The sequence below is a fragment of the Flavobacterium denitrificans DSM 15936 genome (assembly GCF_000425445.1).
GTDB lineage: Bacteria > Bacteroidota > Bacteroidia > Flavobacteriales > Flavobacteriaceae > Flavobacterium > Flavobacterium denitrificans.
Map to the genome: position 1 here is coordinate 278,496 of NZ_KE384378.1, position 57,671 is coordinate 336,166.

General features: G+C 34.2%; 36 protein-coding genes and 1 pseudogene (2 of these 37 cut by a window edge). 18 read left to right on the forward strand and 19 right to left on the reverse strand.

Going from position 1 to position 57,671, the window contains the following annotated elements:
- Positions 1–1,285, reverse strand: partial view of a sensor histidine kinase gene (locus H600_RS0117740; RefSeq protein ID WP_026730050.1) — the 5' portion only. Its footprint begins 1,163 nt before the window's first position; 1,285 of the gene's 2,448 nt are visible here — the first part of the coding sequence; its start codon is at positions 1,283–1,285; its stop codon lies beyond the left edge, outside the window.
- Positions 1,286–1,689: 404 nt separating this feature from the next.
- On the reverse strand, positions 1,690–2,661 hold the full coding sequence (locus tag H600_RS22265) for an aldo/keto reductase (protein WP_245176597.1): 972 nt from the start codon (positions 2,659–2,661) through the stop codon (positions 1,690–1,692).
- Between the two features lie 195 nt (positions 2,662–2,856).
- Between H600_RS22265 and H600_RS0117750 the strand changes: the two genes are divergently transcribed.
- Genes H600_RS0117750 through H600_RS0117760 form a run of 3 tightly spaced genes read left to right on the forward strand, consistent with a single transcriptional unit; the run spans position 2,857 to position 4,746 of the window.
- Positions 2,857–3,693 (forward strand): alpha/beta fold hydrolase, encoded by an 837-nt coding sequence (locus H600_RS0117750; protein ID WP_026730052.1) that lies wholly within the window; start codon positions 2,857–2,859, stop codon positions 3,691–3,693.
- A 2-nt stretch (positions 3,694–3,695) separates the two neighbouring features.
- Positions 3,696–4,190 carry an RNA polymerase sigma factor gene (locus tag H600_RS0117755; protein ID WP_084157399.1) on the forward strand — a complete coding sequence of 165 codons (495 nt, stop codon included), beginning with the start codon at positions 3,696–3,698 and terminating at the stop codon, positions 4,188–4,190.
- Positions 4,177–4,746, forward strand: a complete 570-nt coding sequence (locus tag H600_RS0117760) for a hypothetical protein (protein WP_026730054.1) — start codon at positions 4,177–4,179, stop codon at positions 4,744–4,746. Before H600_RS0117755 ends, H600_RS0117760 begins: the two co-directional genes overlap by 14 nt.
- Before the next feature lie 59 nt (positions 4,747–4,805).
- Here H600_RS0117760 and H600_RS0117765 read toward each other — a convergent pair whose 3' ends face one another.
- From H600_RS0117765 to H600_RS0117790, 6 genes are all read right to left on the reverse strand, one after another.
- Positions 4,806–7,244: a DUF4982 domain-containing protein gene (locus tag H600_RS0117765; RefSeq protein ID WP_026730055.1), complete on the reverse strand. Its 2,439-nt coding sequence runs from the start codon at positions 7,242–7,244 to the stop codon at positions 4,806–4,808.
- A gap of 153 nt (positions 7,245–7,397) precedes the next feature.
- Entirely contained in the window at positions 7,398–8,426 is a 1,029-nt protein-coding gene (locus H600_RS0117770; protein ID WP_245176598.1) for a glycoside hydrolase family 53 protein, read from the reverse strand.
- A 4-nt stretch (positions 8,427–8,430) separates the two neighbouring features.
- Complete coding sequence (locus H600_RS0117775; protein WP_026730057.1) at positions 8,431–9,528, reverse strand: glycoside hydrolase family 53 protein; 1,098 nt, start codon at positions 9,526–9,528, stop codon at positions 8,431–8,433.
- Positions 9,529–9,630: 102 nt separating this feature from the next.
- A complete protein-coding gene (locus H600_RS22590; protein ID WP_051234462.1) occupies positions 9,631–10,698 on the reverse strand; it encodes a SusE domain-containing protein in 1,068 nt (355 codons plus the stop codon).
- A gap of 27 nt (positions 10,699–10,725) precedes the next feature.
- Positions 10,726–12,333 (reverse strand): RagB/SusD family nutrient uptake outer membrane protein, encoded by a 1,608-nt coding sequence (locus tag H600_RS0117785; RefSeq protein ID WP_026730058.1) that lies wholly within the window; start codon positions 12,331–12,333, stop codon positions 10,726–10,728.
- A gap of 10 nt (positions 12,334–12,343) precedes the next feature.
- Positions 12,344–15,286, reverse strand: a complete 2,943-nt coding sequence (locus H600_RS0117790) for a SusC/RagA family TonB-linked outer membrane protein (protein WP_026730059.1) — start codon at positions 15,284–15,286, stop codon at positions 12,344–12,346.
- Between the two features lie 766 nt (positions 15,287–16,052).
- Here H600_RS0117790 and H600_RS0117800 point away from each other — a divergent pair.
- Positions 16,053–20,123, forward strand: coding sequence for a hybrid sensor histidine kinase/response regulator transcription factor (locus H600_RS0117800; RefSeq protein WP_035108744.1), 4,071 nt, complete (start codon positions 16,053–16,055; stop codon positions 20,121–20,123).
- A 194-nt stretch (positions 20,124–20,317) separates the two neighbouring features.
- Here the strand turns inward: H600_RS0117800 and H600_RS0117805 are convergent, their stop codons facing one another.
- Together H600_RS0117805 and H600_RS0117810 are read right to left on the reverse strand one after the other, a co-directional pair.
- Complete coding sequence (locus H600_RS0117805; protein ID WP_026730062.1) at positions 20,318–22,321, reverse strand: RagB/SusD family nutrient uptake outer membrane protein; 2,004 nt, start codon at positions 22,319–22,321, stop codon at positions 20,318–20,320.
- A 12-nt stretch (positions 22,322–22,333) separates the two neighbouring features.
- A complete protein-coding gene (locus H600_RS0117810; protein WP_026730063.1) occupies positions 22,334–25,702 on the reverse strand; it encodes a SusC/RagA family TonB-linked outer membrane protein in 3,369 nt (1,122 codons plus the stop codon).
- 397 nt (positions 25,703–26,099) lie between these two features.
- Here H600_RS0117810 and H600_RS22595 point away from each other — a divergent pair, with 397 nt between their 5' ends.
- Entirely contained in the window at positions 26,100–26,585 is a 486-nt protein-coding gene (locus H600_RS22595; RefSeq protein WP_026730064.1) for a hypothetical protein, read from the forward strand.
- A gap of 156 nt (positions 26,586–26,741) precedes the next feature.
- On the opposite strand, the gene H600_RS0117820 is transcribed toward H600_RS22595, so the two are convergent.
- From H600_RS0117820 to H600_RS0117830, 3 genes are all read right to left on the reverse strand, one after another.
- Positions 26,742–27,947: a porin gene (locus tag H600_RS0117820; RefSeq protein WP_026730065.1), complete on the reverse strand. Its 1,206-nt coding sequence runs from the start codon at positions 27,945–27,947 to the stop codon at positions 26,742–26,744.
- Positions 27,948–28,666: 719 nt separating this feature from the next.
- A complete protein-coding gene (locus tag H600_RS0117825) occupies positions 28,667–29,359 on the reverse strand; it encodes an SIMPL domain-containing protein (RefSeq protein ID WP_026730066.1) in 693 nt (230 codons plus the stop codon).
- 52 nt (positions 29,360–29,411) lie between these two features.
- On the reverse strand, positions 29,412–30,050 hold the full coding sequence (locus H600_RS0117830) for a rhomboid family intramembrane serine protease (RefSeq protein ID WP_026730067.1): 639 nt from the start codon (positions 30,048–30,050) through the stop codon (positions 29,412–29,414).
- Positions 30,051–30,161: 111 nt separating this feature from the next.
- On the opposite strand from H600_RS0117830, the gene H600_RS0117835 reads away from it, so the two are divergent.
- On the forward strand, positions 30,162–31,037 hold the full coding sequence (locus H600_RS0117835; protein ID WP_026730068.1) for a lysophospholipid acyltransferase family protein: 876 nt from the start codon (positions 30,162–30,164) through the stop codon (positions 31,035–31,037).
- 226 nt (positions 31,038–31,263) lie between these two features.
- Positions 31,264–32,748 carry a glycosyl hydrolase gene (locus H600_RS22600; RefSeq protein WP_051234463.1) on the forward strand — a complete coding sequence of 495 codons (1,485 nt, stop codon included), beginning with the start codon at positions 31,264–31,266 and terminating at the stop codon, positions 32,746–32,748.
- A 76-nt stretch (positions 32,749–32,824) separates the two neighbouring features.
- On the opposite strand, the gene glmM is transcribed toward H600_RS22600, so the two are convergent.
- Positions 32,825–34,213, reverse strand: a complete 1,389-nt coding sequence (glmM, locus tag H600_RS0117850; protein ID WP_026730069.1) for a phosphoglucosamine mutase — start codon at positions 34,211–34,213, stop codon at positions 32,825–32,827.
- Positions 34,214–34,421: 208 nt separating this feature from the next.
- On the opposite strand from glmM, the gene H600_RS0117855 reads away from it, so the two are divergent.
- The 8 genes from H600_RS0117855 (at position 34,422) to H600_RS0117890 (ending at position 49,322) form a co-directional block, all read left to right on the forward strand.
- Complete coding sequence (locus H600_RS0117855; protein ID WP_026730070.1) at positions 34,422–35,006, forward strand: acyl carrier protein phosphodiesterase; 585 nt, start codon at positions 34,422–34,424, stop codon at positions 35,004–35,006.
- Positions 35,007–35,035: 29 nt separating this feature from the next.
- On the forward strand, positions 35,036–36,718 hold the full coding sequence (gene ggt / locus H600_RS0117860; RefSeq protein ID WP_026730071.1) for a gamma-glutamyltransferase: 1,683 nt from the start codon (positions 35,036–35,038) through the stop codon (positions 36,716–36,718).
- Between the two features lie 85 nt (positions 36,719–36,803).
- Complete coding sequence (locus H600_RS0117865; protein ID WP_026730072.1) at positions 36,804–38,588, forward strand: chloride channel protein; 1,785 nt, start codon at positions 36,804–36,806, stop codon at positions 38,586–38,588.
- 64 nt (positions 38,589–38,652) lie between these two features.
- The gene (locus H600_RS0117870) at positions 38,653–39,606 is read left to right on the forward strand and encodes a Fic family protein (RefSeq protein WP_035108745.1); all 954 of its coding nucleotides are present in this window, start codon (positions 38,653–38,655) and stop codon (positions 39,604–39,606) included.
- Positions 39,607–39,708: 102 nt separating this feature from the next.
- Positions 39,709–42,540, forward strand: a complete 2,832-nt coding sequence (gene uvrA / locus H600_RS0117875; protein ID WP_026730074.1) for an excinuclease ABC subunit UvrA — start codon at positions 39,709–39,711, stop codon at positions 42,538–42,540.
- A 436-nt stretch (positions 42,541–42,976) separates the two neighbouring features.
- On the forward strand, positions 42,977–43,705 hold the full coding sequence (locus H600_RS0117880) for an LOG family protein (protein ID WP_026730075.1): 729 nt from the start codon (positions 42,977–42,979) through the stop codon (positions 43,703–43,705).
- A 269-nt stretch (positions 43,706–43,974) separates the two neighbouring features.
- On the forward strand, positions 43,975–46,722 hold the full coding sequence (locus H600_RS0117885) for a gluzincin family metallopeptidase (protein ID WP_026730076.1): 2,748 nt from the start codon (positions 43,975–43,977) through the stop codon (positions 46,720–46,722).
- 188 nt (positions 46,723–46,910) lie between these two features.
- The gene (locus H600_RS0117890) at positions 46,911–49,322 is read left to right on the forward strand and encodes an alpha-ketoacid dehydrogenase subunit alpha/beta (RefSeq protein ID WP_026730077.1); all 2,412 of its coding nucleotides are present in this window, start codon (positions 46,911–46,913) and stop codon (positions 49,320–49,322) included.
- Between the two features lie 204 nt (positions 49,323–49,526).
- Here the strand turns inward: H600_RS0117890 and kdsB are convergent, their stop codons facing one another.
- Both kdsB and H600_RS22285 read right to left on the reverse strand, forming a co-directional pair.
- The gene (kdsB, locus tag H600_RS0117895) at positions 49,527–50,261 is read right to left on the reverse strand and encodes a 3-deoxy-manno-octulosonate cytidylyltransferase (RefSeq protein WP_026730078.1); all 735 of its coding nucleotides are present in this window, start codon (positions 50,259–50,261) and stop codon (positions 49,527–49,529) included.
- 156 nt (positions 50,262–50,417) lie between these two features.
- Positions 50,418–51,230 (reverse strand): annotated as a pseudogene (locus H600_RS22285) (class I SAM-dependent methyltransferase).
- A 423-nt stretch (positions 51,231–51,653) separates the two neighbouring features.
- Here H600_RS22285 and H600_RS0117905 point away from each other — a divergent pair.
- Complete coding sequence (locus H600_RS0117905; protein WP_026730079.1) at positions 51,654–52,982, forward strand: outer membrane protein assembly factor BamB family protein; 1,329 nt, start codon at positions 51,654–51,656, stop codon at positions 52,980–52,982.
- A 3-nt stretch (positions 52,983–52,985) separates the two neighbouring features.
- Here H600_RS0117905 and ygiD read toward each other — a convergent pair whose 3' ends face one another.
- Together ygiD and H600_RS0117920 are read right to left on the reverse strand one after the other, a co-directional pair.
- Positions 52,986–53,816: a 4,5-DOPA-extradiol-dioxygenase gene (ygiD, locus tag H600_RS0117910; protein ID WP_026730080.1), complete on the reverse strand. Its 831-nt coding sequence runs from the start codon at positions 53,814–53,816 to the stop codon at positions 52,986–52,988.
- Positions 53,817–54,062: 246 nt separating this feature from the next.
- On the reverse strand, positions 54,063–55,472 hold the full coding sequence (locus H600_RS0117920; RefSeq protein WP_026730081.1) for an ATP-dependent DNA helicase: 1,410 nt from the start codon (positions 55,470–55,472) through the stop codon (positions 54,063–54,065).
- A gap of 273 nt (positions 55,473–55,745) precedes the next feature.
- Between H600_RS0117920 and H600_RS0117925 the strand changes: the two genes are divergently transcribed.
- Entirely contained in the window at positions 55,746–56,564 is an 819-nt protein-coding gene (locus tag H600_RS0117925; RefSeq protein WP_026730082.1) for a DUF3822 family protein, read from the forward strand.
- Entirely contained in the window at positions 56,561–57,166 is a 606-nt protein-coding gene (locus tag H600_RS0117930) for an RsmD family RNA methyltransferase (RefSeq protein ID WP_026730083.1), read from the forward strand. Before H600_RS0117925 ends, H600_RS0117930 begins: the two co-directional genes overlap by 4 nt.
- A gap of 75 nt (positions 57,167–57,241) precedes the next feature.
- Here H600_RS0117930 and H600_RS0117935 read toward each other — a convergent pair whose 3' ends face one another.
- A protein-coding gene (locus H600_RS0117935; protein WP_035108746.1) for an outer membrane beta-barrel family protein crosses the window boundary here: on the reverse strand, positions 57,242–57,671 show its end. It continues 1,673 nt past the right edge of the window; 430 of the gene's 2,103 nt are visible here — the last part of the coding sequence; the start codon falls outside the window, past its right edge; it ends in the stop codon at positions 57,242–57,244.

Genomic DNA, 57,671 nt, shown 5'->3' on the forward strand with positions numbered 1-57,671 from the left:
CATTAAAGGTATAGGAATCTTTAAGCTGTGTAGCATAGTAATCCATTTCTTTAAAATATTTTTCAGTTTGCATAAAATTTTTCATCCGCTTATAACAGACAGCTGTTCGATAGGCAAGCATCATTTTGTCAAATGCGCCAGTTGGTGGATATTTAGTTTTTATCGAACTAATAAAATCAAGAGCTTCCCTGTTCTTTCCCTTATCTGACATGGCATCAATTGCACTAAAAATACTTTGATACCAAAATCCATTATTTAGGACATTCTGACTTACTTCAATACTTTTTTTGAACATTTCCAAGGCCTCCTCATTGTAACCCATTGTATTGTAGACATCACCAAGCCTCAAATACGTAATATCCCCTAAAGTAAAATCTTTCTCATCTTCCATCCTTTTTACACTTTTTAAAGCATAATACAAGGCACTTTTATTGTTGTGTTGGTACAATTCTATAAATGCAATAGTATTTTCTGTAAATTGCTGATGGGTGAAACCAATTTTTCTCAAGTCAATCAGATCTTTATAAAATCTTTTCTTTGCAATATTCATTCGTCCTGTCCAAAAATAAATAGTGCTAAGTCTTTGCTCGCTATCAATCCTTTTTTCCTCTAGCCCTAATGATTCGTATAAAAAAGAAACTTCTTTAAAAATTTTTTCTTTTTTAGGATCGAAATTGGTTAAAAGATTCCCATAACACTCTAAAGCATAAGCAAGAGTAATCTTATCATTCACCTTTCGGGATTCATCAATAACTTTTTCAAAATATTTTTTCCCTGCAGCTTCATTATTCGCTTGAAAATAATATCTACCGAGCAAAATTTCGCTTTGATGCTGCCATTTTTTTATTTTAAGCTTATTGCTTTGATCAACAGCATCTTTTATATAAAAAAAAGCATTCTGCAGATCCTTAGGTTTGGTTCCCGGCTTAAAGAGATAAAAACTCCCAAGCTGCAGCAATAATTTAATTTTTTCATCATCTTTAGAACTGGCAAGGAGTCTTTTGGCCTGACTAATATTTCCTTTGTCAATTAAGTCTTGACCAATCAAATATGAACCATCGTTATAACCTTCATCATAAGCTAAAGAAGCGGGCAACTTATAGGCTTTGCTTGCTAATACTACGGAGCTGTCAACATCTATGGCGCCTTGATTGGTTCCATAAAGGAAATTGGCACACGATTTAATCAAATATCTCTTTTTAGGCAAATCATACTTGCTTACCGTCGGTGATAATTGAGCTGAAGAAGTTATTGAAAAGAAAAATAATAAACAAAGTTGCCTCATATAGTTGCGGAATTAATTTCTTTAAATTATGGCGGTTAAATTAATTAAAAAGGTTATTTATACTGGCTATAAATATCAGAAAATTTTTCATAAAACCATTTTATTTGTTATAAAATCATCAAATTGTTTCGTATACGACAAAACTACTAAGCTACTATATACCAATATATTAAATACAAACATAATTATCATCGGCTTCATTTTTACTCAATAAAACGATTTAATTTCCATAGCAACATCAAGGTGATACAACTTAAAAAAAAATAAAGTATACAAAATGGTTATGGACTTAAAGCACAACTCTCCTATCTCCAAAACAAAAGACCTGCAAATCTAAGATTTGCAGGTCTTTTGTTTTGCAACATCCTTTCTGATGTAAAAAGCATTATTTTCTATCGAGTTAATTAACTCCATTCCGGAAACTGAGTACGATTTAAATCAAGCTTTTCAATCGCTTTCATATCACCATTATCAAGCTTGAAATTAAATATATCCAGATTTTCTATAATGTGTGCTTTTTGCGAAGATCTCGGAATGGCGACAATACCGCGTTGGTAATGCCATCTCAGACTTACTTGCGCTGTAGTTTTTCCATGCTTTTTAGCAATTTGGGTTAATACTTCATTCGTAAAAAGACCATTGCGTCCTTCAGCAAAAGGCGCCCAAGCTTGCATTTGAATATTATGCTGTTTTAAAACATTATAATCATTGGCCTGTTGAAAATAAGCATGCGTCTCAATTTGATTTATTACAGGTTTTATCTGAGCGTAAGACAACAAATCTACAACTTGAGCCGGATCGAAATTACTTATACCAATAGCTTTAATTTTTCCTGCTTTGTAAAGTTCTTCCATTGCTTTCCAAGACCCTTTTACATCGCCTCTTGGACGGTGTATCAAATACAAATCAAGATATTCAAGTCCTAGTTTTCTGAGTGTCTCTTCAAATCCTTTTTTAGCATTTTCATAACCCGCATCGTCAACCCATAGTTTTGAGGTAATAAAAAGTTTCTTTCTGTCAATTCCGCTTTGTTTTATTCCTTTGCCAACCGCTTCTTCATTTCCATATATTTTTGCAGTATCAAGCAAACGATAACCCGAAGCTATTGCAGCTGCAACTGATTGCTGGCATAGTTCGCCACTAAGCCCATATGTACCAAATCCTAGCATTGGCATTTTCACACCATTATTCAGCTTCACATCGGGAATGCTTGGGTCATTTTTGTCGATAACATCATTTGCTAATAATTCAGGCATACCAAACGCACCTAAGTAAATTCCGGCTGCCGCAAATTTTACCGTGGTTTGTAAAAATCTGCGTCGGTTTATTTCATTTTTTTGGTTTTGAGAATTCATATTTGCTTGTGTGTGAGTCATTTTAAAATCAGTAATAAAAGTATGTATTATATTTTAAATAAAATGATTAATCAAAGACAGCATTTAAAAACTATTTAACACAACACAAAACGCTAATTATCAACCATTTAAAATTATTTTAAAAAAAATATCATTTTTTAGGTAACAATTAATATCACGCTGCATCAAAAGGTAAACTTTAAAAAATTAAACATCATGAAAACAAAATTTATCTTAATTATCGTATCTATGTTATTTATTTCAAAACCTGTTTTTTCTCAAACTGCCTTTAAGGTTGAAGTTAAAGGAAAGGGAGCACCAATTTTATTATTTCCTGGTTTTGGATGCACAGGAGAAGTTTGGAATGAAACGGTAGCTGAACTTTCTAAGAATTATGAGTGCCACGTTTTTACTTTTGCAGGATTTGGCAATGTTCCTCCAATTGAAGGGCCTTGGCTTTCTACAATAAAGAATGAGGTTGTTACCTATGTTAAAGCAAAAAAATTAAAAAACAGTATCCTAATTGGTCATAGTTTAGGAGGAACTTTAAGTTTGTGGTTGGCATCTGAAGAAACGAATCTATTTAAAAAATTAATTCTTGTTGATGCTTTGCCTGCAAGTGCAGCTTTGATGATTCCTAATTATAAAGGAGAAGCAATTCCGTATGACAATCCGCAGAGCAAAATGATGTTGGCCATGGATCAAAAAGCATTTAATGGAATGAATGCACAAGCAACTTCATATATGTGTTTAAACAAAGATAAACAGAAAACAATAAGCCAATGGATGGATGTTGCCGATAGAAAAACCTATGTTTATGGATACATTGATATGCTTAACTTAGACCTAAGAAAAGAAATTGCCAAAATAAAAATTCCAGTAGTAATTTTAGCGGCTACAAATCCAGATTTGAATACAGTACAAAATACCTATAAAGCTCAATATGAAAACCTGCCGACAGTTAAAATATATTATGCCGCAAACGCCGCACACTTTGTAATGTATGACCAGCCGGAGTGGTTTATGGAAAAAGTAAAAACTGAATTATTATAATAGTGAAAAAAAAGGAGCAGTTTAACGAGATCTACAACAAGCATTATCAAAAAGTGTTTCGTTTGTGCAAAGGTTACTTTTGTGGAGATATTGAATTAGCTTCAGATGCTACTCAGGAAATATTCATTAAAGTTTGGGAGAAACTAGATACTTTTCGCAATGAATCAAGTATCAGCACTTGGATATACAGAATTGCTGTAAACACCTGTCTCCTCTACCTTCGAAAATCATCTTCTAAAAAAGAAATTAGAACAGAAAGTCTTCCGCAGATTGTTTCTGAAGCCTATTCGGATGAAAAAGACGAGCAATTGAAACAAATGTATAAATGCATACAAAAGCTCGAAGAAGCAAACAAAATTATTATTCTGATGATCTTAGATGGCGTAGAATACGAGCAGATCGCTGAAGTAATCGGAATAAGTGAGGAAACACTCCGTGTTCGCGTCCATAGAATCAAAAAAAGTTTAACTCAATGTGTACAAAATGAAAACATTTGAAGAATTACAAGATACTTGGAATCAACAAACAGAATCCAACCTAAAACCAGAAGCCACTGATCTTATACAAAAAGCCGAAGCACATACAAAAATGATAAAACGAAATCATTTTTGGACCAGACTAATTTTAAGCCTTTCCTCAATCCTTCTCATTGCTTATTATATTTGGGTTGCTGCTTACAAACATACCATATTCAACATTGGATTATGCATCATGATCACCATGCTGTTATTGCGCATAATTTTAGAATGGGTTAGTGAAAAAAAATTAGAAAATTTAAAAAGTGATGCTACCTTAATTGAATATAGCAAACAGGCACATCAATTTTATAGCTGGAGAAAAAAGATTCATTACATTTTTACACCTGTAATTTATCTCGTATATATTGCTGGCTTCATTTTCCTTTTACCCGTTTTTAAAGCTAATTTCTCACACGGGTTTTATCTTTACATCCTTATAAGTGGATTTGGGTTTTTTCTTATTTTCGGATTGTTTATGATCCGAAAAATTAAAAAAGAATTAGCACTTCTTCAATTCTTAAAAAATATTTCTTAAAAGCAGAAAGGTTACCTATACAATGTAGTAGATAACCTTTCTTTTATTTTTTGTAATTATTAACGCTCCGATTTCAAACTAATTTTTCCAGTCTGAAGCCCTTTACCAGTTACTTCCAACTGGATTGAGCCCGGAGTTTCGATTGCTTTTACCAAGACCACCAATTTACCGCTGAAAAGCTTCATATGGTCTTGATGGAAGATTTCTAATGAAGTAGCATCTCCATTACATGCCGCTCTGTATGTTGCTGCACCTGTTACTTTAAAATTCAGTTCATCGACCGCCGTAGGACATGGAATTCCGTTTTTATCGACTACCGAAACCGTTACATAAGAGATATCTTCACCATCGGCTTTGATTATTTTGCGATCTGCTTCAAGAACAATTTTATAAGCTTCTCCAGCAGTTTTAATCTCGCTTGTTGCTGCCGGTTTCCCGTTTGAATCAAAAGCAACAACTTTTACAGTTCCTGGTTCGTATTTCACATCATTCCACATTAATCGGTAACGATTCTGTGGTGTTGCGTTATTCTTTTTCTGAACTCCCATACTTTTTCCATTTACAAAAAGCTCTGCGCTGTCATAATTAGTGTACACAAAAACCGGAGTAATTTCGCCTTCTCTGCCTTTCCAATTCCAATGTGGCAAAATATGAAGTGTTTTATCTTTCGTATTCCATCTGCTTCTGTAAAGGTAATAACGATCTTTAGGAAGTCCCGCTAAATCTGAAATTCCAAAATAAGAACTTCTTGAAGGCCACTTTTCGTCGTAAGGCGTAGGCTCTCCTAAATAGTCGAAACCAGTCCAAACAAATTCTCCGATAACCCAAGGTTTGTCATCCTGAAGCACGAAATCTTCATCAGGAACATTTGACCAACTACAGGCTTCTAAATCATAAGAAGAACTTTGAAAATCATCGTACTGTTTATTTTTTTCCTGAACAACTGGAAACTTATAAATTCCTCTTGAACTTACTGTCGACGCCGTTTCTGAACCTAAAATAAATCCTTGTGGAAATGTTTTATAGGCTTCTTCGTAAAGATGAACTCTGTAATTTAATCCAGGAATATCCAGTAAAGCTCCAAAACCAGATTCCATAGTTGCTTTTACTTGATCCATACCAACAGTCACAGGTCTTGTAGGGTCTTCACGATGAAAAATATCCTGCAGCCATCTAGCACGTTTTACCCCTTCGGCTCCCCATTGATCTGGAACTTCATTTCCTGAACTCCACATTACAATACAAGGATGATTGCGTGTAGCACGTACTAAATTCATAATGTCTTCTTCTGCATATTCAGTAAAAAAACGATTGTACCCATTTTCTACTTTTGGCTTTGCCCATTCATCAAAACTTTCAGCCAAGAACATGAACCCCATTTCGTCAGCCAATTCAAGTTGTTCAAAAGAAGGCATATTATGAGAACTACGAATTGCATTACATCCCATATCTTTTAAAATTGTCAACTGTCTTTTAAGTGCGGCTTTGTTTACAGCAGCGCCCAGAGGACCTAAATCATGATGAAGACAAACACCTTTAAATTTAGTCACTTTACCATTTAAACTAAATCCTTTATTGGGTTCGTATTTGATGTATCTAATACCAAATTTAATGCTTTGTTCATCTTTTAAAGTTCCGTTGGCAGCGTATAATTTTGTTACTGCAGTGTATAAATAAGGTGTTTCAGGACTCCATAAACGAGGTTTTGCCACTTCAATTGTTTGGTGGAATCTTCCATCTTTACCTTCCGTACTTTTTTGCGTAGCGATTACTTTATTCGAAGCATCCTTAATTTGCGTCACCATTGAGACATTGCTTCCATTAAACTCTGCTTTGATATCTACAATCGCATTATCACCTTTCGTTTCTGGAGTGGTAATAAAAGTTCCCCATTGCGCAAAACTTTCCTCCTCTTTTACTATTACACTAACTTTTCTATAAAGCCCAGCTCCAGGATACCATCTTGAAGAATAAGGCATATTAGTTAATTTTACAGCCAATAGATTTTCTTTTCCTACCAGAAGATCATTTGTAATATCAATATAAAAATAGCTATAACCATATCCCCATTTTCCAACTTCTTTTCCATTCAAAAAAACTTGAGGTTCACTCATCGCTCCTTCAAAGATTAAAAGTGCTTTTTTCCCTTTTTTGAAAGCTGGAACAGTAAAACTGTTTCGGTACCAACCTGTTCCAATATGTGGCAATGCTCCTGTTCTTCCTGTTTTTTCAGTTGCTTCTTTCTCGCCGTTTTGTTCAATGATTCCCGTCTGAATATCCCATTTTTTATCAAAAGGTCCGTAAATAGCCCAATCATGTGGCACACTGACTTTATCCCATTTTGAGGCGTCAAAATTTATAGCAGAGGCATCATCTTTTACGTCCTTAGAAAAGCGCCAGTTGTCTTTTAGAACAATGGTACTGGATTGTGACATCATTTTTCCAGACGAAAAAATCATTAGAAATAAGAATGATATTGATTTAAAAACTAGTTTCATTTTCTGTTTTATTTTTTTTTACCATTAAGACATTAAGTTAATTAAGCTTTGCGTTTGATTGTTATTAAAAATCAAGAAAATTAAGCATGCTTAATTTTCTTGACAAAGCTTGACTTAATTAACTTAATGTCTTAATGGTAAATTTAATATTTATTATTTAAAAGCATCCAAAGCCGGTGAAGGTTTTCCGTCAGGAAGCCATGCGTTTAATTGATAACCGCTCCAGCTTTTTTCACCTTCTGGCTCCCAATAAATTACGCCCAAACCTTTGTTGTTTGGAACGTTTTTTACTGCTTTTATCGTCGCTTCAAGCATTTCTTTGGTGTTTTCTACCAATGTATAATCGCCTCCCACTTCAACAACCATTACTTCTTTATTATAACGCGAAGTAATGTCTTTCATATTGTTTTCTAGATCTAGAATAGTGCTTTTATAATCGGTTTTGAGCCAATATGGATAATAAGACAAACCTATTACATCATATTTCACCTTATTCTCAGTTGCTTTATCAAAAAACCATCTGAATTTTTCACTTTTATTTCCTTCGTCCAAATGGACAATAACTTTAATTTTTGAATCGATTGCTTTTGTTGCCTCATATCCTTTATTAAGCAATTGCGCCAACTGACCAAAATTGTCCGTACTTCCTTCTGGCCAAAGCATACCACCCGGAATTTCGTTTCCAACCTGAACCCATTCTGGAGTTACTCCAGCTTTCTTCAACAGTTTCAAGACATCATAGGTATGTTGGTAAACATCTGTCAACAATTCAGGGAAAGAATGTTTCGCCCATGCAGCAGGCTTGTTTTGTTTTCCTGGATCTGCCCAAGAATCACTGTAATGAAAATCAATCATAATACGCATTCCCATTTTTTGCGCACGAACCGCCATCACAACCGTTTCTTCTGGACTGCAGTGTCCGCTGGCTTTGTCATCATTTGGATTTACCCAAACACGCAACCTAATTGTGTTGATACCACGATCTTTTAATAATTGCAGGCAATCCTTTTGAGAACCATCTGCATCATAAAATTTATAACCGGTTGCTTCCATTTGTGGCAGCCAACCCACATCTGCTCCTTTTGAAAAGGAACCTTTGTCAACTGCCATTTTAGACTTACAAGAAGTAAGCAAAACACCAGCAATCATCAATGATGATACAATTTTAAGTGATTTTTTCATATTTTTATTCTTTACTGAAAGCTTGCATTACAGATAAGGCATTGTTGTCAAAACTATACAAAGCTTGATTTTCGAATGTAGAACCTGTTGTCGATTGCTGTCCTTTAAAAGCAACCCATTCTCCACCCCAATACGCAAATCCTTGTCCAAATTCTGATGACTTCACAATATTTTTAATATCCATCACAAAAGTTCTTTGGCCGGTTGGAGTTGCAGGGTAACCTGGCACTAACTGATCGCTAGTTCCCATAATATTATTTGTTTGATCGTTGTGCGCTAAAGTAAAAGGATAAGCTGTTTCAGCAATCAAAACTTTCTTGCTGAATTTCTTTCCTAAAGCATCAATCGTCGTTTTTATCACCGTTAAATCTTTACCATGCCAAATAGGATAATATGATAACCCAATATAATCGTAATCCACACTTTTCATTTTGTTAAAAAACCAATCTGTAGCGCCACCATTTACGCCTGCATAATGGATCATTATTTTTGTGTTTGGCGCTTTGCTGCGAATCACTGTGCTTGCAGCACTTAATATAGCAATACATTGTTGTTCATTATCCATTAAATTTCCTTGTGGCCACAATAAACCGCTGTTGATTTCATTTCCAATTTGAATAATGTCTGGATTGATTTCTGCAATAATTGAAGATGTATAATTAGTAACAGCTGTTTTTAAATCGACGAATGATAAATTTTTCCATTCTTCTGGAGTAGTTTGCACTCCTGGATCAGCCCAATCATCAGAATAATGAACGGTAAGCCAAACTCTTAAACCAGCTTGTCTTGCTTTTTGAGCCAATTGCTTCACCTCCTCAAAACCTGAGCGCCCATTTACAGGTTTTTTCCATAAACGAATACGAACTGTGTTACAACCTGCATTTTTTAGTGTGGTAAGCATTGGTTCTACTTTTCCGTTGTTGTAAAATTTAGTTCCCAAATCTTCCATTTGAGGAAGAAAAGACACATCTGATGCTCTAATAAAAGTATCTGTTGCATCAGGTGGATTAACTGCTTCTGAGTCTGAAGCATCATTACTCGAGCACGAAAACTGAATAGCAGTTATTGCAAGTAAACCTAAAATTTTTATATATTTTTTCATTGATGAGAGTCGTAAAGTAAAAAATTAAAAGTAAGTTTTTAAAATGTAAAAAAGAAGCCTCAAAATAAGCTTATCGAGGCTTCTTTTATTTTTTTAACTCAATTATGGTGTTGGTATAAACATATAACGGCCATCTAAGTCATTGAACCAGATTTCATATTTTCCAGCCTCAACAATTATGTCGCCGCCGTTATCACCCCAGTTTACATCCCAACTGTTGTTTGCTTTGAATTTCATTTTTCCAGCTTTCAACGTTTGAGTAACTTTCCAGATATGACTATCAAAAGCCGATTTCACTAAAGGAACCTCAGTATTCCATCCAGCATCATCACCTGTTAAAACAGATCCCGTCAAACCAATTGTCGCATACGTGGTCATTGGTCCTGTGTAAGGCGTAATTTTGTATGTTAACTCTTCAAGATTAACTTCAAAACTATAATAACCTGAAGCAGCTGTTGGGAATACACCCGGATCAGTATCGCTTTCTGTTGCTCTGTACTGTACTTTCGAACCGTTTGTTCCGTAAGCTGGAGCCCAGAAACCAATTTGCTCGATTAATTTAAAACCATCTTTATTAAAAAATCCAGTATAATAATGTTTTGCGTTTTCTTTTGTGTCTCTGTAAATTGGCATATTGTTGCTAGTTACACTCCATCCTGCAGCAGTACCTGGTCCTACCAAGAACAAATCAATTTTAGGGAATTCACCTCTGTAAGGAGTCAAAGCAATAGTAATTGGTGTAGATAATTTTGGCTCTGAAAGTGTTGTACCAACAGTTGATTTAATTCTCACATCAATTGTACCTTCCACATCAGCATTAAGTCCAAGTTCCAGTGCTTTTGCATTTAATTCTGCCACTGTTATAGTTGCATGTGTAGTCGTAGAAGTCGTGATATCGATTGGAGCAGCAAATTCGGTATTGCTTGCTGCAAATTGCAAAGTGTACGTTACAATAGTTGGCGCTCCGTAACTTACCTTTTCCCATGTAAAAGTCATGGCGATATTGTTTGGCGTATCTTTATTCAAAATTGTAGATGAACCATTTTCTGGAGTTATAAGAGCAAAAGCCGCTTCCTGAGGTTCTAAAATCATTAAATTCTCTTCGTTTTCACAAGACCACAATCCTGTCAATACTACTACTGCAATAAAAATTTTATATATAAGTTTCATTTTGTGTATCGTTTAAGTTTAAAAAAATTAGTAACCTGCATTTTGAGTTAAATTTCTATTTGCTCCCAATGATCCTTCTGGAATAGGAAAAACACTCATGTGCGATGGAATAGCGATTCCTTTTGAAGAATTTCCTTTCCATGCCCAATTGTAAGAGCCTCCGGTATATTTTCCAAAACGAATTAAATCTTGTCTTCTGTGTGCCTCCCAATGCAATTCACGTGCTCTTTCGTCAATAAGGAAATCAAGCGTCAACTCACTTAAAGTAATGTTTCCAACAGTCGAATTACTGTTTGCTCTTTGCCTTAAAGCATTTACATAATTTAATGCCTGAGTTGTTGATCCGTTTCCGCCTCTTAAAGTAGCTTCAGCGTACATCAAGTATACATCGGCCAATCTGAATAATGGGAAATCAGTATCTGCATAAGTAGAACTTACTCCATTCACTCCAGTAGAAGTTTTATTCGAAAATTTAGACATAATGTAACCTTGCGTTTTTACACCAATATCATCAATATCAATCGATCTTTGTTTTGCAGGATCACCCTGAACACCTTTTCCTATTGTGTTTCTAGTATCTTGGCTGAATTTTGCTCCATCAAATTTTTGAGCTAATTCTTTTCTGATTCGAAGTGCTCCTGTCCAACCGCCAATTCCAAAATCGGCACCATTATTTTCCCAAGCACCAATTTGTCCGTTTGTTAAAACAGTAGTTGCTCCCCAGTTTTGAGAAACTGCGCCATCTGATTGGATTCCGAAAATGATTTCTTGAGAAGTATTATTATCCGCTTTAAAATTGTCAAGATATTTGGGCTTTAATGTGTAGCCACCATCAATAATAGCATTACACATTGCAATACAGTCATTATAACGATTTGCCTGAATATAAACTTGAGCATTCAAATATATTTTAGCCAAAATCATACGTGCCATAGATTGGTCTAATCTTCCGTATTCATTTGTTCTTGATGGTTTTAAATCTGGCAAAACTGCTTTTATTTCTGTTTCAATAAAATCAAACAATTGCTTTCTGTTAGCCTCTGGTCCAGCAAAATTCACAGGATCATTTTCGGTATACATTGGTGCTTTTCCAAATAAATCCATCATGTTGTAATAAGCATATGCCCTTAAAACACGAACTTCTTGACGATAAAGTGCTATTTCTGCTAAAGTTGTTGCATTTGTAATACCTCTTGAACTTAATTTTTCTGGTGTACTTTGACGCAAAAACTCGTTTGCATAAGCCACAGAGACCATTGTTCTACTGAACATTCCTAAAATAACAGGATTTGCTGGAGTCCAAATATTGCGTTGTAATTCTGCAGTTCCTCCATCATTTTCATAACTCCAAACCAATTCGTCTGTAGTCAATTCCTGCATGTAGAGTAAACATCTTGTAAACTGGCTGGTTCCGGCATCTACACCTTCAAGCGAAGAACTATCAGGCCCCCATACTCCAGTTAATGTTAAATTTCCGTATACACCTGCGAAAGCTTTTTTGTATCCATCTGGTGTCGCAAATAATACATCCGAAGAAAGAACGTCATCATCTTGCGATACTACATTTAAATCATCCGTACATGACTGAAAAACCACAGCCAATGCAACTAGTGTTGTTACTATATATTTTTTCATGATTTCGCTATTAAAATTTAAGATTGATACCAAATAAAATTGATCGCTGTCTTGGATAAATTGTTTTGTCTACACCGTTGTTTGTAATCTCAGGATCCAAACCGCTGTATTTTGTTAATACAAAAACGTTTTGCATTCCTGTTGATACTCTCAACGACGCTTTGCTGTTTAGCCAATTTTCTAAGGTATATCCTAATGTAATATTGTCTAACTTCAAAAATGAAGCGTTCTCTATATATAAATCCGATAACAACACATTTGAAGTAGTGTTGAAATTAGTTTCAAATATTTGAGATGGTACATTACTTAAAACCCCACCATTTTCCATAGCATCATATTGTGCTCTACTTGCATCTACAGCGTTGAAAATTCGGTTACCAATACTTGCTCTTAAGTTGAATGAAAAGTCAAACTTTTTGTAATTCATATTAGAAGCAAATCCTAAAGTAAAATCCGGATCTGGATTGTTGTAAATGTATTTATCAGAATCATTTTTGATATTGTCGCCATTTAAATCTGCAAAAGCACCTTCAATTGGTTTTCCTTCATTGTTGTATAATTGTTTATATACGTAGAAAGAATAAGGCGTATAACCTTCTCTAAAAATTTGTCCTGGAGTTCCAGTTCCGGCTATATTGTCTCCTAAGAAGATGTCTGTTCCGTTAACCAGATTTTTGATTCTTCTTTCGAATTTTGCCATATTGAAATTAATATTCCAGTTAAAATCTTCTGTTTTAATCGCATTAGCATTAATCGTAAATTCGATACCTTTTGTGGTAAAGCTTCCTACGTTTTGGTACACACGGTTAGAAAAGTTACTTCCATCTGATATTGCTGCATTTACCAATAAATCTTTTGATTCTTTGTAATAAACATCAAGACCAGCAGATAAACGATTGTCAAAAAAACCAAAATCAACACCAGCATTATAAGAAGTAGTCTCTTCCCATTTCAAGTCGTTTGTTCTTTTTGACGGAAGCGCAACCGGAACTGGACTGCTTCCGAAGTAGTACTCCGAATTTCCTCCACCAACTTGATATTTTTGCAAATATCCGTTTGGCTCAGGAATATCTTGCTGTCCTGTAATTCCATAACTCAATCTCAATTTCAAATCAGATAATGTCGTGCTATCTTTAAAGAAATCTTCTTTCACTTTCCAAGCAAAGGCTACAGAAGGGAAATTACCCCAACGATTTGCTTCTTCAAATCTTGATGAGCCATCTCTTCTGTAAGAAAGCGTCAATAAATATTTGTCTCTATAATTCAAATTTGTTCTAGCAAAAAATCCTAGCAAAACAACATCTGTATCTAAAGTCGTTTCAGGAAATGTCGAAGGCAAATCTGGATTTAAGATGTTTCCAGTTTCAAATCTTGAACTTTGAAATTTTTGATACGAATAACCACCTGTCATTTCAAAATTCAATGCATTAAATGTTTTGTTATAAACCAAATAACCATCTAATAACTTATTCTTTCTGGTAGCCTCTGTATATTCATTTGTACCATACGGAATGTTGTTGTTTGATGGAGCCGAACCCGCATCAGCACCAACCAATCTTCTTCTTTCTCCATTTGATTCATCAAAACCAACATTTACAACCGCTCTTAATTCTGGTAAAAAATGAAATTTATAGTCCATTTCGAAGTTTCCAAAAATTCGGTCATTCGTTCCTCTATCGTTTGTATTTAACAATTGCGAAACAGGGTTTCTGGCCGCAGTTGCAACTAACGGATAATTTCCATTCGCATCTACGCCTGTAGTATATTCAAAATAACCTCCATAAGGTGCGCCTTCCACTTTTATTGGTTGTGTTGGATCAAATCCTATTGCTGCACCTTCAACAGCATCTGTAAAACGATTTATTTCGTCTGTATAATTTGCCGAAAGCCTTAATTTTAAATGCTTATCAAAGAAAACTGGATTCATTACTAAACCAACTGTATTTCTTTTGAAATTATTCGTTAATCGCAAACCTTGTTGGTCAGTATTTCCAAGCGTCAAACTTGTCGGAATGATATTGAATAAATTTCCTCTAATTGCTAAACTTTGATCAATTGTTCCTGTGTTTCTATAAATAGCTTTCTGCCAGTCCGTATTTGCAGTTCCAAGTTTGTTCAAGTCATCGCTTCTTCGGTCAGCAATAACACTTCTAAATTCATCTGCGCTTAAAACATCAACTGTTTTAGTCAACGTTCCTGCAGCATACTGCACGTTATAATCTACTGATAATGTTTTGCTTCCTTTTTTGGTCGTAATTATAATTACACCATTTGAAGCTCGAGAACCATAAATTGCTGAAGCTGATGCATCTTTTAAGACCGTTATAGACTCTACCGTTGCAGGATTCAATGATGCTAAAAATGAAGAAGAACCTGTATTGGTAGCATTATCAAGCGGCAAACCGTCGATTACAATAAGAGGATCATTGCTTGCAAAAAGCGAACTTCCACCACGAATCCTAATTTGTGAGCTAGAACCCGGAGCACCCGTTGAGTTTACGGTCAAACCTGCAACTCTGCCGCTAAACAAGCTTTCTGTTGTTACGTTATTTCCTTTGTTAAAGTCTTTTGTAGAAAGTGCTGTTACAGATCCAGTAGCATCTTTCTTTTTAACGCTTCCGTAACCTACTTGAACTACAACTTCTTTAAGTTGATTATTATCTTCTTCTAAAAGTATTGTTATGTTTTTTTGTGTGCCAACCGCAATAGTTTGATTGACATAACCAGTATAGGAAAACGTAATTTGGTTAGCTGTTTTTACTCCAGCTAACTGAAATTTCCCATCGAAATCAGTAGTCGTGCTAATATTAGCCCCCATTACCTTTATGTTTACTCCTGGTATGGGCTGTTGCGTTCCCTTCTCCAAGACAACACCTGTTATTGTGTTCTGAGCAAAAACACAAAAAGGAAGCAAGAGTAATAAAAGCAAAAATTTGTTTTTAATTCTTTTCATACTTTTTTTAATTGGTTTTGATTTAAGTTAGTGTTTGTTATTAAGTTGGTTTAAAATGAGCACAGCTGATGTTACTAAAAAACAAGTCCTGTTTTTTATCATAGAAATAGTCTCTTAGAATGATAAGCCGCTTAAAAAAGCTAATTCTATTTTTTTAGAATGAGAAGAAGTTTCCTTTAGTCGGTTTCGAATGGATTGTTGGTCATCTGTAAATTGTTTTTTTTGGTTAGAATAATTTAGTTAGTTTTTTGGAGTGATTTTATTGAACAAAAAATGAAGAAGCTTTATTCAAACGTTGTAGCTTGTAAATCACATTGCAAATTAAGCTTACAACATGTTTTTAATACAGGGAAAAATTCATTTATAAACAGGGATAATTTCGTAAAAGCGTACAAACAACACTTCTTAAAAACATATTTGTCAATTTTTTACATCAAAAAAAATGACAATGCAAAAAATCAACCCATAAAAAAATGATATATCCAACAACTATTTTCGGTTGGATAATTGGATTGGAACGCGCAAAAACTCAGAAATATAAAAAACGTGAAAATTCTTATATTTTAATAAGACGAAAAAAATAGCCACAAGAACTTCTATTTATTGCCCTAAAAACAAATGTTATTTTTACAGCTTGCAATAAATTATTATTTTCGCACTCACACCGGTTTCATATCTATCTCTATATACATTGATCAACCTTTCAGATCATCTTCTTTTCCATTTTCTTATATTAAAGAGCCATGTGCTTTCTTAAATAAAATCTATGATTAAGCTAAAGTCGTTTCTTATTATTTGTTTTCTTTCTATAAATGCATTTGGACAGAATTATCCTATTAGACATCTTGATATTGAATCTGGACTTTCTAATAATTCAGTTGCGACCATTTATCAAGATCAAAATGGCTACATGTGGTTTGGAACTTTTGATGGGCTAAACAGATACGACGGAAATGATTTCAAAATCTATCGTCATGCCCACACAGACCCGAATTCGATTCAGGGAAATGCGATAAGCTGTATTGAAGGAGACTATAAGAACAATTTATGGATAGGAACAACGGCAGGTCCTGTTGTTTTTAATGCAGAACGTTCCGCTTTCACTCCATTGCAATATTTAGGAACTGATAAAAAAACGAAACCTTTAAATGTTACTGCATACGAGATAATCGCCATACATAATCTACATATAATTCTTGTCGCTACAAAAAAGGCAATCATCCTTTATAAAGAAGGCGAGCAAATTGGAGAAGCAATACCTTTTAATGGAAAGTTAAATTATATTGCAAGATCAATAGCTTATAATGCTAAAAAACAGATTTTCTATGTTTTTATAACCGGAAAAGGGCTTTGCCAATACGATATCAACTCAAAAAAATTAACACTTTTAAACGATACGATTACAGGTGCCAATTGTATTAAATTGACCAATCAAGGACTTTGGATTGGATCAGATGAGGGCGCTTATTTGTACGATCATAACCTGAATAGCTATTCTAAAAATTACTTTCGGGAAAAAACGGTAGTTCGTGATTTTTTCCAGCAGGAAAACAGACTTTGGATTGCTACTGATGGTGCCGGACTTTTCACGCTAACAAAAGAAAACGCCAATCCTAATCCATATAAAGCAAACGGTCCTGTTGCATTGCTAAAAAGCAAATCGCTTTATGACATTTTCGAAAGCAAAAATGGCGAAATGTGGTTTGGAACACTGCGTGGAGGCGTGAGTATGATTGGGAAAAAACCGCTTTACTTTAACCATTTTAAAAGCAAAAACCCTTTAACTAATAAAGAAGATGAGGATCCTGCTGCAAACTTTATTCAATCTTTTTGTGAAGATGAAAAACATAATATCTGGATAGGTACAGATGGTGCCGGAATGCGTTACTGGAATAGAAAACAAAACACCTACGAGATCTACTCAACATCAGCAGGTCCTGGAAGAAAAATTCAAAGCAATTTTGTCACAAGCATTGTTAGAGATTCTGATAATGCCATTTGGGTGGCGATGTGGAAAGGCGGCGTTTGCCGAATCGATCCAAAAACAAAATCCATTCAGAATTTTTCGATTTACAATCAATTCACAAAAAAAGCAGAACAAGAATCGTGGTTGCTTTTTATTGATTCAAAAAAAACGTTGTGGCTTGCCGTAACTAATTCGGGAGCGCTTTATCAATTTGATAAAAAACAAAACAAGTTTATTTGCTACAACAACTCTTTACGCGATGTTACTTGCTTGTATGAAACCGCAGACGGAAAAATCTGGGGCGGTACTTTTAATTCTTTTTTTGAAATCGATACAAAAACAAAAAAGGTAAAAAACTATCATTCAGATTATACCATCAGATGCATTACCGAAGATCAAAACAAAAATCTTTGGATTGGTACGGTTGAAGGCGGTCTGCTTTTATTTAATAGAAAAACAAACACTTTTAAAAAATACACTACTCAAAACGGACTTCCGAGTAATACTATACTTCGTCTTTTAGAAGACAAAGAAGGAAATTTATGGATGAGTACCTATGACGGAATCGCTAGATTTAATCCAAAAAACAACACTTTTAGAAACTTTGGGGTTGCTGACGGACTTCAGGGCAGTCAATTTAGCTGGAATTCGGGTACTAAACTTTCTACAGGAGAATTTATTTTTGGAGGTATCAACGGATTTAATGTTTTTCATCCTGATCATATTAAAGACAAAAAAAATACAGGCAAATTTTTATTAAATGATTTGCTCGTAAACAATCAGTCTTTAAAACTGAACAGTCCTTATGTGACAGAAAAAAAATCGGACATGATAAGCGTTGTCGAATTACCTTATGATAAATCGGCATTGAGTTTTGATTTTGTTTATCTGGATTTTGTCAATTCTGAAAAAATCAACACCGCATATTTTCTAGAAGGTTGGGATAAAAACTGGAATTATACCTCAAAAGAAAACAAAGCCAACTATTCTCGATTAACAGAAGGAACATACATTTTTAAAGTAAAAACAACCGATGTTTTTGGGAATTGGACTAATGAAATAACACTGGCAAGGGTAAAAATTCTTCCGCCTTGGTATAGATCATGGTGGGCTTATACCTTTTACTTAATTGGTGTTATTGGGGCGATTTATACCTATATTAATTATCATAAAAACAAAGAAAGGCTTCGTTATGAAATAAAACTGACCCGTATGGAACATACAAAAGACAAGGAACATGCCGAAAAGCAGTTTTCGATGTTCACGTATATGGCGCATGAATTACGTACACCTTTATCTTTAATTATAAATCCGCTTAAAAGTGCCATTGAAAGAAAAACCCGTTCTGAAGATGATCTTGATCTAAATCTCGCTTATAAAAGTGCAAAACGATTATTGAGCCTGACCGATCAATTATTATTGTTTAGAAAAGCAGAAACAGATCTTGATGAACTCAAAATTTCGAAGATAAATTTAAATCAGCTTTGTCGAGAAATCTACGAAAGCTTTCTACAAATGGCAGCTTCAAAAGGTTTAGACTATCAATTTATTGAAGAACAAACAGCGACAGAAATATACGGCGATTATGAAAAAATAGAAATAACGCTTTTCAATTTAATTTCCAATGCGTTTAAATTTACGCCTAATGGAGGAAATATAAGTATTCAAATCATTGAAAATAATAATGATGTCTCGATCACTATATCGGATACAGGGCGAGGAATCAATGAAAATGATATTGATACTATTTTTGAAAAATTCAAACAAATTCAATCTAATGCCAGCAACGGTTTTGGAATAGGCCTTTATATTGCTAAATATTTTGTGAACAAACATCACGGTGAATTAAAATGTGAGAGTGAAGTTGGAAAAGGTACTTCTTTCACTATTACACTTCCAAAAGGAAAGAGTCATTTTAAAGAAATGAATATCACCGAAAATCAATCCCATATGTCGCCAATTGTGGGAGAGCTTCTTGAAGGAATGCCTGCTGATCATTCAAGCATAGAGGAAAAAACTATGCAACCACTACAGCTGGAAAATCTTCAGGAAGAATTAATCAGCATCAAAAGAGTATTGCTGATTGTGGAAGACAATCCTGAAATGAATCGTTACCTCGTACAGCTTTTTTCTAAAAATTATATTGTTTATTCTGCATTTAATGGTCTTGACGGATTAAAATTAGCAGAAAAACACATGCCCGATCTTATATTAAGCGATATTGCTATGGAGGGCATGAACGGTTTGGATTTATGTAAAAAAATAAAGCAAAATGATGATTTGAGCCATATTACGGTAATATTGCTCACTGCCACAACCAGCAACGACATTCATTTGCAAAGTATTATTGAAGGAGCCGATGATTATGTTACAAAACCTTTTGACAGCGACATCCTTTTGGCAAGAGTTGATTCAGTTCTTCGAAACAGAGGACAATTGCGCAAGTATTTCCTAGACAGCATTACGCTTCGCGAAAACCTCAACAAAGTACCTTTGGAATACAAAGAGTTTCTTGATAAATGCATTGAGATTGTCGAAGCTAATCTTGAAAACAGCGAGTTTAATTTAAAGAGTTTCTCTGCTGCTATGGGGATGAGCCACTCTAGTCTTTATAAAAAAATCAAAGCTATTTCAGGAGAAACCGTAAATGTTTTTATCCGATCGATAAGAATTCGAAGAGCCGCTGTTATTATGCTGACTGAAAACATAAATATTGCTCAAGTTGGCCCTCAGGTAGGTATTGAAGATCAACGTTATTTCCGTCAACAATTCGTGAAATTATTCGGAATGAAACCTTCTGAATACATCAAAAAATATAGAAACTCTTTTAATAAAGAATTAAATGTCATTCAGAAAAAAGATATCACATAATACTCTTTAAAAAAACAAAACAACCAAAATACTTAAGCGAAGTATCTTCCATAAAAAAAACTCCATAACAGCAGAAATCGACTTCTGCTTGTTATGGAGTTTTAATATAATATGCAACAGCTTATTAACTTAAACCATTAGAGGCTCTATTTTCCTACAGCTATTGATCTGAATATGAAACAAATAAAATATTTTTAGATTTTACTTTCATCATCAACAGCATCCTGCCATTTATCCCAAACTTTAACAGCTTCATTGTAGCCATCATAACCATAGTTCTGGCTTAGCTGACCTTTAATGTTAGGCTCGATAGCAAGTCTGTATGGAATTGGCCAGTAATTATTACGTTTGTCCATAGTATAAAACTTTACACCAGGCTTAAGAGCGATACCATTTGGATATTTGTTGTAAAGTGTGTAATGAACAATACGTTGCCACCAGTAACTTCCTCCACTTGCATCTTTTCCAGACTGTTTATCCCAAGTTGCCTTGTTGTATGTATTGCCCCATTCATCTGGCTTTCCACTCATTGCCAAACAGTGCGAAATACGTTTCAACTCCACATTTCTCCATTCTTCCATATAAAGTTCTCTTCCTCTCTCTGCACAAATATCTCCAATAGTTACGGTAGCATACATTTGTGTCGCTTTGGCTCTTGCTCTTACTACATTCACATCCTGAGCAGCTCCAGTTGCATTACCTTGATAAAAACGAGCTTCTGCACGTAATAAATAGGTTTCAGCTAAACGATAGATATACATATGTGCGCTTGCTCCTGCTGTAGCTCCTTGAAAATCATTTGCTGCTGGATTGGCTTCGGCTACAACATCATGATAATAGATTTTATAATGTGGAAAATCAAACCAATCACGAATAGAATCTTGTGCTAAAAGTTTTCCTGTTGCATCCTTCATTCTAAAGTTTTGTCCAGCCCATGTTGCGCTACCTCCAGCTCCAGGTGCATATTTAAGATCTTCCATATTCACCCAGTTACCAACAGTACTGTTATGTCTAAGATCTTGTTTGTCCTCAACACCGTTTACAACCCACATAGGATGCTGTGAATAATAAGAACCACTGATCGTACCAATACCGCGTCCTATTGCTCTTTGGTAATCATATTTTGCATTATAATTTGTTTTATCAGTTAATGGAAAACGTGGTGCTGCTGTTTTTCCATCAGGAGTAATCAAATTCGCGTCATTCCAGTTAGGTCCAAAAATTCTCATTGAGGCAAAGGCTAAGAAAGATTGTGCTCCTCCGTTTGGCGCAACCAATATCGCTTCTGTATTAGAAGAAATTACTTTATTTTCCGGTCTGTGCAAATCCCAAATTACGTTTCTTGTAATAGGCCATGCAGTAGGATTTCCTCCTGGATCAAAAATTCCTAAATTACCTTGTACTAAAGAGTAACCTGATCCATTAATCAAAAGATTAGCTTGCGCCTCAGCATCAGCAAATCTTCCAGATGCCAAATAACATTTTATCAATAACTGACGGCATGCCCCTTTGCTTACCATACCTACATAACCAATTTTTGATTGTTCAGGAACCCATTGTACAGCTTTCTCCATATCAGCTGTAATCATTTCGATGATGGCTTCTTTTTTAGTAGAATAATAACTTTGTTTTGGAACTTCCAGAATTTTAGTAATCAACGGAATATTTCCAAATTGATAAACCAAATTAAGATAACGATAAGCTCTATGGAAATAAGCCTGACCGATATATTTGTTTTTTACATCCTCGGACAAGCTTTTTACATTCCCAATATATGTCAATACCGTATTGGCATTTTTGATTCCTGTATAAGCTTCTGTCCAAAGGAATCCAAGATAAAGTGATTCACCACTTGGATCTCTTCTAAAATCTCCAGTAGGAACGATAGTCGCAGCATAATCGGCAATATTGCTACCCGTATCTGTTTTTCCGTATTGTGCCATATCTGAAAAAAGATATTCGGTACCAATTGGCACGCTGACACCTGAAAAGCCATAGTGAATATAATTATTACGCAACTGTTTATCACATAATGCTAAAGTTGCCTGCAAACCAGCTTCTGTAGAAAATGTAGTTTCTGGCTCATAAAACGAAAGCGGGTCTGATTCGAGAAAATCTTTCGAACAAGAACTAGACAACGCAGCTAATACTACGATAGGCGCTAGTCTTAAAATTTTATTTTTTATATATCTTTTCATTTTAAATAATTTTTAAAGTTGGAAATTAAAACCTAAATTAAATTGTCTTGTAGCCAATCCTCCTGTTTCCGGATCTCCAAAATATTTCCATTCTTTAGAAGCAGCCCATGTTGCTACGTTCTGAACCGAAGCGTAAATTTTTATGTTTTTGATATGCACGCGATCTAAAAGATCTCTAGGAAGTGTATAGGCTAACGAAATGTTGTCTAGACGAACAAAACTGCGGTCATACAATCTACCTGGCGCAACTGGAGTTCCAGCTGGTCCTTTAGCATCAAGACGTGCCCATTGATTTGTTGGATTGTCAAGTGTCCAATATGGATTTACATATGGATTGAAGTTGAATTTATACAAGCTGGCATCGTTGAAAGTATTCATATAAATTGAACTAAGAGATTTTCCACCCAAATTAGAATACATACTAATGCCTAAATCCCAATTTTTGTAAATCTTAAAATCATTACGCATCGACCATTGTACTGGAGGATTTGAATTTCCTAAAAACTGTTTATCTTTCTCATTATAGACTGCTTTTTTGTATGCCACACCATCAGCATCTACCGCGTCTATATCATCTGCTGTATAGCTGTTTTGAACTTTTGGATCTCCAGGACGCTGACCGTATCTTTGAGCTTCTTTCCACTCCTCTTTTTGCCAAATTCCAGTTATTTTATAATCCCAAATTTGAGAAATAGGTCTTCCAATAAACCATCCATTAGCTGAATCGTCGCCCTCTTTTTTCCCGATAACATTACCGCTGGCATCTTTAATATCTACCATATTGCCATATAATGAAACGATTTTATTTTCATTATAAGACACTCCTAATGTTGTACGCCATTCAAAGTTTGGTTTTTTCATATTAACAGTACTCAAGCTCAATTCAAAACCTCTATTTTGAACTTCTCCAAGATTAGTTGCAATTGATGAAAAACCAGTAAAACCAGGCAAAGATTGGCTCATAATCATATCATGAGTAGACGCTTTATAAAAATCTACTGTAGCGATAATACGATCATGCAAGAAACCTAAGTCAAGACCAATATTTGTCGATGTTGTTTTTTCCCATTCCAAATTTGGATTTGCCATACGATCAAGAGCTAAATACTTTAGTTCAAGCGCTTTTCCTGAAGGATCTAGGTACCCCATTGTTCCAGTATTTACTAAGTTAGCCAAAGAAATGTAAGGATCTGCAAGTGATCTATTTCCGTTTTTACCCCAAGACATACGCAATTTACCTGTGCTCATCGCATCCCATTTAAACCAATTTTCATTTTTAAATGTCCATGCAACCCCAAAAGATGGGAAAACTGCATAAGGATTTGAAGCTCCAAACGCCGAATATCCATCACGACGAACAGTCGCTGTAAGCATATAACGGTTGTCATACGAGTAGAAAAGTCTTCCCATCAAACCATCTGCTGTTTCATGCGAATCATAAGATCTAATTGCACTGTTTGCCATTGTTGCAGTGTTTACAAGATGAAATCCTAAAGCATCTGAAGGCTGAATATTATAAGCATCCATTCCATCTGACCAATAGCGACGCTCTTCTGCTTCCTGAACAAAAGTTGCTACTATATGGTGTTTTTCAGCAAATGTGTAATCCCATGTTATGGTATTATTCAAGTTGTAATCAAATCGTATGGCATTATTTCTATTGGCTCCTGTAGTAGCCGCAGGCCAGTTCGGATTCTGTGTAGATCTGAAATAACGATCATGAAAAAATTGATAACGAGGAGAAATATTAAATGCATAAGTAATCCCAAAAGGCAAAGTTACTTTTGTATTGAAGATCGCATTCAATGTTGTATATCCAGTCTCTTTTTCAATAAATTGGCGTTCGTAGTAATAGTTATAATTCTGTCCCGAAACGTTTTTACCCATTGGCTGTCTTTCATAATTGCCATTTGCGTCTATAAAAGTTCCAAATGGACTCGTTCTCATCATATTGTTATCCCCTGCATTTGTACCTAAAGAAGGAGTAATATCTCCGTCTGAGCGATCTTGAAAATTAACATTTGCTCCAAAGTCAAGCCAATCAGTGATTTTTGCGTCGATTTTCATATTAGAACGAGCTGCTTTATAATCATTTCCAACAATAGCCCCTTCTGAAGTTAAATAACCAAAAGACATATAATAATTAACTCTGTCACCAGCTCCAGAAATACTCAAATTATTATCATGATTGATTCCTGTTCTAAAAGAGCTATCACTCCAATCATGCGTTTTATCTGCCAAGAAATTAGCCATCAATGAAGGATCGAAATTCAACCCTAAACGTGCTCCCCACACTTCCTTAGAGCTTTTCCCCGTCGTTTGCGAAACGGGCTGATAAGCTAACCATTGTGCTTCAGTAATTCCCCATTTTGCTAAATCATTTGGGTTAGAAAAATATCCAGGCTTGCCGTTTGCAACAGTTCCCGCAACCCAAGCTTCATATTGCTTAGTTGTTGGGTTTACACCATAAGTTTGAGCAGTTTCCCAATCCTCACGATATTTTAAGTATCCTTCTGGAGAATACACACCACGGTAAGCACTTTTGTTGCTGATTGTTGTGTTTGTAGTAAAACTTACGATAGGTTTGCCCGTCTTACCTTTTTTAGTTGAAATAAGAATAACTCCCGCAGCCGCTTTTGCTCCATATACAGATGCCGCCGATGCATCTTTTAAAATATCAAGCTGCTGAATATCATCAGGATTAATTTCTGACAACTCACCATAAAACTGCATTCCGTCTAAAATAATAAGCGGTGAATTATGGCCTCCTCCGGTATAAACAGAAGTTTGCCCACGAATCTGTATGCTTCCGCCTCCTTTTGCTGAAGGATCATAACCAACTCGCACACCTGGCGTACCTCTTAAGACATCCTGAACGGTTTGTGGATTTTGGTTTGCAAGCTTATCAGGTGTTACCTGAACGATTGCTCCCGTTAAATCCTTTTTCTTCATTTTACCATAACCTACTACAACTACTTCTTCTAATGAAGTGGTAGCCTTTTTCATTTTTACTGTAATTGAAGCTTCGCCTTTTACTGCAACTTCTGCAGTAACATAGCCTAAATAAGATACAACTATTACTGCATTGTCGTTATCTACCTTTAAAGTAAATTTTCCATCAAAATCTGTTGAAGTAGCATTTTTACTTCCTTTTTCTAAAACTGATACTCCCGGCATCGGCATACCGGTTTCATCGGTTACTAGTCCTTTAATGCTTTTTTGTGGAACCACATCACGAGACTCAGTTGAACTCTTTGAACTAACAGCGTAACTTTGAACTTGAGATAAAGAAAATAATACACAAAGTATCATCATTTTCTTTGTCAAATTAAATCCAGATACACCACTAGGACTTTTTTTAATCCTAATAAAATTTGTCATTTTTGGTTAGTAATTTGTTGGTTAATTAATTAGTTAGTTTGAAAAAAATCATTGCAACGACATTTAAATCGGAAGAATGATTTTACAGGGACAAATTTGACTAATTAATGGTTTTGAGAGGGAGCAATAAAATCCGATTTTGGGTATACTAAAGTCTAGTATCCATATTTTACACATGTTTTGTAACCAAAAAATGACATTATTCGAAAATTATGAGTAGAAAAATTATAGAAGTAATAATTATGATTTTAGAAATTGGTTTTTGAATTCTGTTTTACAAATCATTAATCGTAATTGATTCTATGAATTATTAATATAAAATCAGAATGCATTTTATGTAACACAAGTTTTTTCAAATGCACGTAAATTTGATTTGATCTTCAAAAAAAAAACTATTATGAAATTTTTTTTAATAATGATGCTGTTCATTCTCATTCTGTCCTGTCATCAAAAAGAGAATAAGAATGCTATTTCAAATTCAGATTCGATTCATCTGAAGAAAAATATGGAAAACAAACGGGAAGAAATAAAAGAAGAAAACAAACAAATAGGCGACACCATCTTTATGAATTTTAAAAATGAAAAAGATCGTTATACTGCTGAAGGACACATTAATTCCATTCATTCAAAAATATATGTCAAATTCATAAATGAACATATTGGCAAATTGAATGCAACTATTTTTCCGTCTATAGCCAGAGAAAATATTCGTTTCAACCAAATCATTTTTCCTGACAAAACAATGGATGGGCCTTTTGGAAAAGAGTTGAAAATCGACATCAAACAAAAAGGCATTTATGTTTTAGTAATTGGGCATTCGCAAATGGCTGAAGATCCATTTATTGGCAAATTCACAATACAACTTGAAAATAAAAGACAGTGACAAACAATGTGATGGCCCTTTTAATAATAAACCCTGTAAATAAAATATTTACAGGGTTTTATTTTTCATGCATTTAAATTGCTGTAATTAAACGCAAAAATATATTTAATCATAACAGCAAGTCACTTCCTGCAACTATAGCTTTTGTTGATGCTATTATAATACATTTAGTGGAGCTATAAAACCAAATGCCAAAAGTCCTGTTGTATAGTCCTGAGCACCAAAAGTCGACTCTGCATAATTGGTATAATTGTATTTTCTTGCCGTATAAGCCAAGTAGAATTTTAAATTCATATCCTTGAAAGGCATGTATTGTACAGTTGGGATCAAACCATAACTGGTAGATAATTTTGAAGGAGCATTTGGATCTGGATTATCCTTCCACCCGTGATTACTATTCATTACAGTTAATAGTAAATTTATTTTTGGAGTCACCAAATATTCAGCTCTAACCCAGTTTTCAAGATATATTGCTTTTTGTGCTGCATATGGATATTGGCTGCTAATAATACTTGATACAATACCTAAACGATCTAAGCCTTCATTTCGATATTGAAAATCATAATAAACAACTAATTTATCGTTTGGCTTAAATTTATTTCCCAGCGCTATATAATTCATGTGCGCACCTTGAGCTTCATTAAAAAAACTGTAACTGTAGGTTGTTTCAAATTTACCACCAAAAAACTTACCTCTCCAGTTTGCTACTGCTGCTAAAGGAAATTCAGAAGGATTGATATTAGGTGGTGCAGATGCTCCATACTGTTCTTGATAAGTTTTGGTTCTCGAATTCAGAACTTGAACAGTAAAAGAGTGATTACCGTTTTCTAAAGTATGCGAAATTCCAGCTCCAACCAAAAAGTTGTCCGCATATTCAATTACGTCATTATAAGTCAAAATATCAATTGGGTTAAAGTCGAATTCATATCCACCCCAATCAGCGCATAACTTACCAAAAGTAAAATTAGTACGTGGCGATAAATCAATTCTTAAAAAAGCCAAATCAACAGCCCTGCTTATATTATCAAGATTACCTGGTACTGGTTCTCTAGTATATCTGTTGCGGAATCTGAAATATACTTTGTCATGAATTTTCCCTTTAATCTCAAATCGGAGCTGATCTACATTAAAATGCGAGATATCGTGATTTCCATCTGTAAAATAACTATTGTAGGCCATTCTACTGTTAAATATAACGTCGACATTTTTTAGAAGCGATTGTTTAGAAACTGGAAGTAAAGGGGTAATAGAATCTAAGTTAATGCTATTACCTTCATTGGTTTGCTTCTTCATTGGATTTGCTTGTCCAATCGCTGCAATTGGAAAAAAAGCAATTATAAAATAAATATAATATTTTTTCATGCTGAGGATTTTTAAGTAATAAAAATTTTGCTGTATTTATTTGTTACAAGAGTTTTGTGTCAGGAAGTATTCAGGAAATATCATGCTATTCCTAAATAAGTGTCGATAGTTGCAACATTTTAAAAATCTGCAATACATTTCGAGTTGCCAAATTGATAATCATTGCTTGGCTCTAAAACCTATTTATTATAAAATGTGAGGGTAACGAATAATAAAAATAATAGTATCTTTTTTCCTTCCATTATTATTATAGATTTGATTAAACATTATTTCATTAGTGCTTAACTATTATAATTTGGGACTTCAAAAACATGCAAGTCAATATTTCTAACCGAAATGCAACATTATTTTTTCAAAATATTCTAAAATATTAATCTCTAAGTTCAAAATTCTTAAACAAATATAATATTTTTTTTATTAATTTTTTCCAAACAAAAACAATAATAAACTGAACATTAGCGATTTATACAAAACAAATAAAAACCAACTTAATAAAAATACTGCTAAAATTTTTTACCATAAAGCTTGTAGCACAAGCACAGCAATAAATGAAAACACGCAGTAAGTGTAAATTTTAATTAAAATAACTCAGCCAACTGAATTGCCCAAATATGTTTCATTTTATAAAATGAAACATATTTACAAACAAAAAAATCCAAATCCCATTTTATTGGGATTTGGATTTTGTCCCGAAGCTTCGGGATTAAATTTTAAGATATTTAGTCTAGAACAAAGCTTACAGTAACATTAGCTGTAATCTCGATTTCTCCAATTGCAAGAGTTTCATTTGAGGCGCCCATTGAATCAGCAGATTCTTTCATTCTCATTGCCGCGTACATTGGTTGTGGACGGTAAACTTGTGAATTATCTGTAATTGTAAAAGCTTTTCCAACTTTTTGACCTAATACAGAAACATAATCTTCGGCTTTTGCTTTAGCATCTTTCATTGCTAATTTTCTAGCTTCGATTTGCAATTGGGCTTCTTTAGACGATTCAAAAGTTACTTTATCAATTCTGTTGATACCTTGCTGCACTAAACCTTCCATTAATTCATCATATTTAGATAAATCTTTTACTACGATTTCTACAGTTTGTGTCGCATTATAACTCGTTTTTTTCTTTTCGTAATCATACTGCGGATTCAAGGCAACTTGTTTTGTTTTGAAATCAGCTGTTGGGATATTCATCTTTTTAATGAATTTTAAAACAGCATCCATTTTTTCGTCGTTTTGTTTTTTGACATCCTTAGCATTATTCCCTTTTGTTTCAACCGTAGCAGAAATACAAACTTGATCTGGTGCTACTTTTACTTTTCCTTCCCCGCTAACATTGATAAGAGGTATTTGTTTGATTTCTTGGCCGTAAGACATAGTCATAAACATGATTGTTAAAAATAATACTAGTTTTTTCATTTTTGTTATATTTTAAATTATTGATAAGGGCATTTCAAAAGTTGTGCCAGCCTTACAATTTTCCCAATTTTGCCATTCCAAAAAGTATAATAATAGGGACTGCCAAAAGAATAACCATTAAAGTATTATCTGAAAATAAGCTCGGCATTTTTATCAAAGTAATCAAATAACCGCCTATAGCACCTCCAAAGTGTGCTGTATGCCCAATATTATCATTTTTGGCTTTCATACCGTAAATCGAATACAATAAATATAAAATTCCAAAAAGATATGCCGGCATCGGAAGTACAAAGAATATTCCTAATGTCATGTCTGGATACAATAAAATAGCCGAATACAAAATTCCTGTCACAGCGCCCGAAGCACCAACTGCACGATAACTATAATCATTTTTATGAAACAGCATGGTAAGCAGATTTCCAAAAATCAAACTTCCGAAATAAATCATCGCAAAAGAAATAACGCCAAGCGTATCTGTCACGACGGGAGCAAAAATCCAAAGTGTATACATATTAAGAACTAAATGCATGATATCAACATGCAAAAAACCCGAAGAAAGCATTCTTACTTGTTCTCCAGAACGAATACTTCCAATATGAAATTCGTATTTTCTGAAAAACGCATAATCGTTAAAACCTTTATAGCTTATAAGAACATTGGCAACTATAATTCCAATCAAAATAGCATTCATAAAAAACATTTATTGTGAATGGTAAATATAGTCATTCTTACAGACAAGTCCGCCTTAAACCAAAATATCGGCAGCATTCATTTTTGCTTTATATTTGTAAAAAAAAATTACATGCAATTTCTTGTCTATATTTTAGCCTATCCTTTACTTTGGCTTATTTCTATACTTCCATTTCCTTTATTTTACTGGTTTTCAGATTTTGTTTACTTTCTGGTTTATCATGTTATAGGTTATCGTCGAAAAGTAGTTCGCGAAAATCTGGCTTTGGCTTTGCCTCATTTAAATGATGCTGAAAGGAAAGTTATTGAGAAAAAATTCTACAGTCATATGTGTGATATGTTTTTAGAAATGATTAAAACCATGAGCATTTCTCCAGAAGAAATGGAAAGAAGGTTTAAAGTAACTAATCTCGATTTGGTTTTGGATTATGCTAAAAGAGGAAAAAGTGTAATTCTAGTAACTTCACATTATGCTAGTTATGAATGGCTTATGACAATCAACTTAAGAATTGGTTTTCAAGGAGTTGCTGTTTACAAAAAATTAGCAAATCCGTATTTTGATAAATTAGTCAGAAAAATTCGTTCTAAATACAAAACTGAAATGATTGAAACTAGAAAAGCAATCCCAACAATGGCACAAAACCAACGCGACGGAATTTTAAGCATGTATGGTTTGGCAAGTGATCAATCTCCAAAATTGGATCGAATTTTTCATTCAATGAAATTTATGGGAGTTGAAGTTCCCGTGCATACAGGAGCCGAAATGTTAGCAAAAAAATACAATTTGAGCGTCATATTTGCAGACGTCCAGAAAACGGGAAGAGGGTTTTATGAAGCCACATTTGTACCGATTGCTGATAATCCAAAAGATTATCCAGATTTTGAAATTACAGAAATTTATTTAAAAGAAGTTGAAAAACAAATTCTTGCAAAACCAGAACATTATTTATGGACACACAAAAGATGGAAACATCGAGTTCAGTCCTAAATTTCATAAAAAGAGAGTCCAAAAAGAAGAAATACTTTTTGGGCTTTTTTTTTATTTAGTGAAAGCGAATAAAACATCCAAACTGGGTTTTAAGGCTCGTAAATAGATTTTTGATGTGTTTTTGTAATGATTTTTATTGGATTCAGACAAAGGCAGATTTAGACAAACAATATACATTTGAAGTTGACTAAATACTATCCAAAAAACCATTGCAAAATCAATACCCATGATCAAAAAATTACTTTTTACATTTTTAATAATTTGTTTTTCAAAACCAGTTTTCGCTCAAAGCCAAAAACGTGGTATTGCCTACGGACAAAACAGTACCGCCGATTTAATGGCTTTAAAACCCGGAATCTCGTGGTGGTACAATTGGGGAAGAATCCCAGAAAATGACACCAATGCTAATTATGCATCTATTGGAGTTGAATATGTGCCAATGGCATGGGGTAAATTAAACGATAATGAAATACAGACTTTTATAGACAATATTAAGCCTGGCGCAAAATATTTATTAGCTTTTAATGAGCCAAATTTTACCGATGGCGCGAGACTAACACCACAAGAAGCAGTTAATGCTTGGGCAAATGTAGAAAAGGTAGCCACCGCAAAAAACTTAGAAATCGTAAGTGCATCTCCGGCATATAATGGCCCAAATAATTATGGAGGATACAGTGATCCAGTTGCATGGCACGATCAATTTTTTCTTTTGTGCCCTACATGCAAAGTCGATTATATTGCTTTTCATACATATGACAATACAGCAGGTTCTGTTATTGGAGTTACAGGGAATCTTAAAAAATACAATCGCCCAGTTTGGGTAACTGAATTTGCAAACCGAGTTATTCAAAGTGAAGCTGATAAAATCAGTTTCATGAAAGCTATCGTAAACAGTTTTGAAAATGATCCAGACATTTACAGATATTCTTGGTTTACAGGACGAGTTCCTGCCGATTGGACTGATATGCAAGAAGGACAATTATTAAGCCCCACAAGTGGTATTTTAAAACCAATAGGAACGGCTTACATCAACGAAAGTTATACTTCGAAAAAAATGAATGTACCAGGAAAAATTACCGCAAACAAACATTATCGTAGAAAAGGAACAGGATTACAAGCTACAACAGATTCTGATACTGGACAAAATGTATGCTTTATAAACGAAGGAGACTGGAATGAATTCCTAATCAATGTGGCTGATGCAGGAACTTATAATCTAACTTTTAGAGTAGCCGCACCTGCTATAAACGGAAAATTTGATATTCTGGTAAACGATGTCACAGTAAAAACAGATGAAACATTTCCCGCAACTGGAGGATGGCAAACTTATGCAGATAAAGTAGTAACTGGTGTTGCATTGCCTAAGGGAGAGGTTTATCTGAAAATTAAATTCAAATCAAATGATATGAATTTCAACTATATTGATATTACTGCAGGAAATCTAGGAATAGATGAGCCAATTACTGAAAAAGATTCTTTTACGATTTATCCAAATCCGGTTAAAAATCAATCGACACTTCATATAAAATCTTCTGAAACGGAATCGTTGACATTGAAAATCGTTGATATGAACGGAAAAGTTTGTTTCGAATCTAAAGATTATTATACCAATCAAGATATTAAAATTGGAGAGAAACTTGCAACTGGAGTTTATATCGTAAATGCTTCTTACGGAAAAATTCGCAAATCAATGAAAATCATTAAAAACTAAAACTATCTAAAATATAAAAAGAAAAGCCTCTTTCGAAATTTTCAAAAGAGGCTTTTTATAATTACATTGAAAAATATTATAATCCCGCAATTACTTTGATCTCATCAATAATTCTAAGTGCTAATTTATCAGCAGCTTCTTGGGAAGCCGATTCAGTATAAATACGAATAATTGGCTCAGTATTCGATTTTCTTAAATGAACCCATTCTTCGGCAAAATCAATTTTCACACCATCAATTGTCGAAATATCTTCGTTTTTATATTTTTCTGTCATAGCAGTCAAAATTGCATCAACATCAATTTGTGGCGTCAATTCAATTTTATTTTTGCTCATATAATATTCTGGATAAGAAGCTCTCAAAGCAGAAACCGACATGTTTTTATTGGCTAAATGTGTCAAAAACAAAGCAACTCCTACCAAACTGTCTCTTCCATAATGCAATTCTGGATAAATGATCCCGCCGTTTCCTTCTCCACCAATAATTGCATTGTTTTTTTTCATTAATTCTACCACATTCACCTCTCCTACTGCACTTGCCTCATAGCTTCCACCGTGAGCTTTTGTAATATCTCTCAATGCACGAGAAGATGACATGTTTGAAACTGTATTTCCTGGCGTTTTGCTCAAAACATAATCAGCACAAGCAACAAGCGTATATTCTTCACCAAACATTTCACCGTCTTCGCTAATGAAAGCCAAACGATCCACATCTGGATCAACCACAATTCCGAAATGTGCTTTTTCTTTGACAACTAATTCTGAAATATCAGTTAAATGTTCCTTTAGTGGTTCTGGATTGTGAGGAAAATGTCCGTTTGGTTCACAATACAATTCAACAACTTCAACTCCCATTAATTTTAGAAGTTTCGGAATAATAATTCCTCCTGAAGAATTTACACCATCAACTACAACTTTAAATTTAGCTTGTTTAACGGCTTCAGCATCAACTAAAGGCAAATTTAAAACTTCATCAATGTGAATATCCATATAAGCGTCGTTTGAAATAATTTCGCCTAAACTATCTACATCAGAAAAATCAAAAGCTTCAGCTTCGGCAATTTCAAGGATTTTTGCACCATCGGCACCGCTTAAAAACTCGCCTTTTTCATTCAATAATTTTAAGGCATTCCATTGTTTTGGATTGTGAGATGCTGTCAAAATAATACCGCCATCTGCTTTTTCTAAAGGAACAGCCACTTCTACAGTTGGTGTAGTCGAAAGCCCAAGATCAATAACATCAATTCCTAATCCTATTAAAGTATTCACAACAAGATTATGAATCATTGGCCCAGAAATTCTGGCATCACGGCCAATAACAACCGTTAATTTTTCTTTTGAAGTATTATTTTTTAGAAAAGTTCCGTATGCCGATGCAAATTTCACTGCATCAACAGGAGTCAAATTGTCTCCAACTTTCCCTCCAATTGTTCCGCGAATTCCAGATATTGATTTTATTAAAGTCATTTTAATGAGTTAAGGTTATTTTTATTACAAATATAGAAAAGTTACTACGCTTCTGAGGCACTAAGTTGCTAAGATTTTTAAACATTAACTAACGATTAAGTTTATTAACGGCTGAATTTTATAACAAAATGAATTAAAAAAGTTTTTATACATTTACTAAAATAACTTAGAAACTGAGCATCTCAGTGTCTTAGAAACTTTATAAAAAATGAATTTCCTTGCCCATATCTATCTTTCAGGCGATAATGATTTAATCAAAATTGGCAATTTTATGGCCGATGGCATTCGCGGAAAACAATTTGAACATTTCCCAAAAGATGTTCAAAAAGGAATTCTTTTACATCGATTTATTGACACTTATACAGATTCTCACGATATTTTTAGACAAAGCACCAAGCGTTTGCATGAAAAATACCATCATTATGCAGGTGTAATTGTTGATATAATTTACGATCATTTTTTAGCCAAAAACTGGACGAAATATTCTGATGAAAATCTGGAAAATTTCATCAACAGATTTTATACATCTCTAGATGATAATTATTCCATTTTAACTGAAAAAACACAAGGTTTGATGCCTTATATGATTGAACGAAATTGGCTTTTGAGCTACAGAACCGTAGAAGGAATTCACCAAATCCTGACACAAATGGATCGAAGATCAAAAAACGTTTCTAAAATGCAATATGCTAGCGAAGAATTAAAAGAATTTTACGCTGAATTTGAAGAAGAATTTACTTTGTTTTTTGAAGATCTTCGACTAAACGCGCAACAAAAACTAATCTCATTATAAATCAAACCGATTAAACATAAATCACGTTTATGAAAAAAATTTCGCTTTTATTCTGTTTTATCTCATTTTACGGTTTTAGCCAGCAAGCTGTTCATCCAACAGGATTCACCGCTTCAAAAGCCATGGTTGTTTCAGCTCGCGAAGAAGCATCAAAAATTGGAGCCGAAATAATGAAAAAAGGCGGCAACGCATTTGATGCCATGGTCGCTACAGAGCTTGCATTGGCAGTTGCTTACCCTTACGCAGGCAATCTTGGTGGAGGTGGCTTTATGGTTTACAGAAAAGCAAACGGAGAAGTTGGAAGTCTTAATTATCGTGAAAAAGCACCACTTGCAGCTTCAAAAAATATGTTTTTGGATAAAGACGGAAATGTAATAAAAGGAAAAAGTACAGAAACAGCTCTTGCAATTGGCGTTCCCGGAACTATTGCAGGCGTTTTTGCTGTTCATAAAAAATTTGGCACATTACCCATGTCTGAAATTTTAAAACCTGTAATTGCACTTGCTGAAAGAGGTGTTATTGTTACCAAAAAACAGCAAAAACAACTTGAAAATTATCACGATGCAATAGTAAAAGCCAATGGGCCAAATACACTGATGGCTAAAGAATTCAAGGAAAATGACACCATAAAATATCCTGCTCTTGCCAGCACTTTGAAAAGAATTTTAAAGAATGGAAGAGATGAATTTTACAAAGGCAAAACGGCTCAAATTTTAGTAGATTATTTAAAGAAAAAAGGTGGCATAATCACAATGAAGGATTTGGCGCTTTATGAAGCGAAATGGAGAAAACCGCTTCAGTTTGATTACAAGGATCTAAAAATAACTTCGATGGCGCCTCCAAGCAGTGGTGGAATCTGTCTAGCCCAAATCATGAAAATGGTTTCACCGTTTTATCTTTCAAAAATGGGACATAATTCAGAACAATCTATTCAAGTTATTGTGGAAGCCGAAAGGAGAGCTTATGCAGATAGAAGTCAGTTTTTAGGTGATCCTGATTTTGTAAAAATTCCGATTAATGGACTTTTGTCTGATAGCTATTTAAAGGAACGAATGTCAAATTTTAATTCAGATAAAGCTACTTTATCAGCCGATATTAAAGAAGGGGAAATCACATACAGCGAAAGCACTGAAACCACACATTACTCCATTGTTGACGCACAAGGAAACGCTGTGGCGGCAACGACCACAATTAACGACGGATTTGGATCAAAATATTATTGCGATGAATTAGGTTTTTTTCTAAATAATGAAATGGACGATTTTAGTGCCAAACCGGGATCTCCAAATATGTTTGGATTAGTTGGAAACGAAGCAAACAGCATTGCGCCACAAAAAAGAATGTTAAGTTCCATGACGCCAACTATAGTCGAAAAAAATGGAAAACTTTATATGGTTGTCGGTTCGCCAGGCGGTTCTACTATCATAACCTCGGTTTTGCAAACTATTTTAAATGTTTATGAATATAATTTGAGCATGCAAGAGGCTGTAAATGCACCACGTTTTCACCATCAATGGCTGCCTGATTTGATCACTTTTGAACCTAAAGCTTTTAGCGACAAAACATTATCAAATTTAAGAGCAAAAGGATATCTGATTAGTGAAAACACAACACCAGTAATTGGCAAAGTGGATGCGATTTTGGTTCTGCCTGACAATACTCTTGAAGGAGGCGCCGATTTTCGTGGCGATGACAAAGCCGCCGGATTTTAAACTCAAAAGATTTGCATTAAAAAATTATACAAAATTGAATGTTTCGAGCTAAATTTGCAATCCCCCGTAACTTTGTAGCAAAATTATGATAAAACGACTTTTTCGAAAATTAGAAAGCATTATTGCTTTAGCACAATCTTTATTGACGCCAAAGCAGTTTATTTTTTTGTCAAGCGTTTTAGTTGGTATTTCCTGCGCATTTGCGGTAATTGTCTTGAAGACTTTTGCACACAGCGTTTTTTCTTTTGCAACTTACATCAATGGGATTTTAAAACTGAGTTTCATCAACAGTATCTTGCCAATAATTGGTATTCTGTTGACTGTTTTTGTGATTAAAAAAGTTTTAAATGGAACGATTCAAAAAGGAACTTCACAGATTTTATATGCCGTTGCTAAAAAAGCCAGCATAATTCCGAAAAAACAAATGTACGCTCAGATTGTGACGAGCTCTTTGACTGTAGGTTTAGGAGGTTCTGCTGGATTGGAAAGTCCAATTGTAATTACCGGAGCGGCTTTTGGATCAAATTATGCCCAAAATTACAAACTAGCATACAAAGACCGAACTTTATTAATTGGTTGTGGTGTTGCCGCCGGAATTGCTGCCGCTTTTAATGCTCCAATTGCGGGCGTTCTTTTCGCTATTGAAGTATTGTTGGTTGATGTGAGTATTTCAGCTTTTACACCAATTATGATTTCTGCAGCAACAGGAGCGTTGGTTTCTGCCATTGTTTTAGACGAAACAATTCTTCTCTCTTTTAAAAAACAGGAATTATTCAATTATCACAATATTCCATTTTATATAATTTTAGGTGTTTTGACTGGTTTTGCTGCGGTTTATTATGCTCGAAATTTTCAGCGCGTGGAGCATTATTTTGCCAAAATGGAAATTGGTCCATACAAAAAAGCTTTAATTGGCTCATCGCTATTGGCTTTGCTGATTTTCGTATTCCCCACTTTATTTGGAGAGGGATATGAAAGTATTAAAACTTTATCAGAAAGCGATCCAGGAAAATTATTAGACAACACTTTATTTGCCGATTTTAGAAACAGCCAATGGGTTTTGCTTTTGTTTGTTGGATGCACAATGATGGTAAAAGTTTTCGCATCTGGACTAACATTGGGAAGTGGCGGAAATGGGGGTAATTTTGCTCCTTCTTTATTTTTAGGCTCTTATTTAGGCTATTTTTTTTCTAAACTAGTAAGCCTAACAGGTTTATCGCATTTGCCAATCAGCAACTTCACCATGGTCGGAATGGCTGGTATTTTGAGCGGATTATTTCACGCGCCATTGACTGCAATATTCCTAATTGCAGAAATTACAGGAGGTTACGGACTTATGATTCCGCTTATGATTGTATCGTCAATTAGTTTTGCGATATCAAAACGATTTGAAAAATATTCTCTTGACGTAAAAAACCTAGCTAAAAAAGGTCACGCATTCACCAGCAACAAAGATTCAAATATTTTATCGACTTTAGATATCGATACTATTATTCAATGTGATTATCTTACCGTTCATCCCGACGAAAATTTAAGCAAACTGGTTGATTTAATTTCACATTCAAATCAAGTTGTTTTTCCCGTTGTTAATAACGAAAAAGATTTAGTTGGAGTGGTCCACTTTAATGACATTCGCGAGATTATTTTTAATGCCTACCGCGTAAAATACACACAAATTAAAGATGTAATGAAAATTCCAGCAACAACTATTTCATCCTATGACAGCATGGAAATTGTTATGACGAAATTCGAAAATTCGAAATCGGCTTTCTTGCCAGTGCTTCGAAATGAAAAATACTACGGCATCATTTCTAAATCTATTGCACTAGAGGCTTATAGAATGAAATTGCGTTCTATGACGATTGAGTAATTTTTAATATCGGATACGTTAAAAATTTTATTTATCCGATATTAAAAAGTACCTTTGTAGGATTATGTTTAATATTGACCTTACATACAGAGAAGAATTTCAATCCACTTTTGATAGATTGTATCAAAAAAGGCAGGAACTGGAAAACAGCAGGCCATTGCCTAATATCGCCTTGAATAAAATACGAGAAAGTCTTTCTCTAGAATGGACATATAACTCAAACAGTATTGAAGGGAATACACTTAGCTTGCGAGAAACCCAAATGGTTATTCAAGAAGGAATTACTATTAAGGGCAAATCGTTGCGTGAACATTTTGAAACCCATAATCATGATAAAGCTATTGATTATCTCTACTCAATTGTTGATGAAAATTACAAGCTAAGGAGCATAGATATCCTATCTATTCATGGTTTGGTAATGCGCTCTATTGAAGAAGATTTTGCAGGAAGAATTCGTAACGGAGGAGTTAGAATTTCTGGAGCTAATTTTATGCCTCCAAATGCTAATAAAGTTTCAGATTATCTAGATGAATTAATAGAATTTATCAATACAAATCCTTTGGGTTTAAATGATATTGAACTTGCCACAATCTATCATCATAAACTGGTCTGGATTCATCCATTTTTTGATGGAAACGGGCGTACGGTACGCTTAAGCATGAATATGTTATTAATGCGTTGTGGTTTTCCACCCGCCATTATTCTTAAAAATGATAGAAAGAAATATTATGAAGCTCTCAACCAAGCCAATAATGGAAATTATCAAAAATTGACCCTTTTAATGTGTCAAGCACTAGAGCGAACCCTCAATATTTATCTTGCTGCAATGCCAGGAAGCAGTTATGATTATCAATCGATACAAAATATAATTAGTGAGCCTGACACTCCTTATGGCCAAGAATATGTAAGTTTACTGGCAAGAACAGGAAAAATTGATGCTTACAAAGAAGGCCGAACTTGGTACACCACCAAAGAAGCGATTGAAAACTATATGGCAACCCGAAAAAGAAAACGCTGATTTTAAATCAGCGTTTTTGTTATTATTTGTAACATAAACTTTTGCTATCGAGCACTAAAAGAACAAATCAAAGTGGTAACTTTGCGTTTTTGCTCAAAAATTATGTTAGACAAAGACAATACTATTGAAGTTCTTGGTGCAAGAGTTCATAATCTAAAAAATATCGACATTTCCATTCCGCGTGAAAAACTGGTGGTTATCACTGGTCTTTCAGGTTCGGGAAAATCTTCTTTGGCTTTTGACACCATTTATGCCGAAGGACAACGTCGTTATGTAGAGACTTTTTCAGCTTATGCCAGACAATTCCTTGGCGGATTAGAACGTCCTGATGTTGATAAAATCGACGGACTTTCTCCTGTTATTGCGATTGAACAAAAAACAACCAGCAAAAGTCCACGTTCTACCGTTGGAACAATTACTGAAATTTACGATTTCTTGAGGCTTTTATATGCGCGTGGAGCTGATGCATACAGTTATAATACAGGCGAAAAAATGGTTTCGTATTCCGATGCGCAAATCAAAGATTTAATTATTCAAGATTATAACGGAAAAAGAATCAATATCCTGGCTCCTGTTATTAAAGCCAGAAAAGGTCATTACGCAGAATTATTCCAACAAATTACCAAACAAGGATTCTTGAAAGTTCGTGTAAACGGTGACGTTCAAGATCTTGTTGCAGGAATGAAACTAGATCGTTACAAAACTCATGACATCGAGATTGTTGTCGATAGAATGGTGATTGAAGACAATCCTGATACGCAAAAAAGGCTTTCAGAAAGCATTAATACAGCAATGCATCATGGTGAAGATGTATTAATGATTTTGGATCAGGACTCTAACGAAGTCCGTTATTTCAGTAGAAATTTAATGTGTCCAACAACTGGGATTTCGTACCAAAATCCGGAACCGAATTTGTTTTCGTTCAACTCTCCGAAAGGAGCTTGTCCGCATTGCAACGGATTAGGAACTGTACACGAAATCAACATCAAAAAGATTATTCCGAATCCAAAATTATCGATTAAAGCGGGAGGTTTTGCGCCTCTTGGCGAGTATAAATCTTCATGGATTTTTAAGCAATTGGAAACCATTGGAGAAAAATTCGGATTTAAGATTACGGATCCGATTGAAAAAATTCCCGAAGAAGCCATGACAATGATTCTTCATGGAGGAAAAGATAAATTTGCTATAAACTCAAAAGACCTTGGCGTAACGAGAGAATATAAAATTGATTTTGAAGGAATTTCGAATTTCATCAAAAATCAATATGACGAAAGCTCTTCAACAACTTTAAAACGTTGGGCAAAAGATTTCATGGATGAAGTTAATTGTCCTGTTTGCGAAGGATCGCGTCTTAAAAAAGAAGCTTTATTTTTTAGAGTGAATGAAAAAAATATCACGGAATTATGTGATATGGATATTTCAGACTTGACCACTTGGTTTTTAGATTTAGAAAATCATCTAACAGACAAACAACTTTTAATTGCTTCTGAAGTCGTAAAAGAGATCAAAGACCGTTTAAACTTCTTGATGAATGTTGGTTTGAATTATTTGGCTTTAAGCCGAAGTTCAAAATCGCTTTCTGGTGGTGAAGCACAGCGTATTCGTTTGGCTACACAAATCGGCTCGCAGTTGGTTGGTGTTTTATATATTTTGGATGAGCCAAGTATTGGTTTGCACCAGAGAGACAATGAAAAACTGATTCAGTCATTGGAACAATTACGCGACATCGGAAACTCCGTAATTGTGGTTGAACACGACAAAGACATGATCGAAACGGCTGATTATGTAATTGATATTGGTCCAAAAGCTGGTAAATACGGAGGCGAAATCATCAGTATTGGAACTCCTAAAGAAACTCTGGCGTCTGATACCATTACCGCTCAATATTTGAACGGTAAAATGAAATTTGACATTCCGAAGAAAAGAAGAAAAGGAAATGGTAAATTCCTAAAACTGACTGGGGCAACTGGAAATAATTTGAAAAACGTTTCCATCGAAATTCCATTAGGTCAAATGACTTGTGTGACAGGAGTTTCAGGAAGCGGAAAATCAACTTTGATTAATGAAACGCTGTATCCAATTTTAAATGCGTATTATTTTAATGGCGTGAAAAAACCACAACCTTATAAAAAGATTGAAGGTTTAGAGCATATTGATAAAGTAATTGATATTGACCAAAGTCCGATTGGTAGAACGCCACGTTCAAATCCAGCAACTTATACCGAGGTTTTCACTGAAATCAGAAATCTATTTACGATGACTTCTGAAAGTATGATTCGCGGTTATAAAGCAGGACGTTTCAGTTTTAATGTAAAAGGTGGACGTTGTGAAACTTGTGAAGGTTCTGGTGTAAGAACAATCGAAATGAACTTTTTGCCAGACGTTTATGTAGAGTGTGAAACTTGTCAAGGAAAACGTTTTAATAGAGAAACTTTGGAAATTCGATATAAAGGAAAATCTATTTCGGATGTTTTGGATATGACGGTTGATGAAGCAGTTCCTTTCTTTGAAAACATTCCTAAGATTTACAGAAAAGTAAAAACAATTCAGGATGTTGGTTTAGGTTATATCACATTGGGACAACAAAGCACAACCCTTTCTGGTGGTGAAGCACAGCGTATTAAATTAGCTGGAGAATTATCTAAAAAAGATACCGGAAATACGTTTTACATTCTGGACGAACCAACAACAGGATTACATTTTGAAGACATTCGCGTTTTAATGGACGTAATCAATAAACTGGTTGATAAAGGAAATACAATTCTGGTTATCGAACACAATATGGACGTTATAAAACTTGCCGATTATATTATTGATATTGGCCCTGAAGGCGGAAAAGGCGGCGGACAGCTTGTTGCAAAAGGAACTCCTGAAGAAGTGGCGCAAAACAAAAAGAGTTATACGGCTAAGTTTCTGAAAAAGGAATTAGAGTAAAGACTATTTCTTGCAAAATGGATGGGCCAAAATCTATTCATATCGAACGTCTGACGGATTTCAATCCGTCATTTTTTTTATAATTGCCTAAAAATAAAATTTTAAGTAATAACTAAACATTATCTCTGGATTACTTTTAGATTATAAACCTTCCTTTTTGTAACAATTCTAATAAAAAGTGTTAATTTAGCATCCGCCTTTTTTCAAAAATTTAAACTTTGAAGAAAAATGTTTCGATTAAACCAATTGTCTATTTGAAACCAATTGCCCTAGCCCTGATAGAAGTGGAAATCCTTTTGCGACCGTCCCGATAGCTATCGGGAGGCGGAAAAGATTGTAACGGATAGCAGGAATAGCTCCTTATTCCTATTATGCTCAGAATGAAAATTTAAAAGAATCGGCAGAAATAAAAATATAAATAATTAAAATACCAAAAATGAGATTAGAAGATTTTGATAATGATGAAGATAAAGTAATCCAAGACAGTTTAAAACAAAAAACTTGGAACGAAATTAAATCCAATGACAGCTGGGCAATTTTTAAAATTATGTCTGAGTTTGTGAATGGTTATGAAAGCATGGGACGTATTGGTCCGTGTGTTTCTATTTTTGGATCGGCAAGAACAAAACCAGATGACAAATACTATCAATTGGCTGAAAAAATTGCTTTTAAAATCAGTAAAGCGGGCTATGGCGTAATTACGGGAGGAGGACCAGGAATTATGGAAGCCGGAAATAAAGGCGCACATTTAGGTGGCGGAACTTCGGTAGGCTTAAACATCGAATTGCCTTTTGAACAGCACTTTAACCCATATATCGATCACGATAAAAACCTGAATTTCGATTATTTTTTTGTGAGAAAAGTAATGTTCGTTAAATATTCACAAGGTTTTGTAGTTATGCCAGGAGGTTTTGGAACTTTGGACGAAATGTTTGAAGCTATTACTTTAATCCAAACTAAGAAAATTGGAAAATTCCCAATCATTTTAGTTGGAGTTGAATTCTGGTCTGGGTTAATTGACTGGGTAAAAACGGTTTTGGTAGAAAAAATGCACACTGTAAGCCCAGAAGATTTAAACTTATTCAAAGTCGTTGATACTGAAGACGAAGTTGTTGAAGCTTTGGACAAATTCTACAAGAAATACGACCTGAGTCCGAATTTCTAATTTTTTTACGATATAAATCATCTCGGCATTTTAAGTTAGAAACTATAACTAACTTAATTTGCTTATAATATGATTAAATTTTAAGAGCTGTTTTTTAAAACAGCTTTTTTTATGTTATTTTTACAAAAATCACATAAATCTTGACACACGTAACTTAAGATATATCAATAATTTTTTTGCGCCACTCCTTGAAATCATTATATAAAATTTTTATCCTGATTTTTGTTTTATTGAACTCGGTAAAACAATACGCACAACATCAATCGAAGATGGAAGTGGCGGTCAATCTCGACCTTAAAACACTCAACATCAGACAAGATATCACATTTCACAACACTTCAAACGATTCTTTGATTTCGATTGTTCTGAATGACTGGAACAATGCTTTTTCAGACAAGAACACTCCATTGGCGAAACGCTTTTCGGATGAATTTTACAGAGGTTTTCATCTTGCAAAACCAGAAGAGAGAGGAAATACAACCATTTTAAATCTAACCGATTCAGACAATTTGGCGCTAGAATGGGAAAGAACAGAAAAAAATCCTGATTTTATTGTCGTAAAACTAAACCGTAAACTGCGTCCTGGCGAAAAAATTGATTTGCATCTAACTTATATTGCTAAAATTCCGAGTGCAAAATTTACACATTACGGCTTTGAGCAAAATGGCGGAATGAATTTAAAAAACTGGTTTTTGAGCCCCGCTCGTTTTGAAAATCACCGTTTTGTAAAAAACAACAATTTCAATCTTGACGACATTGCAAATGCTGTTGTTGATTACGAAGTTGAAATAAAAATTCCTGCTAATTATTCAATCAGTACTGATTTGAATTCGGTTTCAAAAGATGAATCAAATACTGCCTTCACGACCTATTCATTCGCAGGTACAAATAGAACTGATTTTAATGTTTTCATCGAAAAACAAAACAGTTTCAGAAGTTATACAAATGGTGATTTAGAAGTAGTTTCCGATTTAAAAACAAAAAAACTAAACGAGATTCAGAGAGCGATTGTCATTAACCGCATTGCGACTTTTGCGAATGAATTTATTGGGAAATATCCGCATTCTAAAATTACAGTTTCACAGGCAGATTATGACCGAAATCCATTTTATGGACTCAATCAGCTTCCTTCTTTTATTAGCCCGTTTTCGGATGAATTTATGTTTGAAATTACTTTTCTGAAAACCTATTTAAGCAATTATCTAAAAAACAGTCTTCGATTAGATCCGAGAAAAGACAATTGGGTTTATGACGGAATTCAGATTTATGCCATGATGAAATATATGGAAGAGCATCATTTAGATCAAAAAATGCTGGGCAGGCTTTCGGACATGAAGCTCTTTAAAAGCTATAACATCACCAATTTGACTTTTAACGAGCAATACAGCTATTATTATATGCTAATGGCTCGAAAAAATCTGGATCAGCCTCTGGGTGATCCTAAAAATACGTTAATCAAATTCAACGAACAAATTGCCAGCAAATACCGAGCAGGTTTAAGTTTGAGTTATTTAGATGATTATCTGAATCATAATATTGTTCCTGAAAGTGTTCATGAGTTTTATGAACTGAATAAAACACAGCAAACAAATAGATACAATTTTGAAAAAATATTAGTCAAAAACAGTCCAAAAAATATCGACTGGTTTTTTAGGACTATTATTGAATCACGCGACATTATTGATTATAAATTTACTGATGTTTCCAGAACTAAAGACAGCGTTCAGTTTTCAATAAAAAACATAACGGAAGTGTATGCACCAATTCCGGTGTATGGAATCAAAAAAAACGAAGTTGTTTTCAAAGAATGGATTGAGCCAAAAAACGATTCTATTTATCATTTTGACCGAAAAAATGCTGATAAAATAGTTTTAAATTATGACAACGAAGTTCCAGAATACAACCAACGAAACAATTGGAAAAACCTGAAAAACATTGCTATTACAAATCGTCCGATAAAATTTAATTTTGCCAAAGATTTAGAAGATCCTTATTACAATCAGATTTTATACATTCCGACTCTAACTTATAATTATTATGACGGAATTACGCCTGGAATACGTTTTCATAACAAAACAATTCTGGACAAACCCTTTATATTTGATATTAATCCAGCTTATTCTATTAAGGCCCAGACGCTTTCAGGATCTTCTGCATTTTCATGGAATCAATATTACAGAAACAGCACACTTTTTAATGTGCGATATTCAATCAGCCAAAATTATTTTCATTATGCACCAGATGCAACTTATTTGAGATTAAATCCGATGGTACAGCTGCGCATACGCGAAGAGAATTTTAGAGACAATCGAAAACAACTTATAATGTTTCGCCAAGTAATTGTAAACCGTGAAGCAAGCGATTACATTACAGATAATTCAAAACCTAATTATTCGATTTTTAACGCCCGTTATTCCAATACAAAAACAGAACTTGTGGATCATTTTAGTTATATGAATGACATTCAGTTTTCGGGAGATTTTGGAAAACTTTCAGGAGAAGTAGAATATCGACGATTATTTGAAAACAACCATAAATTGAATTTACGATTGTACGCTGGTGTTTTCCTTTACAATACAACAAATTCAGATTATTTCAGTTTTGGTTTAGATCGACCGACAGATTATTTGTTTGACTACAACCTGTTTGGAAGATCAGAATCAACGGGTTTTTTCAGCCAGCAGTTTGTCATGGCCGAAGGTGGTTTCAAGTCACAATTAGAACCTTCTTACGCCAATCAATGGATGACAACCCTAAATGCCAGTTATGCGATTTGGAACTGGATTGAAGTATATGGCGATGTTGGATTTTTGAAAAATAAACATCAAACAGCGTTTTTTGCCTATGACAGTGGTATTCGTTTAAATTTAGTTCCTGACTATTTTGAACTCTATTTTCCGGTGTATTCAAATAACGGATGGGAAATCTCTCAAAGCAAATACAACGAAAAAATTAGATTTGTTATAACATTTGCCCCAAAAACATTAGTCACACTTTTTACTAGAAAATGGTTCTAATCAAATAAATTTTAAATAAAAAGTTATATTATTATCACGTAAATACATTTTTTACTGAATATTACATAAATAAAATACGTAGTTTTTTGATTTTAAATACAAATAATTAAATTATATTTATTTTAAAGAATTATGATTATTGATTGTTTTTAAGTAATTTCGCAGTCTCAACATGACCATTAAAGATTATGATAAAAGAAAAAAGCAATACTACATTGACATTTGAAGATTTCAAAACTGAGGTATTGAACGACTATAAAATTGCAGTAACTAGCCGTGAATGTAGTCTTTTAGGTCGTAAAGAAGTATTAACAGGAAAAGCCAAATTTGGGATATTTGGAGACGGAAAAGAAGTACCGCAGCTTGCCATGGCAAAAGCTTTTAAAAACGGTGATTTTCGTTCTGGATATTATCGCGATCAAACTTTTATGATGGCAATTGGCGAATTGACTCCAAAACAATTTTTCGCTGGTTTATACGGTCACACCGATTTAGATTTTGATCCAATGTCTGCAGGAAGGCAAATGGGCGGGCACTTTGTAACGCACAGTTTGAACGAAGATGGATCTTGGAAAGATTTAACAAAACAAAAAAATTCAAGTTCAGACATATCACCTACAGCTGGGCAAATGCCAAGATTGTTAGGTTTAGCTCAAGCTTCGAAAATTTACAGAAATGTTGACGGAATTACCATTAAAGATAAATTTACTGTAAATGGAAATGAAGTGGCCTGGGGAACTATTGGAAATGCAAGTACATCTGAAGGTTTGTTTTTTGAAACCATAAATGCTGCGGGAGTTTTACAAGTTCCGATGGTAATGAGTGTTTGGGATGATGAATACGGAATTTCTGTTCACGCCAAACATCAAACTACAAAAGAGAACATTTCTGAAATTCTAAAAGGATATCAACGCGACGAAGATTCTAAAGGTTATGATATTTTTAGAGTAAAAGGCTGGGATTATGCAGAATTGATTTCTACCTATGAAAGAGCTGGTCAAATTGCTCGTGAAGAACATATTCCGGTTTTAATTCACGTAAACGAATTGACGCAACCTCAAGGACACTCTACTTCTGGCTCACATGAGCGTTACAAAAATGCAGAAAGATTAGCTTGGGAAAGAGATTTTGACTGTATTCGTCAAATGCGTTTATGGATGATTGCAATCAACATCGCATCGCCTGAAGAACTTTCTGAAATTGATTTCCAATTGAAAAAAGAAGTTTTAGAAGCGAAAAAAGATGCTTGGAATTCATTCATCAATCCGATTATTGAAGAGCAAAATGACCTTTTGTCTTTACTAGAACAAATTGCCGAAGCAAGCGTTAACCATAAAGACAGAATCAAAAAATATATTTCGGAACTGCGTGCCATTAAAGCACCACTTAAAAAAGAAATTCTGGTTTATGCTAGAAAGATTCTTCGTTTTATTGAAGTTCCAAACAGCAAAGTGCTTTTATCAAAATGGATTACTCGATTCATAAATGAAACTCAAGAAAAATTCAGCAGTAATTTACATTCTGATTCAAATAAGAATGTTTTTTCAGTAGAAAAAGTACTTCCAAAATATGCTGAAAATGCGAAAGCAGATATTGACGGAAGAATGCTTTTGCGCGATAACTTTGATGCTTTATTTGCCAAATATCCAGAAACTTTAATTTTTGGAGAAGATGTTGGAAACATTGGCGACGTAAACCAAGGATTAGAAGGCATGCAGGAAAAATACGGAGAACTTCGTGTTGCCGATGTCGGAATTCGTGAAGCTACAATTATTGGACAAGGAATTGGAATGGCTTTGAGAGGTCTTCGTCCAATTGCTGAAATCCAATATTTAGACTATTTATTATATGCGATCCAGATCATGAGTGATGATTTGGCTACTTTGCAATATAGAACTGTTGGAAAACAAAAAGCACCATTAATTATCAGGACTCGTGGACACCGTTTAGAAGGCATCTGGCATTCTGGTTCACCAATGGGAATGATCATCAATGCGATTCGTGGTATTCACGTTTTGGTTCCAAGAGACATGACACAAGCGGCTGGATTTTACAACACACTTTTAGAATGTGATGAACCTGCTTTAGTAATCGAATGTTTAAACGGTTACCGTTTAAAAGAAAAAGCACCTTTAAATTTTGGTGAATTCAAAACGCCGATTGGTGTTGTTGAAACCATGAAAGAAGGTTCTGACATAACTTTAGTTTCTTACGGATCAACCTTAAGACTGGTTCAACAAGCAGCAAACGAATTATTGGATTTAGGAATTGACTGTGAAGTTATTGATATCCAATCTTTACTTCCTTTTGATGTGAATAAGGATATTGTAAAAAGTATCGCTAAAACAAATCGCTTGTTAGTAATTGATGAAGATGTTCCAGGTGGAGCTTCGGCTTATATTTTACAACAAATTCTGGAAGAACAGGATGCGTATAAATATCTTGACAGCAAACCACAAACCCTTGCTGCAAAAGCCCACAGACCAGCATACGGCACTGATGGTGATTATTTCTCAAAACCTTCTGCCGAAGATATTTTCGAGAAAGTGTACAGCATGATGAATGAAGTTAATCCTTCTAAATTTCCTAGTTTGTACTAAGATTTTAGAATTTTTAGATAAAAAAAAGCTCCAAAAATTTTGGAGCTTTTTTGCATTCTATTCTTTGCCAACTTTGTCAAAGTTTTGTGTGTAATCTTTGTGGAGCTTCTTGCGGAAATCCCTCGTTCCTCGGGATGATAAGATTGTGGATAATGCTCAAATCAATTATCAATTATCAATTATCAATTATCAATTATCAATTAATTAAATATCTTTAAGCATCATTCTAGCCTTCTCTAAATCCTCAGCCGTATCAATCCCAATTCCAACATGTGTCGTCTCAACCATTTTAATACGTTTTCCGAATTCTAAATAACGTAGTTGTTCCAATTTCTCAGAAGCTTCCAAAGATTTCATTGGCAAGCTGTAAAAATCTAATAAAGCCTGTTTTCTAAAAGCATAAATTCCGATGTGCTGAAAATATCTTACTCCAACATTTATCTCTCTCGGATACGGAATTACAGAACGAGAAAAATACAAAGCAAACTGCGATTGGTCTACAACCACTTTTACGTTGTTCGGATTATTTATTTCCTCTTCATCTGTGATTTCACGCATCAACGAAGCTAAATCAACCTTTTTATCAGAATCATTCTTAAAAACAGATAATACTTGAGCTAAAGGCTCAGCTTCTGTAAAAGGCTCGTCACCTTGCACATTTACCACAATATCAACATCCAGATTAGCTACAGCTTCTGCAATTCGGTCACTTCCGGATTCGTGTTCTTTGATACTCATAATGGCCTTTCCCCCATTAGAAACAATTTCATTAAAAATCAAATCAGAATCGGTTACAACAAAAACATCGTTGAATAATTTCGTAGAAACTGCTGCTTCGTAGGTTCTCAAAATTACTGTTTTGCCCCCTAAATCCTGCATTAATTTTGCAGGGAAACGTGTTGAAGCATATCTGGCTGGAATTACCGCTATTATTTTCATTCTTATATTTTACTGAGTTTAAAAAACTCAAAATTTAGTAATTTAATTTTCACCGATTTTAAGTGTTTGCAAATATGCAAAAATTACTTTTAAATTTTCTGTTTTTCTATTTCTGTAAAAGGATGAAAATCATGTTCAAGATATTAAAACAAAAATTTAAACCAAAACGGTAACACGAAGATAAGTTGCAGGAATTAATGTAGAATTTTCGTCATTACTTTTGTTTTGGCTATAAACTAATCCTTCCAATTTAGCATACAACTCCGAAGTTTTCCCGTTTTGTTCAGCAGCTTCAAAAGCATTCATAGTTGGACTATAGTAAGTTTTCAATCGATTTAACCACTCCGAAGGCGGGAATGTTGCTTTAAATGTAAATGTATCTCGTTCAAAAGAAATATCTTCTTTAGGAACACCCGCATTTGTGAATCTTTCGATTACGTTATCCTCAATACCCCAAAGCATCGGGCTTACAAAACCCTCAGGAGGCGGAGGTGTAAATTCAGCACTAACTTTCAATATCTGCGCAATCAACGTTGGATCTCCCGGTATCCAATTGCCCATAATAACTTTACCTCCAGGTTTTGTAACACGAACCATTTCTTTAGCAACATCAAAAGGTTTTGGGGCAAACATTGCTCCAAAAATGCTCATCGTAACATCGTAAGACTGATCTTTCAATTCATTCAAATCGGTTGCGTCGCCTTCTTGAAATACAATATTATCCAATCCTTACTTTTTTGCCCGAAGATTACCAGCTTCAACTAAATTTCTTGCTATATCAACACCTAAAACATTGGCTCCTAATTTTGCCGAAGGTATTGCGGTAGTACCATCACCACAGCCTAGATCTAAAACGTTAGTATTTTCTTTAATTCCAATTTTGGCAACCAATTCTGCACCGCTTTCTCTCATAGATTCTGCAACCTGCGTAAAATCGCCTTTTTCCCATAATGCTTTGTTTGGATTCATCTTAATTTTATCAGTGATTATAGTGCTGATCCCACACTCTTACTTAATTCGTAAACATCTTCTATCCTTTTTTAAATTATCACCAGTTAATCATAAAAGGCATTTAAAAAACTACTTAAGAAGAAGATACAAATCAAATAATCAACTGACAAACAATTACTTATACAAAATTAAACAAATTTAAATGAAACGTTTTACTATCTCACCAAATTTATTTTTTTAAACAAGTTGTGTAGATTATAAACTTTCAGACCATTATCATATAAATTAAAACGACTGGAAAACTTTGACGAGTCCTTTCGCTATTTCCATATAAAACCAAATATATTATTCACAGCGTTTTCTAAAATATTTTTTATAACATTTTCAGTAAAGCATTGTTATTTAGTTTCTTAGAATATTTTTATTTTTATATAAAAAAACATGAAAAGAACCTTTACTTCTATCCTGCTCTATTTCTTTTTAATTTTTACTTCCAATGCTTTTTCTCAGAATAAAACCCTCAACGTATTTACAAACCGAATTTTTGATGAGAAAGGTTATCGACCATTGGCTGATTTAAAATGGAAATTTAAAACCGAAGGAAAAATCTTTTCCTCGCCAATTGTTAAAAACGGAGCAATTTATATAGGAAGTGAAGACGGTTTTTTATACTGCATTAACGAAAAATCAGGAAACAACAAATGGAAATTCAAAACAAATGGCGCAGTTTACAGTTCGGCCAGTTTAAATGATAATACTATTTATTTTGGAAGTTTCGACGGGTATTATTATGCCGTAAATGCAACAACTGGAAAAGAAATCTGGAAGTTTAAAACCAAAGGCGAACATTGGTACCAAGAAATCGGAATGTGGGGAATGAAACCAAACGATATGCTGATGAACGATTTATGGGATTTTTATTTATCATCGCCTGTTATTTACAAAGACAAAAATAATGCTTTAGTCATTTTTGGAAGCAGTGATGGAAATATGTACGCTGTCGATTCAAAAAACGGTACTTTAAAATGGAATTTCAAAACCAATGAACCAATTCACAGTACACCAGTTATTTCAAAAGACAAATTATATTTTGGAGGTTGGGACGGAATTTTCTACGCTTTAGACTGTAAAACAGGAAAAGAGAAATGGCATTTTTCAACTGAAGTCAAAACTGGATTTAAAGGTATTCAGGCTTCTGCTTTTGTTGCAGATGGGTTGGTTTATTTTGGCGCCAGAGATCCTTTTTTGTTTGCGCTTGATGCAGAAACCGGAAAATTAGTTTGGAAATACAATGCCGAGAATTCCTGGATTTTGAGTTCGGCTGTTGTTCAGGGTAATACACTTTACGTTGGAACTTCAGACACTTATGCATTATTAGCGCTTGACGCAAAAACCGGAAAAGAAAAGTACCGATTTAAAGGAAACGGCTATATTTATTCTTCGCCTGCAATATCAGGAAACACGGCTTATTTTGGCGATTTTAGCGGTAATTTTTTCGCTTTAAACTTGCTTTCTAACGGAAAAGAATCTGATTTTGTAAGTACTGAAAACAGAAAAAAATATGCTCCTGAAATTTTAAACAACAATCATCTTGATTTTACATATGTTTCCAAACAAGCCGATTTATCTGTTTATGCCGAAAACCAAAAAGTAATGGATGAATTTTACAAATTAGGCCCAATTGTTTCATCGCCATTCATAAACAACAATACTATTTATTTTGGAAGCGCCGATGGTTATTTATATGCTTATAACTTAAAAAGAGAATAAAGCTTACATTATTTTAACCGAAGTCATACTCAATGAACCTGCCAATAATTTATCATTAAACAAATCTAGCTCATCTGTTTTGTCTTTTAATCCCAAAGTATAAAGCAAAGGCAAATAATGATCTGGAGTTGGAATCGCCAATTGAACGTCTTTATTCATTTTTTCGAAATCAATCAAAGGCTGAAAATTTCCATCCAAAAGATAATTATTTACCGTTTCTCTGGCTTCAATTGCCCAGTCGTAACCGTAATTGTCTTTATCGAAATTCCTGAAATCAACCATTCTAAGATTATGTACAATATTACCGCTTCCGATAATCAAAACTCCTTTATAACGAAGCTGTTGCAGTTTCTGAGCCAATTCAAAATGATATTGCCCAGACTTTGTATAATCAATACTCAGCTGAATTACGGGAACATCAGCATTTGGGTATAAATGTTTTATTACGCTCCAAGCACCATGATCTAAACCCCAATGTTCGTCTAATTCGACCTGAACCGGGTCTAAGATTTTTTTGGTTTCAACTGCTAATTCCGGACTTCCTTTTGCGGGATATTGCACATCAAAAAGCGCTTGCGGAAAGCCTCCAAAATCATGAATGGTTCTCGGCATTTCCATCGAAGTAACTTTTGTTCCTTTGGTAAACCAATGCGCCGAAACGCATAAAATTGCATTTGGCTGTGGCAATGTTTTAGCCAATTCACGAAAACCGGCTACAAACTGATTTTCTTCAATTGCATTCATCGGGCTACCGTGTCCTAAAAACAAAACCGGCATTTTATCTGTATTCGAAAACGTTGATGAAATCGAATGTAAGTTGTTTAGTGTCGTCATTGTTTAGATTTTTTTTGCCACAGATTAAAAGGATTAAAAAGATTTCTTAAAATGCGTTTAATTTTTTTCTCGCAGATTTCGCAGATTCTGCAATTTTTTTTAGTTAAGTTTCTCAAAAAACAATCTGCAGAATCTGCGAAATCTGCGGGAAACAAAAAAATTAGCGCATTTAAAATTTTTCTGCTTTAAGCAGAAAATCTGTGAGAATCATTTTATCCCGATAGCTATCGGGAGTGGCTAAAATTTTTATTCTTCAAAACTCTCGTCTTTAAATCCTATCAAATATAATTTATTTTTGGCACGCGTCATAGCCGTATAAAGCCATCTTATGTAATCACGGTCGATTCCGTCTGGCAAATACGGCTGTTCGATAAAAACAGTATTCCACTGTCCTCCTTGCGATTTGTGACAGGTGATTGCGTATGAGAATTTTACTTGTAATCCGTTGAAATATTCGTTTTCCTTAACTTTTTGGAATCTTTTGTATTTCGTTGGTTCATCTTCGTAATCTTTCATTACTTCTTCATACAAACGATTTGATTCTTCATAAGTCAATGACGGCGATTCGCTTTTGATCGTATCCAAAATCAAAACCGTTTCAAAAGGAATTTGATTTGGATAATCGACCATTCTGATTTTGACTTTCGCAAAAGTAAAACCATATAACTCTTTGATTCCGAATATTTCCAAAACCTCAATAATATCTCCGTTGGCAATAAATCCGGCTTCATCAGTTTCTTTGAGCCAGAAATAATTGTTTTTGACAACCATCAGAAAATCTCCGACCGAAAGTTCGCTTTCTTTAAATAAAATTCGGCTTCTAATTTGTTCATTGTACTGATTTGCTCTTTTGTTTGATCGCACAATAAAAGCCGTATCTTCAATACTATAATTGCTGTAAGCCGTGTTTATAGCGTCCTGAATATCGTATCCATCCGTCAAGCGGACAATATCTTTAAACTTTTTTACATTGAATTTAAACTCGGTTATAAAACTTTCTTTCAGTAATTCACGAAGTTCTGTCGCATTGAACAAAATTCCTGAACTTTCTTCCTGACGCATTACTTCGTCCAATTCGATATGTTCAATTTCTTTATCATAATGAACACCAAGAGTCTGAATATCAAGTGCTGGAGAAATATCTAAATTTACCGGTGGCAACTGCGCTGTATCTCCTAAAAGAATCATTTTGCAATTTTGGCCGGAATACACATAATAAATCAAATCATCTAGAAGTGAACCGCTATCGAGCGTACTATCTGAAATCATCGAAGCCTCATCGACGATAAAAATGGTGTTTTTATGTTTATTGACTTGCTTTGTAAAAGCAACTCCTCCTCCCGATGATTTTTTCGGAAAATAGATTTTTTTATGAATAGTAAAAGCCGACGTATTGGAGTAATTCGAAATCACTTTTGCCGCGCGACCTGTTGGCGCAAGCAAAACAAATTTTTTATTGATTTCGCCAAGATTATTTACAATCGTCGAAATCACCGTTGTTTTTCCGGTTCCCGCATAACCTTTCAATACAAAAATGGTATCATTTTGAGGTTCGGTCAAAAAAATAGCTATTTTTTGAAAAAATATATCTTGTTTGTAAGTAGGTGCAAAAGGGAATCGTTTTTGTAAAACGCTGTAAAACAATGTTGAATTCATAGGGAAAAATTGGAATACAAAGTTCGTCATTTTTAATGGCAAAATCAATTATAAACCATGTATGTCATATAAAAAAATTTAAGCTATAGATTACGTTCTTAACTTTATGGGCTTATATAACTTATATGGTAAAGAAACCTTAACCATATTTTAAAATGTTTTTAAAATTGTTTTTTGAAATTGCAATTATTATTGTTGCTTTTTAATTTGTAAGTTTGTGGTCGCTTAAATTCTTTCTTGATTCAAAAACAGGTAACGAGTTGTAAATCAGATATGTCATTACAAAACACTAACATTACTTCTAAAAATTACAAAAAACTTTCTATTCAGGTTTCTCTGACTGGATTTTCTTATTGCTGTTTTGATACTTTAAATAATGTTATCACTTCATTTAAAGAAATCAAATTTGATACCACCAAAACAGTGAAAATTGAAGATTTATTCAGCGATGCTTTCAAAAACAATCCTGATTTAAAGGACATTTACGACGAAGTTATGGTAATTCACACAAACAATCTTTCGACTTTTGTTCCAGAGGCATTGTTTGATGAAGAATATTTAGGAAGTTATCTGCAATACAACACAAAAGTTTTTGAGACAGATTTTTTTACGTTTGACGAGATCTCTAATTATCAAATGAATTCGGTTTATATTCCGTATGTGAATATCAATAATTTTTTGATTGATAATGTTGGGTCTTTTGACTACAAACACGCCAATAGTATTTTGGTCGAAAAAATATTAGACAATTCAAGAAACAATGACGAAAAGAAAATGGTGGTCAATTTTAATCCTGACCATTTTGAAGTTATAGTGGTGCAAAACCAAAAACTTTTGTTTTTCAATTCATTTGAATATCAAACCCCTGAAGATTTCCTATACTACCTACTATTTACTGCCGAACAATCGAATTTAAATCCGGAAATTTTTCCGCTCGAATTATTAGGCACGATAGATCAAAACGATCCGTTTTATGCCATTGCGTATAAATACATTCGTAATATATCCTTTCTGGATGTAAGCACTTTACAGCAAAAAAACAGCTTCTCTTTAAAAGAAAATCAAAAACATTACATTTTATTCCAATCATGAGAATTATTTCAGGAAAACACAAAGGGCGCCGAATTTCTCCACCAAAAAACCTTCCTGTAAGACCAACAACTGATATGAGCAAAGAAGCATTATTTAATGTTTTGAATAATCATTTCAGTTTTGACAGCTTAAAGGTTTTAGATTTGTTTTCAGGAACCGGAAACATCAGTTATGAATTTGCCTCACGTGGCAGTGCGCCAATCACGTCTGTTGATGGAGATTTTGGATGCGTGAAATTTATCAAACAAGTTTCGTCAGAATATGATTTTGATATTGCAGCGACAAAAAGTGATGTTTTTAAATTTCTGGAAAACTGCAAAACTTCATACGATATTGTTTTTGCCGATCCTCCGTACGGATTAGACCAAGCGACTTTTGAAAAAATTGTACTGACGGTTTTTGAAAGAGATTTGCTTCATGAAGACGGAATGATGATTATTGAGCATTCAAAATATACAAAGCTTGACCATATGAGTAATTTTTCATTTCAGAAAAGCTACGGAGGCTCCTATTTCAGTTTCTTCGAATTAAACTCAACTGATGATGATGAAGAACTTCCTGGAGATTCTCCAATAAAAATCACAGAAGAAGACGAAGGATAGTCTTTTAAAATTTCAAATTATTAAAATCCCAAATCCCTCCCGACACTTCGGAATGGAACTTGGGATTTTCTTTTTTTATCGAACCCGACTTTCATTCTCATCAACCGTTTTTTCTTTATATTTTGAATCTTTTATTTTGCCGAAAGAATAACGCAAAGCAATTGAAATTTCGTGTGCATCTGCTAAATATTTAGATTTTGAGCTTATTTGATTTACAGTAAAGCTTTCTCTGTACATCATTTGCTTAAAAACATCATTAAAATTTAAAGTGCAACTCCAGTTTTTGGCAAATGTTTTGGCTAGCGACATATCAAAAACAAAATTCGCTTTTCGTTCAAAAACACCATCATTTTGCGCTGTTGTTCCCCAAAAAGAAAAGACATAAGTAAAGTTCTTCGGCAACTTAAAAGAATTATTTGAGTAATAATACAAATACGGTTTAGATGAATGCATTAACGCTGAATTGTCTTCAACTTTGCTTTTTATAAAAATCAACGAATTGGTT

Coding starts and splice junctions, on each gene's coding strand:
- H600_RS22265 (WP_245176597.1), bottom strand. CDS start 2,661: ATGACTCACACACAAGCAAATATGAATTCTCAAAACCAAAAAAATGAA.
- H600_RS0117750 (WP_026730052.1), top strand. CDS start 2,857: ATGAAAACAAAATTTATCTTAATTATCGTATCTATGTTATTTATTTCA.
- H600_RS0117760 (WP_026730054.1), top strand. CDS start 4,177: ATGAAAACATTTGAAGAATTACAAGATACTTGGAATCAACAAACAGAA.
- H600_RS0117765 (WP_026730055.1), bottom strand. CDS start 7,244: ATGAAACTAGTTTTTAAATCAATATCATTCTTATTTCTAATGATTTTT.
- H600_RS0117770 (WP_245176598.1), bottom strand. CDS start 8,426: ATGAAAAAATCACTTAAAATTGTATCATCATTGATGATTGCTGGTGTT.
- H600_RS0117775 (WP_026730057.1), bottom strand. CDS start 9,528: ATGAAAAAATATATAAAAATTTTAGGTTTACTTGCAATAACTGCTATT.
- H600_RS22590 (WP_051234462.1), bottom strand. CDS start 10,698: ATGAAACTTATATATAAAATTTTTATTGCAGTAGTAGTATTGACAGGA.
- H600_RS0117785 (WP_026730058.1), bottom strand. CDS start 12,333: ATGAAAAAATATATAGTAACAACACTAGTTGCATTGGCTGTGGTTTTT.
- H600_RS0117790 (WP_026730059.1), bottom strand. CDS start 15,286: ATGAAAAGAATTAAAAACAAATTTTTGCTTTTATTACTCTTGCTTCCT.
- H600_RS0117800 (WP_035108744.1), top strand. CDS start 16,053: ATGATTAAGCTAAAGTCGTTTCTTATTATTTGTTTTCTTTCTATAAAT.
- H600_RS0117805 (WP_026730062.1), bottom strand. CDS start 22,321: ATGAAAAGATATATAAAAAATAAAATTTTAAGACTAGCGCCTATCGTA.
- H600_RS0117810 (WP_026730063.1), bottom strand. CDS start 25,702: ATGACAAATTTTATTAGGATTAAAAAAAGTCCTAGTGGTGTATCTGGA.
- H600_RS22595 (WP_026730064.1), top strand. CDS start 26,100: ATGAAATTTTTTTTAATAATGATGCTGTTCATTCTCATTCTGTCCTGT.
- H600_RS0117820 (WP_026730065.1), bottom strand. CDS start 27,947: ATGAAAAAATATTATATTTATTTTATAATTGCTTTTTTTCCAATTGCA.
- H600_RS0117825 (WP_026730066.1), bottom strand. CDS start 29,359: ATGAAAAAACTAGTATTATTTTTAACAATCATGTTTATGACTATGTCT.
- H600_RS0117830 (WP_026730067.1), bottom strand. CDS start 30,050: ATGAATGCTATTTTGATTGGAATTATAGTTGCCAATGTTCTTATAAGC.
- H600_RS0117835 (WP_026730068.1), top strand. CDS start 30,162: ATGCAATTTCTTGTCTATATTTTAGCCTATCCTTTACTTTGGCTTATT.
- H600_RS22600 (WP_051234463.1), top strand. CDS start 31,264: ATGATCAAAAAATTACTTTTTACATTTTTAATAATTTGTTTTTCAAAA.
- glmM (WP_026730069.1), bottom strand. CDS start 34,213: ATGACTTTAATAAAATCAATATCTGGAATTCGCGGAACAATTGGAGGG.
- H600_RS0117855 (WP_026730070.1), top strand. CDS start 34,422: ATGAATTTCCTTGCCCATATCTATCTTTCAGGCGATAATGATTTAATC.
- ggt (WP_026730071.1), top strand. CDS start 35,036: ATGAAAAAAATTTCGCTTTTATTCTGTTTTATCTCATTTTACGGTTTT.
- H600_RS0117865 (WP_026730072.1), top strand. CDS start 36,804: ATGATAAAACGACTTTTTCGAAAATTAGAAAGCATTATTGCTTTAGCA.
- H600_RS0117870 (WP_035108745.1), top strand. CDS start 38,653: ATGTTTAATATTGACCTTACATACAGAGAAGAATTTCAATCCACTTTT.
- uvrA (WP_026730074.1), top strand. CDS start 39,709: ATGTTAGACAAAGACAATACTATTGAAGTTCTTGGTGCAAGAGTTCAT.
- H600_RS0117880 (WP_026730075.1), top strand. CDS start 42,977: ATGAGATTAGAAGATTTTGATAATGATGAAGATAAAGTAATCCAAGAC.
- H600_RS0117885 (WP_026730076.1), top strand. CDS start 43,975: ATGGAAGTGGCGGTCAATCTCGACCTTAAAACACTCAACATCAGACAA.
- H600_RS0117890 (WP_026730077.1), top strand. CDS start 46,911: ATGATAAAAGAAAAAAGCAATACTACATTGACATTTGAAGATTTCAAA.
- kdsB (WP_026730078.1), bottom strand. CDS start 50,261: ATGAAAATAATAGCGGTAATTCCAGCCAGATATGCTTCAACACGTTTC.
- H600_RS0117905 (WP_026730079.1), top strand. CDS start 51,654: ATGAAAAGAACCTTTACTTCTATCCTGCTCTATTTCTTTTTAATTTTT.
- ygiD (WP_026730080.1), bottom strand. CDS start 53,816: ATGACGACACTAAACAACTTACATTCGATTTCATCAACGTTTTCGAAT.
- H600_RS0117920 (WP_026730081.1), bottom strand. CDS start 55,472: ATGAATTCAACATTGTTTTACAGCGTTTTACAAAAACGATTCCCTTTT.
- H600_RS0117925 (WP_026730082.1), top strand. CDS start 55,746: ATGTCATTACAAAACACTAACATTACTTCTAAAAATTACAAAAAACTT.
- H600_RS0117930 (WP_026730083.1), top strand. CDS start 56,561: ATGAGAATTATTTCAGGAAAACACAAAGGGCGCCGAATTTCTCCACCA.